46 protein-coding genes are annotated in these 57,671 nt (G+C 55.4%); 22 read left to right on the top strand and 24 right to left on the bottom strand.

All coding sequences use genetic code 11. The annotated features are described in order from the left end of the window. Positions 1–158 precede the first annotated feature (158 nt). The 4 genes from Poly41_RS31530 (at position 159) to Poly41_RS31515 (ending at position 6,537) form a co-directional block, all read left to right on the top strand. On the top strand, positions 159–1,475 hold the full coding sequence (locus Poly41_RS31530; RefSeq protein WP_146531353.1) for a hypothetical protein: 1,317 nt from the start codon (positions 159–161) through the stop codon (positions 1,473–1,475). Positions 1,476–1,481: 6 nt separating this feature from the next. Then, a complete protein-coding gene (locus tag Poly41_RS31525; protein ID WP_146531352.1) occupies positions 1,482–2,231 on the top strand; it encodes an FG-GAP repeat domain-containing protein in 750 nt (249 codons plus the stop codon). Positions 2,232–2,233: 2 nt separating this feature from the next. Next, a complete protein-coding gene (locus Poly41_RS31520; protein WP_146531351.1) occupies positions 2,234–3,418 on the top strand; it encodes a hypothetical protein in 1,185 nt (394 codons plus the stop codon). 272 nt (positions 3,419–3,690) lie between these two features. After that, positions 3,691–6,537: an alpha-amylase family protein gene (locus Poly41_RS31515; protein ID WP_146531350.1), complete on the top strand. Its 2,847-nt coding sequence runs from the start codon at positions 3,691–3,693 to the stop codon at positions 6,535–6,537. Here the strand turns inward: Poly41_RS31515 and Poly41_RS35870 are convergent. The 7 genes from Poly41_RS35870 to Poly41_RS31480 all read right to left on the bottom strand — a co-directional run bounded on the left by Poly41_RS35870 (position 6,456) and on the right by Poly41_RS31480 (position 16,324). After that, positions 6,456–6,632 carry an EF-hand domain-containing protein gene (locus Poly41_RS35870; protein ID WP_197231899.1) on the bottom strand — a complete coding sequence of 59 codons (177 nt, stop codon included), beginning with the start codon at positions 6,630–6,632 and terminating at the stop codon, positions 6,456–6,458. The two genes, Poly41_RS31515 and Poly41_RS35870, sit on opposite strands and share 82 nt — an antisense overlap. After that, complete coding sequence (locus tag Poly41_RS31505; protein WP_146531348.1) at positions 6,629–7,180, bottom strand: hypothetical protein; 552 nt, start codon at positions 7,178–7,180, stop codon at positions 6,629–6,631. The genes Poly41_RS35870 and Poly41_RS31505 overlap by 4 nt, the downstream gene beginning before the upstream one ends. 168 nt (positions 7,181–7,348) lie before the next feature. Further along, on the bottom strand, positions 7,349–9,013 hold the full coding sequence (locus Poly41_RS31500; protein WP_231616110.1) for a sodium ion-translocating decarboxylase subunit beta: 1,665 nt from the start codon (positions 9,011–9,013) through the stop codon (positions 7,349–7,351). A gap of 184 nt (positions 9,014–9,197) precedes the next feature. Continuing rightward, complete coding sequence (locus Poly41_RS31495) at positions 9,198–11,000, bottom strand: methylmalonyl-CoA carboxytransferase subunit 5S (RefSeq protein ID WP_146531347.1); 1,803 nt, start codon at positions 10,998–11,000, stop codon at positions 9,198–9,200. 46 nt (positions 11,001–11,046) lie between these two features. Continuing rightward, positions 11,047–11,265, bottom strand: a complete 219-nt coding sequence (locus tag Poly41_RS31490) for an OadG family protein (RefSeq protein ID WP_146531346.1) — start codon at positions 11,263–11,265, stop codon at positions 11,047–11,049. 178 nt (positions 11,266–11,443) lie between these two features. Further along, on the bottom strand, positions 11,444–13,618 hold the full coding sequence (locus Poly41_RS31485) for a carbohydrate-binding family 6 protein (protein ID WP_146531345.1): 2,175 nt from the start codon (positions 13,616–13,618) through the stop codon (positions 11,444–11,446). A gap of 129 nt (positions 13,619–13,747) precedes the next feature. Beyond that, a complete protein-coding gene (locus Poly41_RS31480) occupies positions 13,748–16,324 on the bottom strand; it encodes a beta-mannosidase (protein ID WP_197231898.1) in 2,577 nt (858 codons plus the stop codon). Positions 16,325–16,812: 488 nt separating this feature from the next. Here Poly41_RS31480 and Poly41_RS31475 point away from each other — a divergent pair, with 488 nt between their 5' ends. The 3 genes from Poly41_RS31475 to Poly41_RS31465 all read left to right on the top strand — a co-directional run bounded on the left by Poly41_RS31475 (position 16,813) and on the right by Poly41_RS31465 (position 22,646). Next, a complete protein-coding gene (locus Poly41_RS31475; protein ID WP_146531343.1) occupies positions 16,813–18,000 on the top strand; it encodes a cellulase family glycosylhydrolase in 1,188 nt (395 codons plus the stop codon). A gap of 385 nt (positions 18,001–18,385) precedes the next feature. After that, positions 18,386–21,019: a hypothetical protein gene (locus tag Poly41_RS31470; protein WP_146531342.1), complete on the top strand. Its 2,634-nt coding sequence runs from the start codon at positions 18,386–18,388 to the stop codon at positions 21,017–21,019. Between the two features lie 373 nt (positions 21,020–21,392). Continuing rightward, complete coding sequence (locus Poly41_RS31465) at positions 21,393–22,646, top strand: outer membrane protein assembly factor BamB family protein (RefSeq protein WP_146531341.1); 1,254 nt, start codon at positions 21,393–21,395, stop codon at positions 22,644–22,646. Positions 22,647–22,677: 31 nt separating this feature from the next. On the opposite strand, the gene Poly41_RS31460 is transcribed toward Poly41_RS31465, so the two are convergent. The 4 genes from Poly41_RS31460 to Poly41_RS31445 all read right to left on the bottom strand — a co-directional run bounded on the left by Poly41_RS31460 (position 22,678) and on the right by Poly41_RS31445 (position 27,943). Then, positions 22,678–24,504, bottom strand: a complete 1,827-nt coding sequence (locus tag Poly41_RS31460) for an alkaline phosphatase D family protein (RefSeq protein WP_197231897.1) — start codon at positions 24,502–24,504, stop codon at positions 22,678–22,680. Between the two features lie 334 nt (positions 24,505–24,838). Continuing rightward, the gene (locus tag Poly41_RS31455; protein ID WP_146531339.1) at positions 24,839–25,519 is read right to left on the bottom strand and encodes a CDP-alcohol phosphatidyltransferase family protein; all 681 of its coding nucleotides are present in this window, start codon (positions 25,517–25,519) and stop codon (positions 24,839–24,841) included. 139 nt (positions 25,520–25,658) lie between these two features. Beyond that, complete coding sequence (locus Poly41_RS31450; protein WP_231616109.1) at positions 25,659–26,354, bottom strand: hypothetical protein; 696 nt, start codon at positions 26,352–26,354, stop codon at positions 25,659–25,661. Between the two features lie 431 nt (positions 26,355–26,785). Beyond that, complete coding sequence (locus Poly41_RS31445) at positions 26,786–27,943, bottom strand: lactonase family protein (RefSeq protein WP_146531338.1); 1,158 nt, start codon at positions 27,941–27,943, stop codon at positions 26,786–26,788. A gap of 213 nt (positions 27,944–28,156) precedes the next feature. Between Poly41_RS31445 and Poly41_RS31440 the strand changes: the two genes are divergently transcribed. Both Poly41_RS31440 and Poly41_RS31435 read left to right on the top strand, forming a co-directional pair. After that, positions 28,157–29,533 carry an ArsB/NhaD family transporter gene (locus Poly41_RS31440; RefSeq protein WP_146531337.1) on the top strand — a complete coding sequence of 459 codons (1,377 nt, stop codon included), beginning with the start codon at positions 28,157–28,159 and terminating at the stop codon, positions 29,531–29,533. Positions 29,534–29,555: 22 nt separating this feature from the next. Continuing rightward, complete coding sequence (locus Poly41_RS31435; RefSeq protein WP_146531336.1) at positions 29,556–30,509, top strand: universal stress protein; 954 nt, start codon at positions 29,556–29,558, stop codon at positions 30,507–30,509. Between the two features lie 165 nt (positions 30,510–30,674). On the opposite strand, the gene Poly41_RS31430 is transcribed toward Poly41_RS31435, so the two are convergent. From Poly41_RS31430 to Poly41_RS31405, 7 genes are all read right to left on the bottom strand, one after another. Then, entirely contained in the window at positions 30,675–32,036 is a 1,362-nt protein-coding gene (locus Poly41_RS31430) for an APC family permease (RefSeq protein ID WP_146531335.1), read from the bottom strand. Next, positions 32,033–32,767 carry a class I SAM-dependent methyltransferase gene (locus Poly41_RS31425; protein ID WP_231616108.1) on the bottom strand — a complete coding sequence of 245 codons (735 nt, stop codon included), beginning with the start codon at positions 32,765–32,767 and terminating at the stop codon, positions 32,033–32,035. Before Poly41_RS31425 ends, Poly41_RS31430 begins: the two co-directional genes overlap by 4 nt. Before the next feature lie 496 nt (positions 32,768–33,263). Then, on the bottom strand, positions 33,264–34,565 hold the full coding sequence (locus Poly41_RS31420) for a B12-binding domain-containing radical SAM protein (RefSeq protein ID WP_197231896.1): 1,302 nt from the start codon (positions 34,563–34,565) through the stop codon (positions 33,264–33,266). After that, positions 34,562–34,936 carry a hypothetical protein gene (locus tag Poly41_RS34590; protein WP_197231895.1) on the bottom strand — a complete coding sequence of 125 codons (375 nt, stop codon included), beginning with the start codon at positions 34,934–34,936 and terminating at the stop codon, positions 34,562–34,564. Before Poly41_RS34590 ends, Poly41_RS31420 begins: the two co-directional genes overlap by 4 nt. Positions 34,937–34,947: 11 nt before the next feature. After that, positions 34,948–35,358 (bottom strand): hypothetical protein, encoded by a 411-nt coding sequence (locus Poly41_RS31415; protein ID WP_146531333.1) that lies wholly within the window; start codon positions 35,356–35,358, stop codon positions 34,948–34,950. A 292-nt stretch (positions 35,359–35,650) separates the two neighbouring features. Continuing rightward, positions 35,651–36,694, bottom strand: a complete 1,044-nt coding sequence (locus Poly41_RS31410; protein WP_146531332.1) for a dihydroorotate dehydrogenase-like protein — start codon at positions 36,692–36,694, stop codon at positions 35,651–35,653. Between the two features lie 107 nt (positions 36,695–36,801). Continuing rightward, complete coding sequence (locus Poly41_RS31405; protein ID WP_231616107.1) at positions 36,802–37,380, bottom strand: class I SAM-dependent methyltransferase; 579 nt, start codon at positions 37,378–37,380, stop codon at positions 36,802–36,804. A gap of 49 nt (positions 37,381–37,429) precedes the next feature. Between Poly41_RS31405 and Poly41_RS31400 the strand changes: the two genes are divergently transcribed. The 9 genes from Poly41_RS31400 to Poly41_RS31360 all read left to right on the top strand — a co-directional run bounded on the left by Poly41_RS31400 (position 37,430) and on the right by Poly41_RS31360 (position 47,421). After that, the gene (locus Poly41_RS31400) at positions 37,430–37,852 is read left to right on the top strand and encodes an ExbD/TolR family protein (RefSeq protein WP_197231894.1); all 423 of its coding nucleotides are present in this window, start codon (positions 37,430–37,432) and stop codon (positions 37,850–37,852) included. Then, positions 37,849–38,310 carry a biopolymer transporter ExbD gene (locus Poly41_RS31395; RefSeq protein WP_146531329.1) on the top strand — a complete coding sequence of 154 codons (462 nt, stop codon included), beginning with the start codon at positions 37,849–37,851 and terminating at the stop codon, positions 38,308–38,310. Before Poly41_RS31400 ends, Poly41_RS31395 begins: the two co-directional genes overlap by 4 nt. Beyond that, positions 38,310–40,655, top strand: coding sequence for a hypothetical protein (locus Poly41_RS31390; protein ID WP_146531328.1), 2,346 nt, complete (start codon positions 38,310–38,312; stop codon positions 40,653–40,655). Before Poly41_RS31395 ends, Poly41_RS31390 begins: the two co-directional genes overlap by 1 nt. A gap of 92 nt (positions 40,656–40,747) precedes the next feature. Further along, positions 40,748–41,131, top strand: a complete 384-nt coding sequence (locus Poly41_RS31385; RefSeq protein ID WP_146531327.1) for a hypothetical protein — start codon at positions 40,748–40,750, stop codon at positions 41,129–41,131. Between the two features lie 94 nt (positions 41,132–41,225). Continuing rightward, positions 41,226–42,593, top strand: coding sequence for a class I SAM-dependent methyltransferase (locus tag Poly41_RS31380; RefSeq protein WP_231616106.1), 1,368 nt, complete (start codon positions 41,226–41,228; stop codon positions 42,591–42,593). Between the two features lie 490 nt (positions 42,594–43,083). After that, positions 43,084–43,845 carry a glycosyltransferase family 2 protein gene (locus tag Poly41_RS31375; protein WP_146531326.1) on the top strand — a complete coding sequence of 254 codons (762 nt, stop codon included), beginning with the start codon at positions 43,084–43,086 and terminating at the stop codon, positions 43,843–43,845. Then, entirely contained in the window at positions 43,846–45,423 is a 1,578-nt protein-coding gene (locus tag Poly41_RS31370) for a FlxA-like family protein (RefSeq protein ID WP_146531325.1), read from the top strand. Positions 45,424–45,536: 113 nt separating this feature from the next. After that, entirely contained in the window at positions 45,537–46,727 is a 1,191-nt protein-coding gene (locus Poly41_RS31365; protein WP_146531324.1) for a GIY-YIG nuclease family protein, read from the top strand. A 97-nt stretch (positions 46,728–46,824) separates the two neighbouring features. Further along, positions 46,825–47,421: an amino acid kinase family protein gene (locus Poly41_RS31360; protein ID WP_146531323.1), complete on the top strand. Its 597-nt coding sequence runs from the start codon at positions 46,825–46,827 to the stop codon at positions 47,419–47,421. Here the strand turns inward: Poly41_RS31360 and cbiE are convergent. The 3 genes from cbiE to Poly41_RS31345 all read right to left on the bottom strand — a co-directional run bounded on the left by cbiE (position 47,418) and on the right by Poly41_RS31345 (position 50,285). Next, a complete protein-coding gene (cbiE, locus tag Poly41_RS31355) occupies positions 47,418–48,653 on the bottom strand; it encodes a precorrin-6y C5,15-methyltransferase (decarboxylating) subunit CbiE (protein ID WP_146531322.1) in 1,236 nt (411 codons plus the stop codon). The two genes, Poly41_RS31360 and cbiE, sit on opposite strands and share 4 nt — an antisense overlap. A gap of 111 nt (positions 48,654–48,764) precedes the next feature. Next, positions 48,765–49,343 carry a redoxin domain-containing protein gene (locus Poly41_RS31350; RefSeq protein ID WP_146531321.1) on the bottom strand — a complete coding sequence of 193 codons (579 nt, stop codon included), beginning with the start codon at positions 49,341–49,343 and terminating at the stop codon, positions 48,765–48,767. A 63-nt stretch (positions 49,344–49,406) separates the two neighbouring features. Beyond that, positions 49,407–50,285, bottom strand: coding sequence for a rhomboid family intramembrane serine protease (locus Poly41_RS31345; protein ID WP_146531320.1), 879 nt, complete (start codon positions 50,283–50,285; stop codon positions 49,407–49,409). A gap of 225 nt (positions 50,286–50,510) precedes the next feature. Here Poly41_RS31345 and Poly41_RS31340 point away from each other — a divergent pair, with 225 nt between their 5' ends. Beyond that, entirely contained in the window at positions 50,511–52,454 is a 1,944-nt protein-coding gene (locus Poly41_RS31340) for a RecQ family ATP-dependent DNA helicase (RefSeq protein ID WP_231616105.1), read from the top strand. An 81-nt stretch (positions 52,455–52,535) separates the two neighbouring features. Here the strand turns inward: Poly41_RS31340 and Poly41_RS31335 are convergent, their stop codons facing one another. Beyond that, positions 52,536–54,095 carry a bifunctional aminoglycoside phosphotransferase/ATP-binding protein gene (locus Poly41_RS31335; protein WP_146531318.1) on the bottom strand — a complete coding sequence of 520 codons (1,560 nt, stop codon included), beginning with the start codon at positions 54,093–54,095 and terminating at the stop codon, positions 52,536–52,538. Positions 54,096–54,114: 19 nt separating this feature from the next. Continuing rightward, the gene (locus tag Poly41_RS31330) at positions 54,115–54,693 is read right to left on the bottom strand and encodes a hypothetical protein (RefSeq protein WP_146531317.1); all 579 of its coding nucleotides are present in this window, start codon (positions 54,691–54,693) and stop codon (positions 54,115–54,117) included. 16 nt (positions 54,694–54,709) lie between these two features. On the opposite strand from Poly41_RS31330, the gene Poly41_RS31325 reads away from it, so the two are divergent. Continuing rightward, the gene (locus tag Poly41_RS31325) at positions 54,710–54,922 is read left to right on the top strand and encodes a hypothetical protein (protein WP_146531316.1); all 213 of its coding nucleotides are present in this window, start codon (positions 54,710–54,712) and stop codon (positions 54,920–54,922) included. 142 nt (positions 54,923–55,064) lie between these two features. On the opposite strand, the gene mnmA is transcribed toward Poly41_RS31325, so the two are convergent. Continuing rightward, positions 55,065–56,210: a tRNA 2-thiouridine(34) synthase MnmA gene (gene mnmA, locus Poly41_RS31320; protein ID WP_146531315.1), complete on the bottom strand. Its 1,146-nt coding sequence runs from the start codon at positions 56,208–56,210 to the stop codon at positions 55,065–55,067. Between the two features lie 93 nt (positions 56,211–56,303). Here mnmA and prfB point away from each other — a divergent pair. Further along, a protein-coding gene (gene prfB, locus Poly41_RS31315; protein WP_390621512.1) for a peptide chain release factor 2 occupies positions 56,304–57,417 on the top strand; the annotation gives its coding sequence in 2 pieces (ribosomal slippage) (positions 56,304–56,372 and positions 56,374–57,417; 1,113 coding nt in all). 12 nt (positions 57,418–57,429) lie between these two features. Beyond that, positions 57,430–57,671: HIT domain-containing protein (locus tag Poly41_RS31310; RefSeq protein ID WP_146531314.1), on the top strand; the 242-nt coding region annotated here is incomplete at its 3' end.

Below are 57,671 nucleotides of genomic sequence, written 5' to 3'. Positions count from 1 at the left end.
TGGCCACCGCTGTCGCTTAAACTCGTTCCTATGGTTTCCTACCACCACTCGTCGTTTCGACCAATATTCTTCGTATTCTTGGTGCTTGGGCCGTTCGCCCAACGAATCCTCGAAGCACAATCGACGTCTTCCACCGTGAGCAAGCAGAGAACCCCATCATGATGAACTCAACCCTTCGCTTGTTGTTAACCATATGTTTTATGATTTCGGTGTGGGAGAATGTCATGGCGGAACCAAATCCCAATGACGTTTTTCGCGAGTACCTTTACACAAATACAGGTGGCGACGCGGGTGGTGCTCTTCGCGTCGGTGGCAAGAAGGGTGTTTCCTACCCCGACCGTGGTTCTGATTTCGACTACATCAACCAATGGGTTTCGTTTCCTCATCCATTGGACTTGGAACAGGCCACGCGAGCCGAAGTCGTTGTCGAAAAAATCCTCTCGCACAATGGGACTCATGGACTTGCCATCCAGTGGAACGACAGCGATTGGATTGATCTGCCGGCTCCGAAACAAATCCCAGAACCACGCCGTGACTACTACCACCACACATGCATTTCGGCCGAAGTTGATTTGGCGAATTTGGTTGCGGATGATGCAGCCGGGAGGAGCGGTGACGCGGTAAACCAGTTTCGATTGCGGGTCAGCCCCGACCAGGATTGGGGATGGCCCCAGCATTTAATCTACGGCGTGCATCTGAGGATCTATTACGAGCCAGCCAACAAAGAACATGTCACGGGCCGAATCCTAACACCGACAGCCGATTCAGTGGTCGGACTCGAGGTTCCTTTGGCCGTGGAGATTCTTGATCGCCAACGACACGTTGAAAGGGTCGATTACGTGGGGCTCTACGATGGAGTCAACTGGGAAGGCGACGGAATCCACCGACGTTGGCACTACTTTTTCTACCACGGGCAGCTGACGCATCACTTGGGAACTTCCACTGTGTTTCCCTACCGTTGCAGCTGGGACACTTCTTGGGTTCCCGACCAGAGCGAGCCGATTTCGCTAGCCGCTCGGATTGTTGACGATACGGGTTTGATCACCATGACCGATGCGGTGTCAGGGGTACAGTTGCATCGTGACGGTATTTCCGTCGAACTCTGTCGGCCCGAGCAAGTGCCAACCAACTGGGTGACTCGCAATCAAGCGTACGAAGAAAGCGTGACGATCAAAGGCAATTTGACGAGGGCGACTGCTGCTCGATTAGCTTGGTCGAGTTGGTCGCCAGGCTATATGAATGGCATCACGGTGAACGGCGTGAAGGTTTTGGACCACGAAGGTCCGCGCTATCGCTACTATGCTCATAGCGTCGATTTACCAGACGTCTCGATCCTTCGTTCGGGTAAGAACACAATCGGAACCGGAAAAACACCGCTGTACGATGGGAAGATGGTTCATGGAATGGAAGTCAATTGGCCTGGAATCCAATTGCTCGTTCGCTATCGAACAGCGAAGCGATCGCTCGATCATTGAACGGTCTTGCATGTCGATGACCAGCGTGGCAAATGGGGCGATACCGATTCGCCCGATTGGTTGCGGTATTTTGGGCTGCACGCTGCGGATCTGACCGATGACGGCATGAAAGATATCGTCTCAGGACGCTACTTCTATCGTAACCCGGGTGGCGACTTGACAGGAAAGTGGCAGCGAGTTGATTTCGGCCGCAATGTTGACGCGATCCTGTGTGTGGATGTCGATGGAGATGAGTTCGGTGACGTGATCGCACAAGCATTGCCAGATGTTTGGTGGATCGAAGCGAAGGACAGGCAGGGTTCGCAGTGGACGTTCAAGAAGATCGGCAATGTTCCCGAGACCACTCACGTCAACAGCCAAGGGTTTGGATTGGGGCAGATCATCGGTGGAGGGAAGCCGGAAGTGGTCTTGGCCGGCGAAGATGGCGTCCACTATTTCGAGATTCCGGCCAACCCAGACGATGACGCATGTCCGCGGACGCATATCACGACCGAGGCCTACGACGAAGGGCTCGACATCGCCGACATGGACGCGGATGGAAACTTGGACTTAATCGCAGGTAACGGCGAAGAATATGTGGCATGGTGGAAGAACCCCGGCACCGGTAAAGGCGATTGGCAACGGTACATTTTCGGAACCACCCATCCTCATCCCGCGGACCGCATCAAAGGCATGCCCGGCGTTCCGAGTCCAACGATTAGCGATGTGAAAGCGGATTGGTCGCTCTCGGGGACCCTCCCGCTGGAAAAGGCGTGACGGTGAATCATTTACAGGAGGCCGTCGCCGCTCTGCGGGATCGAGCCCTGAAGGCGGGTGTTGGCAATCCCTACATTGTCGGTATGAATTCAGGCGGCATTTGGGCAGCGGTCTATGTCGACCAGGCCGGGCTCGATGCCGTGAGCGCCTATCGCGGCGCGTTTGGTTCGACGAAAGAAGGCACGCCCTACGCCGAGCTGTGGCCTAACATTTGTAAGAGTTTTTTGGAGAGTCCCTGCAGTAGGGGTGACAACTCGAAACGCCAGTTGGTCGTGCCGCTTATGAGTGGCGCCAATCACACGCCGCGACACGAGGTGAAGCCGGAACAATTTGGTGCGCAACACTACTTAGAACCGCTACCAGGCGAGTTCATGGAACATGTCACGTCGGGCATGGATTGGGTCGCCAACCATCCTGACAACTGCGAGGCGGACAGCGTGCTCATCTATGCCTGGAACGAACACTCCGAAGGCGGTCGAATCTGTCCAACCATGGGCACAACGCCCGAGTATGCGCCCAATACGCGACTGCTGGACGAACTCGCTCAGGCGATCGCGGGATGGCAGCCTACATCTTCTACCCCATTGGCGGAAGCTCCGAAATACGCTGATGGTCGCCCCGAAGCCACGCTGCGAATGGATGCGAAAGATCATGGCGTGGTGCTTCGCTACGGCGACGGCCCCGAACGATGTGACATGCTTGGCGCCCGAGATGTATGGGTGTTTGAAGATAAGGGCACTTACTATCTGCATTACGACGCAGCCGGGCCCGAGGGTTGGCTCTGCTCGCTAGCCGTCAGCAAAGATCTGTTAAGTTGGGAGAAGAAAGGACCCATTCTCGAGTTCGGCGGACCGGGTGAGGATGATTCGAAATCCGCTTCCTATGGTGTCACGTTTTCCGACGGCAAGCAGTGGCACATGTTCTATCTCGGAACGCCCAATGTATCCGCCCCGCCGGATCGGATCCCATCGTTCCCGTATCTCACGATGAAAGCCAAGGCGATTCGTGCGGCGGGCCCATGGATCAAGCAAACAGACGTGGTCCCTTTCCGCACGAAACCCGATACCTATTACTCGATCACGGCCAGTCCTGGTCAGGTGATTCAGAACGGCGACGAATATCTTCAGTTCTTCAGTGCCACGACGCGCAAGCCCGGGAATCCCTGCCAAAGACACGGTGATCGGTGACGTCGACTGGGAATGGGTTTGCAACAGGGGCAACGGTAACGGTAAAGCGAGTCTACACGCTTGAATCTTTCAAAACCGCTGATCGATGTTTCAAGTCGACGACGAGAATGAAGCCCGGAGAGAAACTGCGACTCAACGAAAAATCATGCCTGCCTTGGAAAATCCCGTGTGCAAGTCACGCTACAATCATCTAATCTAAATCGCACACCGTATTTCTCCGTTGTTTTTCGTTGAACCACAAAGCACGCCCCTCCAATCGGACGGAACCACACATGACCCGTAAGCAGATCCCCTTGCCGTTAATGGCTGCTGTGATGCTGAGCCTCCCTTTTGCAGCCACGGCTGCTCCATCGGAGATATCCGGCCTTGGAATGAACGCGGTTTGGCAAGATGGCTGCTTGAACCTAAGGCGGAGCGATTCGGATCAGTCGTTTCTGATCCACACCGACGAGAACTCGTCGGGCGCTACGGAGGCCGTCGTGCGAAGCGTTAACGACCCTACGTGGGGTCAAGGACAAGCGATTCGATTGCAGCAACCGTCCGGCGATCAAACGCAGGTAACACTCTTTCCAACGTTGCCATTCGCCGTCTGGCAGCGCACCCTTGTCAACACGGGCGATGGACAGCGGGTTGTCAACAAAGACTCGATGCTTTCCGCCAAGCTCGATCTGGGCGTACCGCCAGCACAGCTAAAGACAATCAGTACTGCGGGACTGCTGGATGTTGCCGATCATCCCGGCGGTTACACGTTCATGGCTGTCGGTGACCCCAATAACCACCGGGGCATCGTCTGTGGATGGTCTACTCACCATCGCGGTTCGGGAATTGTTTTCTCCGACGTGATCGACTCTCAGGCAACGCTGCAAGCGCGCATCGACTATGGCGACTTGCGCATTGAGCCTCAGCAGCAAGTGAAAACCGAAACGCTGCTGATCGGCTTTTTCGACGACATCCGCCTGGGACTGGAACAATACGGCGATGCGATTGCCAAGCAATTGAACATCCGGCTCCCGGACCAACCCAGCGTTTACTGCACTTGGTATCACGACGGTGCATCGGACGAACAGAAGATCGCGCGCAACACCGATTTTGTTCATGACCAGTTGGTCCCCTACGGATTCCATGTCGTGCAAATCGATGACAAGTGGCAGGCCGGTCAAAGTCAGAACGGACCTCGCAAAGATTTTTCTAAGATCCTTGCCGATGGACCCTACCCTTCGGGCATGAAAAAGACCGCCGACTATGTCCGCTCGCAAGGACTCGTTCCCGGAATTTGGTTCATGCCGTTCGCCGGCACATGGAACGATCCCTACTGGGCCGACAAGCTCGATTTGTTCTACAAGGAAGGACGATCGCCAGACAACCACATCAACGAAACCAACGGTGGCAAGCGGCCCGACTTTCCAGCAGGCGAAGCCCCCTTCGTCGCTCGCTGGGGTGGCACCTGCTTGGATATGACCAACCCCAAGACGCAACAGTACCTGCGATCGATCGTCCAACGCATGGCCCACGAGTGGGGATACGAGTACTTCAAGATGGACGGCCTGTGGACGGGAACCGGTGCGAAGCTGTTGTACGTCAATTCTTCGTATCAAGACGATGACTTGGGACAGACGACTCGCTTCGATCCAACAATCACACCCATCGAAGCCTATGCCAAAGGATTGGACCTTGTGCGTCAGACAGCCGGTCCTGACGCATTCTTTCTTGGATGTTGCGCGCCGCAAAACATGCGTTCGTTCGGGCCAGCGATGGGCCGAGTGGACGCGATGCGCGTCGGACCCGACAACGGAGCTCTACCGGAAAGGCTGGTCCGCGGGCCGCTGTTTTCAACGCGAGTCTTCTTCTTGAACAAGCGAGTTTGGTACAACGACCCTGATCCCGTCTACGTACGGCCTTCGTTCCCGGAACCGATGGCCCAAACGTCGGTGTCCTGGACGGCCCTGACCGGCTCGCTGCACTCCAGCAGCTACAGCTACTACGAACTGCCAGCGGATCGATTGGATATCCTGCGACGCGGTTTGCCATCACATACTCTGAAGACCGTCCGCCCCGTGGACTACCTGGAAAACGACCCGGCCCAAATCTGGCTGTTAACGGATGAACGCGATCCGGTGCGGAAAGACGTTGTCGGGTTGTTCAACTGGGATATCAGCAAGTCGGCCAAGTTGGAGTACCCGCTAGAGCGACTCGGTGTACCGCAGGCGGAAAAATATGTGGGCTTCGATTTTTGGAACGATCGCTTCGTACCGCCGTTTTCGGAAACGGTTGCTGTGGATCTGAAAGCTGGCGGCTGTGCAATGCTGGCCCTCCGGCCCGCTCAAGAACATCCGCAGGTGATCAGTACGTCGCGACACGTCACGCAGGGCGTCGTTGATTTGCGCAACGAGCATTGGGACGATGCAACCGCTACGCTCAGCGGTGTAAGCGAAGTGATTGGTGGCGAAGATTACGAATTACGGATCGTCGTGCCAACCGGCAAAGCATCATGGCAGCTAAAGGATGTCGTCCTGGCCGACTTGACCGACACGACTGAGATGACCGCTGAGCTTTCGGGCCCCACCGTTCGCGTGCGGATCCGATCGGCAGCGGGTGGCCAAGTCAGATGGTCGGCACAATTCGAGCCGAGCGAGGTGCGGGCCGAGCACCCTGAACCCGTGAACGAACTCGAGGCGACAGTCGATTTCGATCAAGTGTCGATCGGCTGGAAACCTTCCAGCCCGTATGGCTATCGGGTCTTGCGAGACGGAGTGTCGATGGCCGAAATCGGCGGCATGTCGTACCAAGACGGAACCGTCAAGTTCGGAATGACTTACGACTATGCGGTGCAAACGCGAGGTTGGGATGGCCAGTGGAGCGAAGCAAGGCACGTGACAGCAGTCATGCCTAAGCAGGTGGAAACTCCCGAGCAACCGCCGTTGCCGCAGGTCTTTCTATCCGATCTGAAGCCCGCGAAATCTTCGACCGGCTGGGGCAGGATCGGAATCGACAAGTCGTCGCGGGGAATTTTTCGGAGCGGACAGGATCGCAAGCATGCCTATTTCTTCGCACGTTCGGACATCCAACGGGCGTATTCGTCGAGCTCAATTTTTCCGTCCTTGTTTCGATCAGCGTCGTGAGGCGACATCAGCATCTGGGAGTATTCATCTTCGGTGAGCAATCCATCCTGATTCTTATCATAGCGACCAATGATACGCTGGGCATAACTTTTCATTTTGGGATCGAGAGATCCCGAAGCAATTCGAAGCATTTCGTTCGGTCTTCGACGGTGCAAGTCGAAGCTGCGAGGTAGGCAAGCGACAACGTCTCCATGAACTCATTGGGGCGGTCGGCCAATCGAATCTTTGCTGGCACAAAAAATTCTTGATGAATTCGAGGGGTCGAAAAAGCGTCAGGTAGCCGGCTCAGTTCGATTGTGTCTTGACGTTCCTTCAGCGGCGCGTTCTTCACGATCCACTGGACAAGCGGCTTGATTGCGCCGCCAGAAACGTCCCGTCTCGCGCACACGTACTGCAGAATGCGCCCCTGTTCCGATGTGTCCGCTTCATCCAGCACGTCTGCCAGCAGTTGAAAATAGGATGTCCTTGGGTTGGCCCATTGAAGCAGGGTAGGCAACGTTGAGTCTTGCCAATTGCGGCGGTGACCGCCACCCGCATCAAGCAGCAACTCGGTAAGCCCTTCTGGGCTGGCCTGGGATTCGTTGCCTGTCTTGATTTGCAATTCATCGACCTGTTCTCCCTCGCGCAGCAGGCGAATGGACATTCTCGATCAAACAAAACCAACGGCGTCGAGCAATCCATGATCGCCCCGGCACGGGGCACAGTTCCCTTGGCGTCCGGCGGCTTTGTGGCAACGGTTCGTCGGAAGTAAGGGCGCAGCGGATGGAGTCGCTTCACGGATGGTCGTCTTGCAAGCTGGAAGCTGGCAAGATCAGCCGAGCAATGAAATGAGAATCCCGGCGGCGACTGCGGATCCAATGACTCCGGCGACGTTGGGTCCCATCGCATGCATGAGCAGCATGTTTTGACGATTGTATTGTGAACCCACAATTTGCGACACGCGCGCTGCCATCGGAACTGCGGAAACACCGGCCGAGCCAATCAATGGATTGATTCGACCGCCGGAGAGCTTGTTCATCAGCTTTGCCATCAGCACTCCGGCAGCCGTCCCGACCATAAACGCGGCACAGCCAAGCACAACAATCATCAACGTACGCGGATTCAGGAACGCATCGGCAGATAGCTTTGTGCCAACCGCCAAACCAAGCGCGATGGTGACAAGGTTGATCAATTCGTTCTGTGCCGTCTTGGACAAACGTTCGGTTACACCACTTTCGCGGAGCAGGTTACCGAACATCAGCATGCCGATTAAGGGGAGCGCGTCGGGCAGTGCCAACAGGCAAAGTAGGAAGACGGCGATCGGAAACAAGATCTTGGCCTTTTGACTGACTGGGCGCCGCTGTTCCATCATGATCTTTCGTTCGGCGTCATTGGTTAACCACTTCATAATCGGTGGTTGAATGATTGGGACCAAAGCCATGTAGCTATAGGCTGCCACGGCGATCGCTCCCAATAAATCGGGCGCGAGTTTGCTTGCTACGTAGATTGACGTGGGACCGTCGGCACCGCCGATAATCGCGATCGCACCGGCTTCTTGAAGCGTAAACAACCCGACCGATGCGGCGACCAAGAAGGTACCAAAAATACCGAACTGGGCAGCGGCTCCTAGCAACGCACTCCAAGGATTGGCCAGCAACGGGCCAAAGTCGGTAAGCGCACCGACTCCCAAAAAGATCAACAGCGGGAAAATCCCGGTCGTGATGCCATAAAAGAAGAAGTAATAAAGCAACCCACCGTCATTGCCGACCGGACTTGGTGGCGCCGTCATGTTAGCGCCAACCGAATTAACAAAGACACACCCCATCGCAATCGGAACTAAGAGCAACGGCTCGAAGCCTTTCGCAATCCCTAAGTAGAACAGTAGCAAAGCGACGCCGATCATCAAGTAGTTTCCAAAATCCCAACCAATCTGGGCCACGCCGCTTGAGTTCCAAAGCTTCCCCAATCCGACGCTCAGCATCGTCACCAAGCTGTCGTTGTCGGCAACTTGCTTCGGCCGTGGTACCGACGAATAACCGCGGGAAAGGTAAAGCGAATCGAGACGATATTGGACCTCCTCTGCGCAATCGCGGAGCGATTCCGGCACCAGCAACACAAGGACCCCGCTCGGTCTCATCTTTCCTCGGCTCTCGACCCGATCCGTGAATAGCGGAAACTCAAACGCGACAGGGGTCTCGGTTTCAAAAGCATCAAGTACAGGTTGCCAACCCTCACTCGGATCCGCTTGTTGCTCTCGTCCCAGGTCACGAAGGTTTGGCTCACGAAGGCTGGGAACACGACATGGCAAAGCTGCCGTTGCATTGAGCTCATGGAGCAACTCACACGCCACTTCATAGTCACCCGGCAGGTAGACGATGCGGTAGCCGGCGCTGGGATCTAGCATTTCGCTGGGCACGTCAGGCGGTGTCGGCGCGGAACCGGCTGCATGCACAACGGCCGAGCAGCACAAGACGATCAGGATTGGAAACGGACGCATGATGTCACTTTGCGATTGCGAGGGTTGGGCAAGAAGGATTTTAGCTGGACAGCGTCATTTTGTGGGCGATTTACCGTAGTTTGCCGAATCAATCTCGGACTGAGCGGCAGGGCACTCGCCGCCGGTATTTCATGGTCCTAACCGGCGGCTAGCGTCTTGCCGCTCATAAAGTGGCGCTGTCCTGCTAGCCGAGCGTGTACAACGTATCGCCCACGGCAATCGCATCCCCTTGCTTGACGTGGATCGCAACGATCGTGCCTGACTTCGGAGCAACCAATTCGGTTTCCATCTTCATCGCCTCGAGCATCATGACCGTTTCGTCCGCGGCGACCGAGTCGCCAACACCCTTGATCAACTTAATGACGTTCCCAGCGAGCGTTGCCTTGATCGCTTCGCCACTTGCACCCGATGCCACCGCCGCGGGCGCGGAACCGGGTTGCGTGTTTGCTGCGGTCGGCGCGACGGGAACGGCCTTCGAGACGGCACCTCCTTCCGTGACGGTGACTTCGAATGCGTTTCCGTCCACGTTGACCGTGTAGCATCGTGGCCCATGGGTGACGTTAGGAATCGGCGCCATCTTCTCGGCCGCGGGCGACGCTGCGGTTTGCGGATCCTTACCGATATTCAACGGACCTTGCGCCCGAGACTTGAAGAACTTCGGTGCAACCTGTGGGAACAATGCATTGGTCAGGACGTCTTCATCGGAGCCATTGAATCCCTGCAATGCTTCCGCTTCGCTTTTTAGCTTGTCCCATTCGTTGTCGAGTAAATCCGCGGGTCGGCACGTAATCGCGTTTTTGCCCGTTTGTGCTTGAGCAATTGCGACGACGTCCGGGTTGTACTCGCCACTGGTCTTGCCGTAGTAGCCAAGCATCAAGTCTGCAAACTCAGCGGTCAATTTCTTGTACTTGCCCATCAACACGTTAAAGACGGCTTGGGTTCCCACGATCTGGGACGACGGCGTGACGAGCGGCGGGTAGCCGGCATCCTTCTTGACCCTTGGCACTTCTTCAAGCACTTCGTCGAGTCGGTCGCCGGCTCCTTGTGCCTTCAATTGGCTTTCCATATTCGAGAGCATGCCGCCGGGAATCTGGCTTTGAAAAATATCCGTCTTCACTCCGGTAAATTTCGTATAGAATTCGGCGTATCGACCCTTCACCTTCTCGAAATGCTTATTCGCTCGAGCGACCGCGGCCAAGTCGATGTTGGTCGTATAGCCGGTTCCTTCCAACATTTCGACAAAACTCTCGGTTGGGTTGTGCCCCGTTCCCAAACTCATCGCACTCAGGCTGGTGTCGACTTGGTCGCACCCTGCTTCAACCGCTTTCATTAGCGACACCATCGTCACGCCTGTCGTGGCATGAACGTGCAAGTGGACCGCCATCTCCTCACCGCATGCCTGCTTGATCGCCTTGACCAAATCGTAGGCCGCTTGCGGCTTGATCAGGGCAGCCATGTCTTTGATGCAAATCGAGTTGGCACCCATCTCCTGGAGCTGCATCGACAGTTCGGCGTACTTTGCATTCGTATGGACAGGGCTGACGGTATAGCTAATGCATCCCTGAGCATGTTTACCAGTCCTGCGAACCGCTTTCATCGCCTGTTGCAGGTTTCGAGGATCATTGAGTGCATCGAACACACGGAAAACGTCCATGCCGTTCTCGGCGGCCTTGTCGACAAATCGATCCACCGTGTCATCGGCATAGTGTCGATAGCCAAGCAAGTTCTGGCCGCGGAGCAACATTTGCGTCTTGGTGTGCTTCAAGTGCTTCTTAAAAGTTCGAAGACGTTCCCAAGGATCTTCATTCAAGAATCGGATACAACTGTCAAACGTCGCACCTCCCCAACACTCCAGCGACCAATACCCAGCACGGTCAAGATCATCGAGGGCAGGGATCATATCTTCCATTGCCATGCGGGTTGCCATCAAACTTTGATGGGCGTCACGCAAGATGACATCCGTAACTTGAATAACTTTGTCAGGCATAGTGAGGGAGTCCTAGAGTGAGGGGGGCCGATGGTGGTCGGTCGGGCTAGTGGCGGTCCGCTTCAAACGCGGTGATAGCTGCTTGGATGACGGCGACGAGTTTTTTGTCCGTGCCGCCACGAGACGCCAGCGCATCATGGGGTGAAGTCGGAAGGCGGTCGGCGGGGGGAAAGACGCGGGTGATCCATTGGATTACCCCAACCAGAACGACCAGGAACAAGTAGACGCCTGCCATGCCAATCAACGCAATCATCAACTGTTCCATCTTCCTGGCCCTTGTGATTCCTGGTTTGGTACGATCTCTTGCTATCTAGAGAATGGTAGCGAATCCTCGCCAGCAAGGATACGAGGTACTGCGCGAGCGAAGGAAACTCCACGGCCAACCACCGGGGGGTCCAGGAGCGGGAACAAGCCGCTGGGCCGACTTGTATTGGCCCTGCCTGCTATTCCGACTTCACGATCTCGATGTCATGCAAGACCTCTTGGTAGAGTTTCTTCCAATCGACATGCCCCACCCGGTTCGTCCACAGTGGATTCTTGTACTGCTTCATGGCCAAGTCCATATAGAGCTTCCAATACTCCGCTGCTTGCGTCACTTCCGTCATCGCGCGATCCTGATGGCTCTTTTCATGGTTCTCGCGATAGAACGCCAACTCCGTCGCTCCGCGAATCTTGTGTGCATAGTATTTCCCTAAGTAGGCCATACAGCGGATGTCGGAGAGCGTCTTGCGTAGCTCCATTTCATCTCCTGCCTCCAGCGTTTCAAGAATCGCCAAAGCCCGATCTGCGTTGTCATGAATCTGTTCCGATACGGCAAGCGGAGTGATTCCGTCGATCTTCTCGCTACCCCGTCGAGCTTTGACAAAATCGGGAATCGAGATATTGTCCGTACTTGGATGCGGCGGCAGCGAAATGAAGCGATTGACATCGTGAAAGCCGCTGACGGTTTCCGCTGATTTCGGCCGGCTCTTACAGGCTTCAATGTACCACTGAAAATCAAGCGATCCCCAATGGAATCCTGTCGTCAACGGATAGATCATCGATGCCGATTGCCAGGCGTCAAACAACGCGGTGGCGTCCGTTTGCGGGAACTGAGCTTGCAAAATCTGAGTGAATCGATCATTGCCAAGCTGCGGATTGTATCCCAGCCGTCCCCAAAGCATCCAATGATACCAGTGTTTATCGACTTCGACCCGCCGCGGTGTCGTCGGATCGAGGCTGAGGAACTCTCGGCCCCAGATGTATTGGTCCGACCCGTAGTAGAAGCCACGTGACACGTCATATGGAATGTTTTGAATGAACTCGCGGACAAAATCAGGTGCGCCCCAGCGAAAATAGTAGTTGTCATCATTGCGCAGCGTCCAGATTGTTTTCAGGTCTCCACGACTCTGAATGTCGCTGACGAACTCTTCGTGATAGGGTTGCGTGGTGCAGCTCATCACGTGGGCCTTGGCGTACTTAAAACTGAAGATGAAATCGACCGTCGGATGATCAAGCAGCGGTTTGAATCGGTCTGCGATATCCAACGCACCGGACATGTGCTGGCGATGAATCAGGGTCATCTTCCGATCCGGCAGCGCGGCAGCCGCGTCCAAAATGCCTTGGCCATAGGTGGCGAACAACCAATCCTCTTTTTCCGTACTGGTCGCCCGTGGTCCGCCCGGCCTCGACCGCATATTTTCACCTGGTGTCAGTCCGACTCCGGCTAAATCTGGATACGTCAGAAACATCTGCTTGACGCTCTTGCGAAAGTAATCAACGGTTGTCTCATTCTCTACAGAGTCGGTAATGCCATACTTTCCACCGGTCCCATAGACGAAGGTGTTCCAGGTTACGAAGTAGAAGTCAACGTTGCGTTCCTTTCCATATCGCATCACCTTTTGCCAGAATGCGATCTTATCGTCGATCGTCATTCGCTTCAAAATCTCGACGTTGTTGATGATTTCAGGAGCGTCAAAACCCGTTCCTGTTCCCGAGTAATATTCCTCCCATTGCAGCGTCGATCGTTGTACATCTTGCAACGCCACGTTGGGGTAGTCGGGCACCTTGACCAGCGACGGGAAGGGGTGCATGTTCCAGAGCGAAACGAAGTTGTAACGATGCGAGGCGAGGCTATCGATCGTGTTCGTCCAGTAGTCAAAGCTCCACATCTCCGCGATGTTCTGTTGGGCAGCATCGCATGGATCGGTGTAGCTGGGCGTGCGCACATCCAGCGGGATATTGAACTTCGTGCCACGCATGGCCATGTAGGGGCTCTGCTGGTTGTCCTGAATCGCGTCCAGGCCGCCGATTCGGATCAACTCAGCCACCTCCAACCCACCGTACATTGCGCCAGCCGCATCTTGTCCCACAATCACGATCTGGTCGGAACGGTTGCGTTGAATTGCAAAGGACTCGGCAGGTTTGCCCATCGACCGAGTTTCAATTTGTATCAAACATTCCGCGTCACTCTCCTCATCCCTTTTCCCCGTTTCCGCTAACGCTTGCTCGATCTTCTCCGCAGCGAAAGCGATCTGGGGAATGTTCGCATCAAAACGAAGGCGTACTTCGGAGCCATCGGCACCGCTCGCAATTGCTAAAGCGAAGGAAACGAGCGTGAATAAACAGGCGTGTCGCATCTTAGGTTCCTCTAGAGAGATCTCGAGATCTTACGTTGTTGTGGTTCGGGGTAGGTAGGTAGCATCGGACCGGTCTTCCCGGATCATCTTGTGTTCACCCGATCGCGGGAAATCCGATTTGAAGCCAGCTTATTGGGAACGTTTCCAGTCGATCGTCGTGGCGTGGGGGGAGTACCAAGGTTTCGCTGTAAGACGACCCTCGTCATGCTGCCCCAACAGACGCACGACCTTCTCCTCGCCTGGCAGAAGGTCAAAATAGTTATCCTCAAAGAACCAGCCGAACGGGTCGCCTTGGGCGTCACCGGTCAGCGTCACGCAGCGTGCAAACTGGTCCGTGGTCAGTACCAATGCTCCTTCTCGTACCTCTACCTTCAGTTTGGCTTCGGGGAAGGTGAGTCGGCGCTCGATGTCGGCAAACCCATGGGTGCGGGCCAGTACTTGACCTGAGTTGTCGGTGAGTGTGGCAAACAGAAGATGCTCTTTCCGAAAGGCTCGAATGCCGGCCTGATCCAAACGTACGACGACCGTCGATTTACCTGGAGCAACCGTGACCTCGCGTACGATCTCCTTGCGGAACTCGTTTTCTTCCAGGTGGTACAACTGGATCTTGACGGTTCCCGTCACAGGTTCTCTTGTATCGTTGATCGCCCACAAATAAAGGTAGGTGTCGAAATCGAAGGAAAGCATCAGGGGTTCATAAGCGCGACGCAGTGCGTAGTAGACATGTTTGGGCTCGAGGAAATAGTCGACCTTGGCGCTATAGACCTGGGGCCAGGAGTCGTTGTACTTCCAGACAAGGTATCCACCGCAACACCGGCGATCGGACTGCTCGGTCGCAGGGCGACCACGACGTTGGCGTTCCACCGTGTCTTGGTAATAAAGTGACTCTGCCATACCGAGGCGATGCACCAGGCCGGCGGCATCCGTGGCATCGTAGAATTGTTCAACAGGCCCCGTTTTCTTCCAGCTTTCAGCGCACGTGTAGGGCATCCAAGTCTCTGGGAACGGGCGCCGGTTACCGTGCAGATAGAGCGTGGAGTAGCCTTGGGGCCAGAGGTCGTCGGGATCCATGAATCGCTGCAAACTATGCAGTACCGGAGCCGAGATGCGTGTGTCCTCGCTGGCGAAATTCAAGTAGTCGTAGCCCGGCACGAACCACATGTTGGTGTAGCCATGCGTGTTGCCTTCACGTGGATCGTTGGGATTCATGCCAAAGTACGGACTGCTGGGCTGGTAATACCTCTCAGGATCGAGTTCCTTACAGACGGCTCCCACGGCTTCGGCCGCGGCCAAGCCGCCCCAGGGCCCGTGATCCTCAAAGTCTTTGTTGTAGTCTTCATGGGCCCACTGCGCCGCTTCATTGCACCCGCACCAAGAAAGGATCGAGGGGTGATGCTTGAGACGCTTGATCATGGCGCGGGCCGCTTTCGTGCACGTCTCAATGCTCTTCGAATCCGACCGCATCGGCAGTCGGGTGAAATCCTGCCACAGCAGCAAGCCCCTCGCGTCGGCCTGCTCGTAGAATGCATCGGGCGGCGCTTCGGCCGGCCCCCAGACGCGCAGCGCATTGAAGTTGGCGTTCTCGGCCAAATCAAATAGCCGATCCACACGTGCCGTGTCCCACACATCGCTCATCAGATTCGGAGTCACCCAATCACCGCCTCGAAGGAACACCGGTACGTTGTTGACGACGAAATGAAGGGGTTCGGGCATCGTCACGCGCCGGAATCCGAGCGTGCGTGACGCGATCTCTTGGACTTCCCCGTGCGTCAGCAGCGTAACGTCTGCACGATAGAGCGGCTGATCCCCGTACCCGCGTGGCCACCACAACGACGGTCGGTCGATTTGCAGAACGCCACGCACATCGAACTCGCCCCCCGTCACCGCCACCGGCACGGTGGTCTCGCCAACACTCTCGCCATTGGGGTCCAGCAGTCGCACCAGCAGGTCCAGCGATTCAAACGGACTGACTCCTTTGACCTGCACCGTGACCGTCCCGCTGGTCAGCGTTTCATTGAGCGTCACGTCGGCAAGCACTTCCTCCAAACGATTCCCCTCGGAAATCTCGACGAAGATCTGATCGAACACGCCAACCGAAGAGATGGATGGATTGGGCCCGAGGTAGCTGCCCCGATCACTTCGCTTGCCGCTGTCCGCACGAGATCCCGCGTGGCAGTGCAGAACCAGCACATTCTCCGATCCCAAATGATCACTCACATCCACCACCAGGGGTAGCTTGCTGGCATGCGAGGCAAGCTTCTTGCCGTTGAGATAGACGTCGACCTTATTCTCGATCCCCATCAGCCGGAGTCTGGCCTCGCGTCCCCGTTCTTCGACGGAGAACCGCGTCGCATAGACCCAGTCCTTTTGACCGACCCAAAAACACTTCTCGGTTCCATGCGGCAGCCAAGGCGCTTCGATTTTGCCAAGGCGCAGCAAAAGATCATGCACCGTAGCCGGCATCCTTCCCACGTCCAACCAACCTTCGCTCTCTTCGGACCTCGCGGCTTGGTTCAGTAGCGAGGTGTCGAGAGCCTCGCGCGGCGCGAACGACTTGATCTTCCAACCGTCGGCTACCTCGATACGTTGCAGGCATGGTTCCGCGGCACATGCTTCTGCTGAGTCCCAGCCTGAGACCGCGAAAACAGAGGTCATTGCAAGCGCCAAAGCGCAATAGGCCTGCTGACGACATCGTTTCTCGAACATGACAACATCCTTTCTTGTTGAGGTGGGACGACCACCGCCGGTCAGGCGACGCTGCAAATCGGAAGCAAGCCAATGTACAATGCGTGGCGGATCGACGAACAGAAGGCGGCGGTCGAGAAGGGCGAGAACCTTGCGGTTAGTGAAGGTGCCGTCCCAGTCTAACGCATTCTTTTTGGCACGTCGGTCGGTGACCGCTGCGAGCCTGCAAAAAAATCGCAGAATCAAACCTCTGGCTGCAAATTGGCATGCGCCGTTCGACCATGCGCTCGCAACGGTCATGTCGGCAACGCAGGGTCTGCAGAACAGTAACTCCCGTTTGGATTCCAAACGACCGGTGTCTTGAAGGTTGGCCCGCCTACCGGCAATACGCCGCCGCTGTTAAAAAGAATGGGCCGAAGCGACCCGGCTGACAACTCTGGAGACTGGCCGTGACGGCAAAGGTCTCGGTGCATCCATCCCGCCGGTTCAACAACGGTTGCCGAGGTTCTATGAACATCCACACACTCTCTTTCCTGCTGCTCCTTGGACCCCCGATTTCGGTCGCAGCTGCTACCGAGCGAGTCCCACCACTACCACCGGGATTGAGCGTCTCGGAGGGGCAACTCCTGTTGGCAGGAAAGCCTTACCGAGGCATGGGGGCAAACTATTTCAATCTGTTTTACCGAACGCTCTTGGATTCGGCCGACACGTCGTTCGAAGAAGGACTCAAGCAACTCTCCGAAGCCGAAGTGCCGTTTGTTCGTTTCATGGCCTGCGGCTTCTGGCCGGTTGATTGGGAGCTCTACCGACAAGACAAGGAAGCCTACTTCAAACGGTTGGATCGAATCATCCGCGCGGCCGAGCAGCATCAAATGGGCCTGATCCCTTGCCTGTTTTGGTACATGCCAACCATTCCGGACATCGTCGGCGAACCGATGGATCAGTGGGGAAATCCTGACAGTCGAACGACCGCTTTCATGCGCCAGTACACCAGAGAAATCGTTCTCCGGTACCGCAATTCAGCGGCGATCTGGGGCTGGGAATTTGGAAATGAATACAACCTCCATGTGGATCTGCCTAATGCATCCGAGCATCGCCCGAAGGTGGTGTCTGCACGGAAAACGGCGCTACGAAGAACCGCTCGAGACGAACTCTCATCGAATGCCATGCTGACCGCCTATTCTGTGTTCGCCAGTACGGTCCGCCAATATGACAAGCACCGAATTCTGATCACAGGAAATTCCATCCCTAGAACCAGCGCCTATCACAACACCAAAGAGCACAGCTGGAAAAGTGATTCGAGGAACCAGTTTGAACAGACACTGCTGCGGGACAACCCGGATCCTTTCAACGTGATTTCGATCCATGTCTACCGCAACAGCGGCCAGGCCAACACGACAAGCATCGCGGAACTGGTGGCGACGCTATCGGAGATCGCTGCAAAGGCAAAAAAACCACTGTTCCTAGGAGAGTTTGGTGCACCCAAGACGCTCGGTCCGAAAGAAGAAAGAGCTCGGTTCCAGCAATTGCTTCGCGCGGTCGAGGCGTCCGAGGTTCCCCTGTCCGCTTTTTGGGTTTTCGACCATTCGCAACAGGACAAGGATTGGAACGTCACGTTTGAAAATGAAAGAAGTTATATGCTAAGGATTGTGACGGATGTCAATCTTCGTAACCACGAAGGCAACTCCGATCCGTGATCAAAGCGTCTGTCCAGGGTGCGAACCCGAGCAACCGGCGTCAGGCACTGCGATTGGCAAGCAACGCATGGCTCGCGGGCCGTTCGTTTGCCGAAGAGACTGCGATCAATGAGAGTGGGTGGGGTGTGTTGGACCTCCCTTTCGCACTCCGTAACTGGCTCTCGGTCGCAACGAAGACTACGATAGACGGGCCCGCCAAGATTTCCTGCCCCTACGAAGTGAGTCATCACCGATGCGATCCCGTTTTCATTACCCGTCGTTTTGCAAGGATTTGACGTGGAACAAGCATGTAAGCGATCGTTCCATCCACTTCGCCTGCCAGAGGCCTCTGCGAACCGCCGCTGGATCCTTCCTTTCTATTTTCACACTTCTGTTACTCTCCCTCATGCCCACCCCCAGCCGTGGACAATCGATCTGGGTCGAAGGGGAAGACGCGGTCAAGTCGTCGGCGAAGCCCCACCCTTGGTATACCGACGTGACGACAGATCAGTTGTCCGGAAGCGACTTCCTCAGTCACTATGGTGATCAAGCATCAGCGGAAGCGGAGTACGTCGTTGAAGTGCCTGCGGATGGCGAGTACCAATTTTGGGTACGAGCGAACCCAGTCCGTTCGCGTTTGTCGTACCAGATTGGCGACGATCCTTGGACAGCGATTGATCTCAAGTCACTGGCCATTGGAAACACGAACATCGCGTCGGATAACAAGCCCGATTTGCGTTTCCTCGCTTGGGCAAACGTCGGTGCAGTGGTCCTTTCGAAGGGAACGACGTCGGTGCGGTTCCGAATCGACGGTGAACTGAATCACCACGGATCGATCGATTGTTTCGTCCTGACTCGCGAGCCGTTCCAACCTTCGGGAATTCTCAAGCCCGACCAAATCGCCGAGAGAATCGCTCATATCGCGAAACAGAACGAAGGCTGGGAACCGGTACGGCCGGCACAAGACAAGTTTGACGATTCGGCAATGCTCGACCTTCGGCACCTGAATGAACCTTTTGCGGGCGCAAACGGATTCATCGGGGTCCAAGATGGCGAGTTCGTCCATCAAGCGACGAACGAGCCGGTGCGGTTCTGGGCCGTGAACGGTCCGTCGTCCAAAAATAGGGACGCATTGCGCAGCGAAGCGAAGCTGCTAGCGAAACGTGGCGTCAATATGGTTCGAGTGCATGGTGGATACTTTGATCACGACGGCCATGTCAAAATGGATGCGGTCGCTCATGCCCACGATGTTGTCGCCGCGATGAAAGCCGAAGGTATCTACTCGCACTTTTCGATTTACTTTCCACTATGGCTGACACCACCCGACGACAGCCAGTGGCTGGAAGGTTATGACGGCAATCAGCATCCGTTTGCCGCCTTGATGTTTAACCCGCAGTTCCAGGAAACGTATCAATCTTGGTGGAAAGCACTCTTGTTGACTCGCAATGCGACGACGGGAAAACGATTGATTGATGACCCGGCCGTCGCAGGTTTGGAGATTCAGAATGAGGACTCGTTCCTGTTCTGGACGTTCGACGCCAAGAACATTCCCGACCCACAATTGCGAATGCTCGAGACCCAGTTCGCCGATTGGCTTGTCAAACGATATGGATCGCTCGAGAAGACCCGCCAGGCTTGGAAGAATGTCAAGTCGCCTCGGGACAACTTCCTCGAAGGACGCGTTGGCTTTCGGGCCCTTTGGAGCATCGCGGCGGATCGAACTCAGCGCGACAAGGACACGGTGCGTTTTCTGGTCGAAACTCAACGCTCGTTCTACGAGGAAACCTACAAGTATCTTCGCGACCTGGGATTCCAAGGGGTCATCACGGCATCGAATTGGACGACGGCAAACGCGGATCTCCTCGGTCCCTTGGAAAAATACTCGTACACATCGACCGACTTTATCGATCGGCATGGCTATTTTGGCTGCAAGAACGAAGGCGAGCATTCCGCTTGGTCGATCCGGGACGGCCAAACTTATGTGGACCGCAGCGCTTTGAAGTTCGAACCAGAGAATGGCACGGGCAACCCACAGTTTCTTCATCCAGTGATGGACCCGAAGTACAACGGGATGCCGTCGATGATTTCTGAAACCGCATGGAACCGGCCCAATCGATTTCGTAGTGAAGCGCCGCTCTACTTGGCGGTTTACGGGTCGCTGCAACAGAGCAACGCGATCGCCCATTTCGCTCTCGATGGATCTCAGTGGAGCGTCAAACCAGGTTTCTTTATGCAACCGTGGACCTTGATGTCGCCTGCCACCCTGGGCCAGTTTCCTGCCGCCGCGCTGATTTATCGACAACGGTTGGTCACTCCAGGGGATGTTTTGGCTGAAGTGAATCTCAACATCGAAGACCTGTTCGATTTGCAAGGCACGCCGCTCCCGCAAGGAGCCGCATTCGACGCACTGCGTCTGGAGGACGTGCCAAAAGGCACCTCGCTTGAACCCGGCAACGTCATCGACCCCTTGATCCACTACGCTGGACGCACCGAAGTCAATTTTGTCGAATCGCCCAAACCGTCACGAATCCAACCACTCGCGGAACTCATCGACCGCGAGAAGAAAACGGTGCTCAGCAGCAACCGTGAAGTGCTACTCGACTACGGCAAAGGTTTGTTGTACGTCAACTCGGCGTCCGCCCAAGCGATCAGCGGGATGTTGTCGATCGCTGGCGACGTGTCGCTGAAAGACATCATCGTCGCGTCCGAGTTAGAGCTAGGGCATATCGTTGTTGTCAGTTTGGATGGACAACCGATTGCGAAATCTCAAAAGATGTTATTGCAAGTGATGTCGGAAGAAAAGAACAACCACTTCCGATCGGTAGAAACCGAAAAAGGCATTCGGCAGATCGAGAGCATTGGCGAAGAACCGTGGCTGTTTCGATCGTTACAAGGCGACGTGAAATTCAAACGCAGCGATGCGAAACAACTGCGCGTAACCGCATTGGACCTCAATGGTTATCCGATCGAATCCGTTGGCACCGCTGAGAGGATTTCCCTGCGCCCCGACATTATCTACTACCTCATCCACGACGATTGAACACCCCTGGTTTGCACGTGGGCTTGGCAACATCAAGGATCTTCCGCGATTGAGCTCACCCGCTTCGACAAGCAATCGTTCAAGCCGAAAACTGGACAAGCAAGTGTTGATCTGGGATAGTGCTGGTGGTTTGTCACAACTAAGAGTTGCGGCAGGACGGACTTCCAGTCCCTCACTCCGATCAACAAATAACGGACTGGAAGTCCGTTCTACAAATTTTAGGGTAGTGGATTTCGCCAGAAATCCGTAACTCAAATAGTCTTGGGGACTTCTGGCGAAGTCCACTACATCCCATCTCTAAGTTTTAAACTTGACAGACCACTCGCTTGCAGCGACGAACCCATCGATTTTTCGTCCAACGAGACAAACACGAATGATACGATCCCGCTACTGGTTTTTCATGGTCCTTCTTACGACCGTCAGCTACGGGGAAGATTGGCCGGCATGGCGCGGGCCGCGCGGTGATGGGACTAGCCTTGAAATGAACGTGCCGACAAAGTGGAATGGGGCAACCGGAGAGAACATTGTTTGGAAGACAGCGATCCCAGGGAACGGATATTCTTCACCGATCGTTTCTGGTGATTCGATCTTTCTAACCGCCTGTGATGTCACAAGTCGGCAACGGATGCTGCATTGCCTGGATCGTGAAACCGGTGCGATTCGCTGGACCCGCAACGTCATCGAGTCGCCGCTCGAGGGAAAACACAATCTCAACAGTTATGCTTCCGGCACGCCGGCTACCGACGGCGTGAGTGTCTTTGTTTGCTTCCTGCAATCAGAGGAACCTCGCACTGCGGAAGAGCCAGGCGAAATGGTCGTCGCATCCTACGACTTCCAAGGCAACCAAAATTGGCTGGTCACTGCAGGTGGTTTTTCTAGCATGCACGGGTTCTGTACCAGCCCCGTCCTGCATGGCGATCTGGTGATCGTCAATGGCGATCATGATGGCGACTCGTACTTAGCGGGACTCAATAAAGCGACCGGTCGTGTCGTCTGGAAAACACCGCGAGTCCATCGTACACGCAGCTACGTGACTCCGCTCTTGCAAGAAGTCGATGGCAAGACTCAGGCGGTGCTCACAGGCAGCAAACGTGTTGCCGGCTATGATCCCGATACGGGCGACTTGTTGTGGTGGATCGAAGGACCGACCGAGCAGTTTGTAGCGTCGATGGTGTTCGATGGAGAACGCTTTTTTCTGGCCGCCGGTTTTCCGACTTACCATGTCATGGCGATTCGACCAGGCGGGCACGACGACGTCACGGATTCACACGTGATTTGGCACGTCGAAGACGCGCGGTGTTATGTGCCTTCCCCCGTCGTGGTTCATGATCGCTTGTTCATAGCGGATGATCGCGGGACCGCACACTGTCTCGATACCAAGAGCGGCGAACATGAGTGGAGAGCACGTTTGGGACGCCACTTCAGTGCGTCGTTGGTTACAGCAAATGACTTGGTCTATTTCATCACCGACGACGGAGAGACCAAGATATTGAGTGCAAGCGGCGACCAGGAAGTCTTACAGGTCAACGAACTCGGAGAATCCGTCTTTGCGTCGCCTGCGATTTCCAATGGAAGACTCTACCTGCGATCAACAGAGCATCTGTTTTGTATAGGCGAAGCCAGCTGACGGACCTTTCGCCATCTCTGTTCAACTCGTCTCAGAAGTCGAACTGGATCTTGCGTTCGTCTTGGTCACTGCTGGCCGTCAAACCGGTCAGGGACTTCATTTCGTCTGGTTGCTCGCCGACACGTAGCGTGTAGCTACCTTCGGCAAACACTTTGGGGCGATATTGAGTACCTTGAATTCGCCTCGTATACAGCACTTCGTTGGTCCTTTCTTCGACCACTTGAACGATGGGGTTCTGTTTCCCGGTCACGTTGATCTCCGGAAGCCAGGCGATGGCTTTGCGACCATCGTTCTCCCATTGGTCAATCGTGATCGGCCAGCCTTCATATTGCTTGGCGTCTTGCTTGGTGATGTCGACCAGGCGCGGCCAACAATCGACCGTGATCTTGCGAGTGTTTTTGTTGAATCGGACCAGCCCAAATCCATCGGCGCCTCGCAAAGGTGCGTTCTCGTCCACCTGATAGCTGTAATTCTTGATTCCGAACTCAGGGTTGGCGTAGGCATGGAGGGTCATGCGGTTGCCGAAGCCATCATAGAAGGAACCTGCGTAGGGTAGCGAACTCTCGATCCTTTTCACCGCGTCAGTACTCGGCAACCAATGACGAGGAAAGAAATTGACGATCGATTGAACACAAAACGAGTAGCCTGCATCGTCCCAGTCATCGATTCCATGGTGGATCACGGTCGCCAAATGCTGATCACCGCAGATATGAAAGGCTGCCCCCTTTCGCATGGCGGCGAGGGCTCGATTCCTTCCCGCACGCGGCCAACCGTTGGTATCTGTATCGGTGGATGGGGGTGTGGGTTGATTGACGTTTTTGTTGGTATGAGGGCCGGCAAATACGGTTTGTGACAACACACATTTCATGTCCGTCCCGCGCCAATCTTCGCCCCATTGGTTCAGAAAACGCAATTGTCGTTGGCCCAACAAAACCGCGCCATCCACGTCCCACGCATCAAGATCGTCTTTGGCCAAACCCTTGGGGAGAAGCGAGTCCGGTCCCGATTTGAATTTTCGATCTTCGATGATCGCAAAGTCGATTCGCCCCACATTGAGCCGCGTGTAATAGACACCGATTCCCTGCTCCACCGGTGTTGGATCAAACGGGTCGGGCAAGTGGCTTGTCTGCGCCCATTCCACTTCGATGACGTGCGAGGCAGGCATCTCGTAGCCGCCTGCGCGATCCTTTTTGGTAGCCCGTCCACCGGCACCCCACAAGTTTCCTTGTCCAACGTCGTGATCGTCGGGAATCGTGATGGTGGGACGATCTCGCGTCAGTTCGCCAAATTGTTCGCCAAACCGAAGCCAATCACCGAGATGATCGCGGTGGGTATAGACCTGGTCACCTGAGAAAAAAAGAAGATCGGCATTCGCCGCTTTGACATTGTGAACAAGATCAGGTTTCAATCGTTTGTCCGCATTCGAGTTACCAGTAAATGCAGCGACCACGATTTCCGCTTTCTCGATCGGATCACGACGAATCAATCCCTGATAGGAACTGGCGCCATCAAGTGCGACGACCCGGTAGGGATGATCGACGTCGTGGTCCCAGCTTTCCACACGAAAATGGGCCGTCCAACTTCGAGCACCCTCTGGAAAGCTGTAGAGATTCTCTCGCACCCGTGTTTTCGCCACCGTGGACCAACGATCATTTTCGGAAACCTGAAGCAACACCTCGCGGCTCTCGTTGTCCTCAAGCGGATAGAGCTGCGCCGTGAGCTTGAGCGTGCTGTCTTGTACGGTGTAGAGAACAAAGCAAACACCCTGTTTCTCCGCCGCAAACGCACCCTGCGAAAACGCGTTGAACGTTGTCATTGTCAAGAGTGTCGACAACCAAAAGACGAAGCGCTGAGTCATGATGAGTGTTCCTTGATCGTCGTGTGACTGACGACGGCGAGCTTGAAAGGGACCTTGGGGCAACGAATCCGCCATGAGCGAGTTGCTGCTCGAAAACGAAGGTAGCATGCCCCCCCAGTTAACACCCTTTTTCGCCCAGAGCCAAGTAGTGGAAAGACGGTTCCTCGTAGACTGTCTTCACTACGGGTTGGGGTAGTGGATTTCGTCAGAAATCCGTAAGGCAAATGTTCTGGGGGACTTCTGGCGAAGTCCACTACACCCCAACTCGCTGAATAAAAAATCGATCGTCCACGAGGACATTTGCACCCACCGACTCGCTTTTGGTGGCCTGCTTTCAAGGAACGGCTCGAGTGGTTTCCCATTCGCTGGTGTCAGGCTTCGCGCCGCAGCGGTTGACTTCGCGGACCGACTGAACCAATTGGATTGGCAGCATCACCAGGCCCAAGCCGCAGAGCGACACCAAACCAACCAAACCCAGCGGTGCTGCGATTGCAGGAGCAACCAAGACAGCAACCGCCAATACCGCTCCGAAAGTCGCCAAGAGCGTCTTGAATTCGGTCGGGCCGAAAGCGGAGAGCGTAAACTCACCCGTCAACTTCGCCCTCAGGTTGGTCAGGACCGCCAACGCCATCAAACAGATGACCGCGACGAGACCCAGGTCCAATCGTCCACACGCCACAGCCAACCCGACCATCCAGTAAGTGAAGGACAGGGGGTCGGTAAAGTGATCAAGAAGCTCACCTCCGTTGCGACACTGTCCGGTTGCGCGGGCATGCCGGCCATCCACACAATCCGCGAAATGGTTACCGACGATCCCTGCGACGGCCAACAACCCGCCCCAGGCATACTGTGTCGCAAAGGCAAATCCAACCGCTCCTGCAATCGCCGACAAGTGACCGATCGCCACGATGCCTTCTGGGGGAAACCAGCGAGGAACGTGCAAATGGGGATACATTGCGGCGAGGGGGGGACCGACAAACGGGTCAATGAGACTGTGTGAAACTCGTTTGGACATTACCGACTCCTTGATGTTGAGGTCTACAAACAAAGAGCCTGGTGGTGAATTGATCGTGCGCAAAAAAAACACGAATTCTCTTAGGAGCGCTAGCTCCTTCGCGCCCAACCGACCGTTGGAACGATCCGATGCCGGCCCGTCACGCCATGCGTTTTTGGCGTGATCGCCGATCAACTTGTGATAGAACCGCGTGAGTCGGCAAGTAAAAAACCGTGGGTAACCCGATCATCAATGCACCAAGCCAAACCTTTTCCGGCATCCAGCTCTGCGCGACATCGCCATCGGGCCCAAACACGTAGTTCACGTTGTGTGGTTGGTTGGGAAACGCCAAAGGATCGCCGGGGCCGGGTAGAAGGAAGTAAGCGATCAACATCAACCCCCACGCCAACGCGGTCCAGCTCCACAGCGCGCGACGATCGTATCCCAACCGCCACACCAAAAACAACAACAGAATCGGCAACCAGAAATGGAAGAACGATAAGCCGCGAGCGAACAGCGAAATATTCGGATCGAACATGTAGGCCGTCAATCCCAACACGGGGCTGCCGATCAACGAACCCAAAAAATCGACTTGCCATAGCAATTGCGGAATCGCGATCCCGACCGCTGCCATCGAGGCAAAGATCGGCTTCTCCGTCCAAACGGCTGCGACGCCTAAGAACAACGCCACATCACAAAAGTAGATGAAGTTGGTCGGCCCATATTCACGCCAGTAATAGACCGTCAAGACGACCGTAAACAAGGTGTAGCCAATCTTGAGAGCCGATGGCAGACGCGACTCCGAAACCGATTCTTCCGGGTCAGGGGTCGCCAAAAAGGTTGTTGAATCAATCATCCGTCTTGTCGTCTCGGGGAGTTGCAGTGGCCGAAGGTAAGCGGGAGGCTTACCCCTCGGTTCACCAGAGCCCCCAACCACGACGCATGCTGCGCATCTTTCTGGCTCATCCGACGGAAGCGCGCGGAACCCAGACTCGAGGTTTTTTGGAGGTATGGCTCCGGTGTCCAATGATCTCTTAGAAAAGAGTCCCCGACGGACGGTCGTCCGCAGGGAACCGGTAGCACCCTTGGCGCACCGTCGACCGGGATATCCCTTGTCAAGTTGCACCTCTGCAGAGCTCCACTCCGTTTCTCCCGGCAACTGCACGATTACAAGTGAAAATAGCTCCTGCCAGCAATGATGGGACACCGGAGAGATGCCTCGAAAACCTCCTGCGCACGCTTCCGCCGGATGAGCCATCTTTCTGCGGGATCCCATCGACGAATTCGCTAGCGGCCGAAAAGAACGCAAATCGGCGAGGGAACCTGAATGATGCTTTGGTTGTAAGCCAGCTCTCCGGATTCGGGGTCGACCACGAATGAGGCGAGAGTGTGGGAGTCTTGACCCGCGGCCAGCAACCAATTTCCACTCGGGTCGAGGTTAAAGTTCCGCGGTGTGGCTCCTCGCACGTTCTCGATTTCGACGACCGACAATTCACCGGTTTGTGAGTCGACTGCAAAAACCGTGATCGTGTCGTGCCCCCGATTCGCCGAGTAGACGAATTCTCCGTTGGGGTGGATACGGATTTCCGAAGCACTCTTGAAGGCCTCTTTTGCAAGGTTCGATTTCGATACCGTGGGAATCGTTTGTTTTGGAGTCATCGTGCCATTTTCGGCATCGTAATCGAACACCGTCACGCTGAGCTCCAATTCATTCAGCACGAAAATCCACTTGCCGTTGGGGTGGAACTTCATGTGGCGCGGACCGCCCCCCAGCGGTGCTTGACCAAAACCATGGGCCTTGAGCGTTGCTTGATTCAAGTCGACCTCGTAAATCATGACCTTGTCGAGCCCCAAATCGGGTACGAAGGCGAACCGCTCATCGGGCGAAAAACCGGTCCAGTGAGCATGCGGTTTGTCTTGCCGTTTCGGGACGATCTGTGACCCTCCTTCGTGTTTCATCAGTGCCGTCCGCTTTTGGATCGAACCATCGGGCGCAAGCGAAAATGCGGCAACCGAGCCGCTGCCATATTGGGCGGTCAACAACATCTTGCCCTGTGAATCGACCGAGACATGTGCGGCACCTCCATCACCAATCGGGATTGAGTTGAGCAGCTCGAGAGAAGCTTCGGCTCCGCGGCCGACCACTTTGTAGGCTGCGACCACGGGGATCCGATCGAGGGCACCCACGGCATACAACACCTCTTTGTGTGGGTGCATTGCCAAGAACCCAGGACCGTCGATCTCGGCAACCAAACGGGAATCCGACAATTTTCCGTTTTGGGTATCGAGTGTGCAGTGATAGATTCCTTTGCTTGGTTTTGCACTGCTCGTGCCAATCCACACGTCGACCCTCGAGCGGTCCGACGATTGAGCCGAAGCGGTTAGGGGGATAGCCGACATCAACATCGAAGCCGCCAGCGTGCCGAAAAAGACGCGTCTATTCATCGTAGGTTCATCTTGGAAGGGGAAAGGGATGGGACGGGATCAATATACCGCGAACCGAAGCAGTCTGCTCCCGAGCGAAGAATCGTTTGGGGACACTTGCGGAAGAATTTCGCCTGCCCGTCAGCCGGCTGTTCTGCGAATCGATAGCTGCTAGGCTAAGTTCTCTCCGCGAAACTAACCCTTTCACCAACGGTTTAACTCCTCGAACGCACCATGCTTTTGCTCGCAGTCTCCCTCGAAGAAACACCCGTCGAGCCCGCGTCGGCGTGGATCATGCTGCTGTTCGCCGCTGTGATGATGGCGACCTACGTTGGCGTCGCAATCGAGCGATTTCACAAGACGGTTGCCGCACTTTGTGGTGCAGCCGTGTTGGTTGTCCTCGGTATCGCGTTGGGGCTGTTTGATTACCCCAAGATCTATGATTTTCTTAAGGAAGATCTGAATATTTTCGGCGTGATCATTGGCACGGGGATCTTGGTCGACGTGGTTGGCAAGAGTGGATTGTTCCATTTCTTGAGCATGTGGATCGTCCGGTTCACCGGCGGTCAAGCATCGAAATTGTTTCTCACCCTGTGCCTCGTCACGTTTCTGTTTGTTTCGGTGCTGACCATCGTTCCCGCCATGTTGATTCTCAGTTCCTTGGTACTGGTGATTTGTCGGTCGCTCAACTACAAGCCGATGCCACTGCTTCTGAGTGTTGCGATTTGTGCCAACAGCGGAGCGATTGCAACCTTTGCGAGCGGGTTGCCGAACATCATGGTTGGCACTGCCGCTGGGATCCCCTATCTGCACTTCTTGCAAGTGTCTTTGCCCTACGCGGTGATCAGCCTGGTCATCGCCGTCATCGGCTTGCGTTTTTTCTTTCGCAACGATCTGCCTTGGAAGCAGAACGATGAGCAACTCGCGGCACTGCAGGAACAAATCGATACGTTCGATCCTTGGGCCTTGGTCGAAGACCGCAAGGTGTTGCTTCGCAGCGCGGTCATCTTGACGTTGACCGTGATCGGCTTTGCTCTGGCCCAACAACTTGGCGTCGGCATGGACTTTGTGGCGATGGTGGGTGCGACTGCGGCGCTGCTGTTCGCCGGCAAAGGCGTTGAGGACGCGATTCACAAGGTCAACTGGACCGTGATTCTGTTCTTCATGGGACTGTTTGTGATCATCGGATGCGTCAAGCAAACCGGTGCGTTGGCGTGGGTCGCCGAACAGGTGATCGAGGTTTCCGGAAATCGACTCGAACTGCTGCTGCCACTGCTCGGCGGGTTTTCGGCGGTGGCCAGCTCGATCGTTGACAACATTCCCGTCGCCGCCACGTTGATCCCCATCGTCCAAGATATTTCCGGTGGCTCCGTTCCGGCCGAACCGCTTTGGTGGGTACTGATCATTTGTTGTAACCTGGGAGGGAACGGGACCCCGATTGGATCGATTTCGTGCGTGATTGCGATCTACGCGCTCAAACGCGAAGCTGGCGTGCATGTGGGGTGGGGGACTTTTTTGAAACTGGGGGGTGCGATCATGGTCATCCAAGTCATCGGTGCCATCGCCTATGTGATGATGTTTCACCACTTCGGTTGGATTCCGTCGCTTTGACGACGCTTTGCAAGGAAAAGTAATGGTAAACGAATCAGAATCGAGTGATCTCGGCCGTGACGTCGATGCGTCGATGCGGATGTTCGAGCGCTCCAAAGTCGGTCAGGCCGCATCGATCCAACCGATCAAGCCATCGCGCGTGTTGTGGGTACTCGACGGTTCTTCGCAGGACGATTCTTCACTGGCGGCGGTGACACACCTGAACGACCAATTCAACCTCGAGACAATTGTTCTTGACGCTCGTGATGCCTCGGGCGAGTTGACCGATCACGCCCCCGAGCGAGCGATACAGGTTTCCGGCGGCCGCCCCATCCGGCCCTCCGAAGGCGAAGCCTATGAGAAAATCTTGGCGGCACTGGCCCACCATGATGTCGATTTGGTGATCGTCCCTTGCCCCTTTGGACGTTCGTTTGAACATGTGGGAACCGACAGCGCCGGTACGGTCATCGATGTCCTGTTGGCCCGTTCCCCCAAACCGATTTTGGTCATTCGCCGTGATGATCAAACGCTGGACCGGTGCACGCAACAGGTTTCCGTCGTGATTGGCAGCGAATGTGATGTTGCCAACCGAGCCGCGGCATGGGCGTTCGGATTGGCAGCCGATGGCGCCACGGTGACATTGGATCTTGTGATTGAGAAGGAACATTACGAGAACATTCGCAGCATCATCGAAGCGTTGGATCCAGGGAAGCCTCTTGCACCGGAACAAGTTAGTGAAGCGTTGGCCAAGGCGCATCAAACCCTCCACGCCGAGATGGCCAAAACGGCAAACGAGCGAGGCTTAAGCTACCATTTGCGTCCACAAGCGGGCCAAAACGCTCCACCGAATCCGCTGCATGAAACCCAAAAGATGCTGCTCGTCATGCCGTTGGAGGTCGATGACCGTTTCGGACAGGGTTTCGTCCAAGACCGAATCCGACGGAGTCCCCATCCGGTATTGGTCGTACCGGGGCATCTGCCACCCTCGGAGGCATGATTCCTGAACGCCTCAGCAAACAACGGGGCTGTGTTGTCGACCTTCGCTCCGAACGTTTGATCAATAAGTTTCGGAATTCTATTTACCGCGAAGCGGTTAGATTGCAGAGCCCAGGGTCGACGCGCAGCGGCGCACCCTGGGGCCACTTAGATTTCCAACTCGCGCCTAATGCATCAGCCTTTGTCGACGCTTGTACCATGGATAAAGCATCGCTCCGAAAGCGATCGTTGCGATTCCGACGACGGCTTGCACCGGAGAGTGAATCGCTGAGAGTATCGCGGCCAAGAGCGTCCCACCAACGAAAACAACCGGTGGGACCGGATATGCCGGAACCGAAATGCGTTTGCCGTCCTTGCCACGTGCCCAGAACAGCAAACTGGCCGTTAACGCGGCGCTAACCGATAGAGTGAACGCCAAGTACTTGAGCAACTCCTCCAGCGAGGAAATGTTGATCACGACGATCGACATGACCACTTGGGCCCAAATCGCTGCGATGGGCGGTCGACCGGCGAGACGGAACCACGAAGGAAGGAAGCCATCCTCTGCCATCTTCGCGTAGACGCGCGGCCCCGTCATCACCATGGCCGAGACCGAGGTGAACAATCCAAACAAAATCACCACGCGGACGAACAAAGTAAAGGAGGGACCACCAATCGCTTCGGCTGCCTTGGCCGCAATATCCGGTTGCCCGACCACGGTATCCTGCGGAGCACCGTACACGAAGATGGCATTGAGCGCGACATAGCAAACTGTGACCAACAGCGTTCCGAATAGCATGGCCCGCGGAACGTTCCGCTTTGCATCCTTGACTTCGCCCGCGACATACGTTGCTGCGTTGAACCCGCTATAGCTTAACGAGATCCACATCAGTGCCGTCGCAAACGAAAGTGCAAACGCGAACGAAGGATTGTCGAAGCTCGTCGATTGCGTCGTTTCGTTCGAAACAATCAGCGAATCACCTTCGAGAGAACCGATCGCGATCGAACGAATCGCGATCACCACAAAGGCGCCAATCAACGCAAACTTTAACAGGACCACCGCATCCTGAATTCTCGCTCCGGGGCGTACCCCGATCGTATGCAGCAGTGCGGCAAGCAGGACGACGATCGACGCCACCACGCCGCCGGGCCAATCGAGGACCGGTTCCAAATACGCTTCGAAGGTGGTCGCTGCGAATGCAATGGCGCTGGTGAACCCCGCCAGCAGCGATACCCACCCGGCCATCAACCCTGCGATCGGGTGAAAGGCACGTGACAAGAACATGTACTCGCCACCCGATTCGGTTAACTCACGAGCTAGCGCGCCATAGCAAATCGCACCACAAATCGCGATCACGCCCGCGACGACCCAGGCCGTGACCACCCAACCGGGCGAACCCAGGTCGGCAAGTGTGAAACCACTGGTCGTGTAGACCCCCGCACCGATCATGCTTGCTGCGACCAGCGACGTTGCCGACAACAAATCCAGCGGCGGATGACTCGCGTTGACGTGCTTGTTGGATTCCGATGAAGCGTCTTGCTTGCTCATGGCTTACGGAATTCGATGTAGTAGTTTTCTTTGAATCCGGGTATCTCTCGTTCGGCTACCAATTCGTAACCCACCGATTGAACTTCATCGATGACGGTTTGCTTGCCAGCCCGAACATGGCTGAGTGTCCATTCACGAGAAACGCCAGGAATCCGTTCAAAGTCGACGATCACCACGCGTCCACCGCTCGTCATCGCGGAGAAAATGGACGCCATCGTTGAATCGGGATTTTCAAAGTGGTGGTAAACATCACAAATGAAAGCCGCATCGATCGAATCGGGGGGTAAACAGATCGAGTCGTCATCGCACATCACCGTGGTCACATTATTGACTTCGCGACCATCGAAAAGATCGGCCAGATACTCGACAAACTTGGGAGAAATATCGATGGCATACGCCCAGCCCTGCGGACCCACTGCATCTGCCATCAGCAGCGTATAGAAGCCAGTCCCCGCGCCGACGTCGGCGATCCGCTCACCCGGCTTGAGGTTCAAATTTCGCATGATCTCTTCACGAGCTTGAAAGACTTCGCGACTTTCCACTTCAAATCGTTCCACAAATTTATCGACATCCATTCCAGGATCGAGAAAGCTTTTGTTGAGTTCGGAGCTGGCCCCCTTTCTCCCGGAATCGGAACCGGCCGCCTGCACCACCGCAGCCTCTTGCGCCGAGAGGTTCGCGGTCGTCATACTCAAAAACACTACGCTCCAAAACCAACCGAATCGTCTCATGGAATCCTCAAGGGTGAAAAAAGGTCTGTATTGCTCGTCTGTCGGTGCCAGGATTCTACACGCTCGCGCGACGCGCGTCTTGGCGGCTAAGAAGCGTCTCGCAGAGATGCGAGACGATTCTGGGTGGATACCGTACTTTCGCTGTAAGAACGCTGCTAGAGAACGGCTTACCTTGAAAAGAGAATTTCCGTGAGGCTAGCTCGACGGAATCAGGATGCGAATGCGACGTCTGGTAGACTCCACTCGAGCGGCAACCTTGATCACCATATTCCTGATAGGTGCCGTCAGGATACTTCTTCGCTCCAGGACGATTGGTGACCATGATTCGACGGATGGTGGGACTGGCCGAGGGCGACAGCGAGCAATCCTTGGCATTGAACACCCAACACAAGGCCTGACACCGGAGAGTCCGTCATTCCGATCAACAAATTACGGACTGGAAGTCCCTTCTACAAATTCGCGGCAACCCTCAAATGAAGGTGTGACAGACCACGCGCTACCCTGTTGTCCTCAGAAAGGATCGCCGACGATTGGCAATGGCCTCTCGTGAATACAACTGCGAAGCCAGCCAGTGGATGCCTTGTTGAAGCTCGCGGACGGACATCTGTTTGGGTTCAAAATTAACATCAAAAAGTGTGCATCGATCCCAGCGCTGCGGATAAAGAAGGCGACTCTCGGATGCAAGTCGTTCATAGAGCGGTGTTCCTGGGAACGGCGTTAACACGGTGAGCTGCACATCCCACAATGCCGCCTCGTTGGCGAAGGCAAGCACCTGCTGAAAAATTTCTGGAGTATGACTATCAAGCCCGAGGATAAAACAACCATTCACGGTAATCCCATGAGCTTGAATGCGCTGCACCGCTTCGATCAGATCCCCCTGGTAACGTGACTTGAAATTCGCCCGCAACTCAATCCCGTCCAGTAATCCTTGCTCGGGGCTTTCAATTCCGATCAAAACCTGTTTGCAGCCCGCTTCCCGCATTTGCTGAAGAAGATCCCGGTTGTCGGCTACGGAAATATCCGTTTCGGTAAACCACTTCACACGCAGCGGGATCAGTTCGCGACAAAGCTCCATGCCCCAGCTGTGATCGACAAATGTGTTATCGTCAGCCAATTCGATGAACGGTCGACGTTGGAACTTCTTGATCGCAAGAACATCACGGACGACGTCGGCAACAGGCCGTTTTCGGTACGGATACGAGAACATGACATTGGAGGCACAAAAGTCGCATCGCCAAGGACAGCCCCGCGTGGTTTGAACGGGGTATCGCGTGTAGGGTCGGTCCTGCAACAAGTCATAGCGAGGAATCGGTAGACGCTGAACCTCCACCGGCGGCATCTCGCGAGCGTCCCATACCCGGCGCTGCGTACCTGATTCGATTTCCGAGATCGCCTCTGGCCAAGTCCGCTCTCCTTCGCCAAGAAAGACATAGTCGGCATGCTCAAGCGCTTCCTCCGACTGAACGGTCACATGCAACCCTCCCATCGCAACCTTGACGCCCGCAGCACGCAAACGATCGGCGATTGCGTAAGCCTCGAAGACTTGGGCCGAGAAGGTGTTGATGGCTACCAAGTCGCAGTGATAGAGGTCCTCGGGTTCGCTTCGGTCACCTTCGGCTTCGTAGTAGGACACCTGGTGCTCGGCCGGCGTACAGGCGGCAAGGTACAGCAGCCCTAGACTCGGCAGTGACGAAAGCACCCGTCCGCGTTCGACGATCCCCGGTAAGGTCATCCCGAGTTTCAACAACTTTGGGTCATGCACACGCAACCCACTTAGGGCCAACAATCCGATCTTCATGGGGGGCCATTTCGCAAGGTTTGGATGACAGCGACCAATAGGGCAATGACCGGGATAAAAAACAGATGCCGAAAGGACTTCTTCCAGGCGGAAAGAAAGCAAACCATTGGCATCGAAACGCCACCGACGACAAAAGCCCATGACGCCATTTGCGTATCAAACCACTCGGCTCGATTTGTCGACACACTATACAACACATTCATCATCCCAAGTGCTGCCTGAGCAATGTGTCCAAGCCGCAGAAGCCGCCTCCGAAACGAAGCGTATCCCCCAAGAAATTCTTCTTGGTGAAAGAAGATCCCGATCAGGGCACCCGTGACAAAGGCCGATACGACAAGCCCCCAACCGAAGTACCAATTCAAATGGACCACGGAATCTCCCATCACGCGGTGGTCGCCACGGACTCGGACGAGGAAACCAAATGCTTCGACTGGGAATAGGCGATTGCAAACAAGATCAGCATCGCCAAGTCAATCACGACGAACGGCTTGAATAGGAATGGACATCCCACGGTCAACCAATAGTAGCTGACGATGCCGACATAGCTTGCCTTCAGCAAAATCCCGAACGGCATCAGATTGCGATTTCCGTCAGGATCGCGAGCCACCTGAAAAAACATCAATCCGAAAACGATCAACATCAGCGATCCGAATTGAACGTATCCCCAATGATTGGGATGCGGAATGCTGACCGCATCAAATAAAGCCTTGCCCGCAAACAGGAAGACCAAGCCAATCGCAAAATCATAGACTGCAGCGATCCCAAACAGCAGACGAACGGTCGCTCGTGTCATCAAAATCTCCAGCAGGGGGTGCGTGAGAGGAATAGACCGGTTTCTCGGGACTTCCTGACCTTAGGATAACAGGCCCCGACTGGCCCGTGTGACCACCGTGACCGCTCGTTGGGCCTCTTTTCCGAGACGACCTCCTAACTGGACAGCGCCACTTTGATCTTCATACAAGCACGAAGCGCAAGCGAGTGAATCACTTACGCCAAAACCCACTCGCTTGCGCTTCGTGCTTGTCTTTGCAACGTTTCCGCTCCAAACTGGCGCAGTCCAGCTAAGATCTGTCCCGCACGAAGACCTAAAGACGATGTCCAAAGCTGTCACCGGTGTCGTGAACCATGCCGGGCGTTCGGTCGACAAACTGTTTGCTGAGGGTCAACGGCTCAAGGTACTCGAGTTGCCGCCAATGCGAGGCTTCCGTTTCGACCGGTATTCGGGATTGTTTGAATTCTTTAAGCGATCCATAGGATTTGGTCGCCATGAATTGCTCCAATCCCGACAGGATCTTGCGGATCACGTCGGGACCTTCTCGAAAGATTTCGGAGGTCACCATCACGACATCCGCGCCGGCGATGATCGCCTTGATCGCATCCTCCGATGTTCGAATCCCCCCGCTTGCCGCAATCGAGATCCCCAAACCGCCGGAACGGGCGCGAACAATCCCTTCTAAGGTTCGGCTGATCCAGTCGTCTGGAGTCAACTCCCAACGTACCGTCCACTGCATTCGATCGATGTCGATGTCCCAGCGAGGTTGATGAGCGAAAAGAATCACCCCCTGGGCTCCATTGTTTTTTATCCGATGAGCACAAGAAGCAAGATTGGTCAGCCGACGACTCATTTTGACAGCGACCGGAATCGTCACACTTTCGCAAACCTTGTGAGCCATATCGCACATTTCGGATTCAATACTCTCGGCAGATTGCTTTGGGTCGCTGATTCGTGGCTGAAAGTTCAGCTCGATTGCGTCAGCACCGGCTGCCTCGATCAAGGTAGCGAAACTCATCCATTCACCAACCGAAGTCCCGTTCAAGCTGCCAATGATTGGGACCTTGGTATGAGCCTTCAGTTCGCGGATCGTATCCAAGTAAACGGTCGGCCCGCCGTTGTAGTTGTCTTGTTGAGGCTGGTAGCCACTTCGTTGAGCGGCTGTGTCAGGATCGACATCCAAGAGGTTCTGGTAGACGATTTGCTCTTGCATCATCGACGGCATCACGACCGCTCCGGCGCCCGCAAACACCATTTGCCGCACCGTTTCCGGTTCAATCGTCAAGTGACACGCCCCAACGATCACCGGAGAGTCAAGTTGCATCCCCAAGTACGTTGTCGCCAGATCGGAAGACATCGTTCCCACTCCAAAAAGCGTTTCCCAGATTAGCCCCCCAAAACATCTGCAAGGATCGTACCGTTTCGGTCAGCGGATGCATCTTCGGTCAGCGGACGCATCTTCGGTCAGCGGACGCATCGGTAGACAAACGCGGGGGGTAGGTTTCGCCAAACCGTTGGACTTCGCTTGACCTCAGTGAAGGTCTCATGCAACCGGCTTGCGAACCGCCGCCCGGCCGGTAGCGCCAACCCTTGCCAATAGGCAAACGTGGCAAACTGGGCATTGGGTTTCAAGACGCTGATCATCGCATCCATGATTTCTGACTGCAGCGTCGGTGAAAAGGAAGCCCATGGCAATCCACAGATGACGGAATCGACATCGGGCATCGATTCCCGCTGGCAGAGTTCGGCCACATGGGTCACGCTATCTTGGTAAACGGTGACATTGGGACAACGTTCTCGAGTCGCTTGGACCAATTCGGCGGACCTCTCAATCGCAAAAAACTTGGCGTCGGCGTGCAACCGTTTTAGAATGGCTTCGGTGAAAACGCCTGTTCCTGGACCAAATTCCACGACATTCCTCGCGGATTCCCAATCGAATCCCTCGACCATGGTCTGGACCAATCCAGGGCTGCTCGGCGCGATCGCACCAACTTGGGTGGGGTGGCGAAGGAAGTTTTTCAAGAAGAGGATCGTATCTTTCATGCCCCCAGGGTATCGAAAAGAGGGGCTGTCGTCAGGTACGATACGCTGCATGAAAGTTCCCGATTCCCATCATCGCGCCTCGGTCGGCGCCAACATGACGCCGATGATCGACGTCGTTTTCCTACTGATTATCTTTTTTCTGGTTTCGAGTCATTTAGCGCGACAAGAAAACCGCTTGCCTGTTGATTTACCCGTTGCCAGCACCTTCTTGCCGGAAAACCCGCAACGTTTGGCGCTGACGGTCACGGTCGATGCGGAAGCAAACTGGCGTGTCGGAGGCGAGATCGTCAGCGAACAACAACTTAGAACGATCCTGGCTGATCACCGAACCAAGAACGGGCCGAGCGCATCGGTGCGGCTGAGGACCGACGGATCGGTGCGCTATGAAAGAATTGAACCGATTTTGCGAGCCACGGCGGTCGCTGGTATGAGTGACTTGACGATCTCGGTACGAGAGGCGGTTCGATCATGAGATTGCCATCGAGTCATCGTGAACAATCGCTCGAAGTCAAAATGACGCCGATGATTGATGTTGTCTTTTTGTTGTTGGTGTTCTTTGTCTGGACCAGCAGCTTTGAACTGCCCGAATTTGACCTGCCAAGCTCGATGGCTCAGCCGCCGACGATGGGATCCAAAAGGAGTCAGACGGCGATGCCGCCCCCTGAAATTTTCGACGAAATACTGATCCGAATGATCCCCAACGTGCCGGAGCCCCACGAATTGGCGTTCCGACTTGAACTGAACGGGCAAGAGATCGCCGATCTCACGGTGCTGAGGCAGAGAATCCGAGAGATTTTGGCGCTGGGTGTTCAGCCACCCGTGATCGTCGATCCCGATCCCGCCTTATCGATTGCCGATGCGGTGCGCGTGTACGACGCAGCAAGAGCTGCGGGCGCGGATCGAGTCTTGTTTGCCGCAAAGGCGGAGTGATGTTGCGATTGCCGCGGGCCGCTTCCGGTATTTTGATTTGTATTCTGGCGATGATCTCCCTCTGCGCTGCGAGCGACGCTCGGCCGGTTGGCCGCACGACCAGCGATCGTGATGAAGACTTGATGGCAAAGCTGATTCGCAGCGGCCAGTTTGACCTGGCACAACAAATTGCAAGCGAAGCGAACAAACAGACGGAGCCGCTCAGCGATGACTCCGCCCGTTGGAGCATTCGCCAATCCGAAATCGAAACCGCTCGTCGACGCGGACTCGACGATTTCAGCGATGCGGAGATCGAACAGGCGAAGCGACCGATCGCCGAACTCGTCTCGGCCTATCCGAATCACCCTCGGCAGTTGTTTCTACGAGCGGCAATGATCGAAGTGGAGCTTATTGCTGCGGAAGTGGACTTGCTCTCCGCCGTGGTCAATCCTGGTGACAAGACCCGCAGCGACCGAGTACTCCGCCGATTGACAACGATCGCGTCGGAGCTTCAATCGCTCTCGGACACAGCCAAGGAAACACGAACGGTGCTGGATTCTCAGCGGAGTCAACCGCGTGACCATGCTATGATTTCCGACCTGGATCAGTTGGGTCAACGGTTGCTCGTTTCACGCGTCAGCAGCCAATTGATGACGACCGAATTGTTCCCGGTCAGCAGCCACGATCGCTTGGCCGCCGCCGCCGCTGCCGAACAAGCCGCCGAACAAGCCTTGTCCCTGTTGCCGAGTGAATGTACGGCGAGAAAGGAGGTTCAACGCCTTCGAGTGATCGCAATGGAGCGAAGCGACAATTTTCCGCAGGCCCGCCAGGAATGGGAACGGATGTTTGAGGCGAGTGGCTACTCCGACGACCCTCGAACCCATTCGGTTGGCATTCGCATCGATCTGAGATCGGGTCAAAAGGCTCAAGCGGCCGAACAGCTCGATGCGTTTTACGGTAGCAACCCGGCTAGCACTCGACCGTCGATCGAGATGGATTTGGTTCAATTGGAAAGGTTACTTAGCGGCGAGAACCCTGACAGTGCAGTGATCGCCCAGTGGCTCGATTTTCTGTCGACCCGTCATGGCCCCTACGGTCGCCGCCGGGGAGAAACGATCACGCTGAATCGATTACGGTTGCAAGCGGGCACCGACAACGCGATGGATCCGGCGATCGTCGCTGCCGAAGGACGGCGATACCTGCGTGAAGGCAACTTGATTCGCGCGGCCCAGATGTTGGCGAGCGCTGCGGTGGCCGAAACGAACGCGGATCGAGCGGTTCAACGGTCGATCGAAGCCGCCGCCGCGTTTGTTGCTGCGGATCAACCCGCCGAAGCAGCCGAAATTTTGAAGGGGATCGCAGAGAAGTCGCCCTCCGCCGAGGGTGCTTCGGTCGCGCACTTGCAGGCTGCCATCCTGATGACGAAGGCGGGGACGACAGCGTTGAAACTGCAACCGACGCTGCAGACAACGATGTTGTTATGGCCAGCAAGCGAGGAGTCCACCCAAGCCGGTCAATGGCTTGTTCAACTTTATGAAGCGGAATCCCGCTATGACGAGGCAGCGATCGTTGCGACGAAGATTCTGGCGGACGCCGCGACCGATCCGCTCCAGGAAAACGCTTTTCGTTTGTGGCGCCGTGCGTTCCACCGCTACCGTGATCCCGCCATGCATCGCGAAGGAATGAAACGCATCGGCGAGACGTTCGCTCCCTTGGCGGACCAGCCGCCGGCGATCCAATCGCTTTACGGTCGAATGCGGGCTTACCTTTTCGATCGCCAGGACTTAGACGGTGAACCGCTCAGCACCGCTGCAAAGGACCCTCGGAGTGAAGACTTTTTGCAGTATCGCCGTGGCAACGGCCAAGTCGATTTTGCACTTCCATCCGATCCGGATCGCCTCGACGACGTCGCTTGGCGGCTAATGCAAGATGGACGGCACGATGCGGCCCGACGCAAGGCGATTGCCAATCTCCTTTTGCGGTCGCCCGATTTGTCCACCGACACGATCGATCATGCCGAACGACTCGTTTGGAGCGGACAGGTCGATGCCGCCATCGCCGCGATCGATTCACATATTCGAGAAGCCGACAATCCACGCGAGACGCTAACGCAATCGGCCACGATGCTGGGCGACAGCGGCAATTCGCAAGCCCTTCGGGAATCCATCCGGCTTTGGGATCAATTGGCAACTGGGTTGCCGCTGGGGTCCGAATCCTGGCACACCGCAAAGCTGGCGGCGATCTCACTGCTGTATCGTTCGGGCGACCGAAGCGAAGCCGAGCGGCGAGCAAAATACGTGCTGCTGACGTCGCCCCCTCAAGACGCTCCAATTGCCGACCGCTATCGGCAGTTCGTTTCCAAATAGTTCTTCTTCCTCCATTGATCGAGCAGATTCTTGTTATCCGGCGAACTTTTTGACTCCGGGCGGATGCTGGCCCCATGGGGGCGAACCGCCCCATGAACCATCGATTCGTTGTTTTGGAACACACACCAGGTCGCCTGTTCAAACGGCAACTTCAACCCCACTTCGATTGGATGTTTGAATCCGACGGGGGCCTGCTCACCTGGGCAACCGCACCGATCGATTTCTTTGAGAAGCAACTTGTCGTCGTCGCGCGACCGCTACCGGTTCATCGACTTCGTTACCTCGATTTCGAAGGGGACATTGGCGAGGACCGAGGCGAAGTACGACAACGAATTGCGGGGGATTATGCTCTCCTGCGGCGCGATGAGCAGCACTTCGCGGTCGAGATTCAATGGCCCCGCGAAGGGGAACCGCGGCATCATCGCCAAGTGAGGTTCGACTGTGATTCAGGCAAATGGCGGTTATCACTTTGCTAGCTTTCGATCGGCGTGCACCCCCGCGAGAAGCTGCCCCGAAACTGATCTAAGCAATTGAGGACGATCTTGCTACGATTGCCTAGCGAGGTGAAATATGGACGCCTCCAATCGCTACACCTATTTGGAGATTCCACGGATGGGACATCCCTTTTCCGCTCAGACGCAATTGAAATCGATCAAGGACATTCTCAACACCGTCGCGGAGCCCCTTGACCTGAATGTCTCCGTCCGCCTGTGGAACGGTGAAGTGATTCCACTTGGCAACCAAGTGTGCGGAAAGTACACGATCGCGATCTCAGGGCCTGGAGTGATCGGATCGCTGATGCGGCGACCGGGACTCGAAACGCTGGTCCGGTTGTACGCCACCGGGCACATCACGTTTGAAGGGGGCGATTTAATCGATTTTTCGGAAGCCCTCAAGACAAATCGGTCGAATCGAAAGAAGCTGAAACAGGTTAGCAAATCGATGTTGATCAAGCGAACCTTGCCCTTTCTGTTCGCCAAGACGGAGGTAGCCGATTTGAGCCAAGGATTCCGCGACGACATGGTCGGCCGCGATGAATCGAAACGCAAGAACACGGATTACATCCAGTTTCACTACGACGTTGGCAACGAGTTCTACAGGCTATTTCTCGGTTCCGAAATGCAGTACACCTGTGCTTATTTTCGAGACTGGTCGAATTCACTGGATCAGGCTCAGCAAGACAAACTTGACATGATTTGTCGTAAGCTACGCTTGCAGCCGGGCGACACCATGCTCGACATCGGTTGCGGTTGGGGAGGCTTGATCTGTTACGCCGCCAAGCATTTTGGCGTGAAAAGTCATGGCATCACCCTCTCGAAAGAACAGTACGAACACACCAAGGTGAAGATCGATCAGTTGGGCCTTCGCGATCAGGTGAGTGTCGAGATTTGCGACTATGCCGACCACCAGGGCACCTATGACAAGATCTCCAGCATTGGCATGTCGGAACATATCGGTATCGCCAACTATCCACGCTATTTCAACAAGATCAATTCAATGCTTCGCGACCGTGGCATCATGCTCAATCACGCAATCGCCCGCAGTGCAAAACGATCGAAAAAACATGCTGCCAAAATCCGACCCGAGCGCGCGTTTCTGTTGAAATACATCTTCCCTGGCTCGGAATTGACGCCTGTCGGGATGACCACCGACTTTATGGAACAAAGCGGTTTTGAAGTCCACGATGTGGAATCTTGGCGTGAACACTACGCGTTGACGACCCGCTTCTGGTGCAAGAACTTGTCAGCAAACGAAGACCGGGCGATTGAATTGGTCGGACCCGAGCGATACCGCCTGTGGGTTGCCTATTTGGCCGGTGCGTCAGGAGGCTTCACAGCAGGTTCGATCAAGATCTTCCAAGTCGTCGCCAGCAAAAAGGCCTCGAAAGGGGTTTCGGGCATGCCGCCTACGCGCGAACATCTGTACCGCGCGGCGTAGCCGTTGGCCGATTGAAGAGCGTGCCCGCCAAAACGACACGATTCGTCCGACCACTGGCGTTTTCGCTCAGCCTGTCGTGTCCTTTGGCGTTTCAAGAAATCACCCGGATCTGCGGTTTCGCCGAATTGTCGGCACAAAGGGGCGTTTCTAGGGCGTTCAATCGGCCCTCGAACCGAGAAAACATTGACCGCTATCTAAATGTCTCTAGAATGCGAGGCACAGGAACGGGTTTTGCTGATCCTTGCTCGGAAGTGACCGCTCGGAAGTGATTGGGTGGTCTCGAAACGGGTGGTCTCGAAACGGGTGGCCCCGATCTGGATGGCCGCAGGGGTGGTGTCGACGCTGTAGGTTCGGTTGAATCCACCGCTGGGCCTTTGCCAGTCGGTACCATCTTCCAGGTGGAAGGGAAATCCCTTCCACCGACGGGTTCTTCTGTTCCGATCGAGCTCGATTCGAGTAGACGCAAAAATAACAAAAGAGTGGGAAATCTATGTCGAGACGTGAACGCTGGGTGGCCGCGATTCCGGTCTATAATGAAGTCAACACAGTCAGTGAAATACTCGATCAGGTGACAAAGTACGCCGACGAGGTGCTGGTCATTGATGACGGGTCAACCGACGGAACAACCGACGTGTTGCGTGCGCGGTCGGATGTTCGCGTGATTCATCACGGCGAGAACCAAGGCTACGGGGCGGCGCTGAAGAGCGCCTTCGAATACACGATCGATGAAGGCTTCGACGGTGTCGTCACGCTCGATTGTGACGGACAACACCAACCCAAGCGGATTCCCCGGTTCATCGAAGCCGCCGCGGCGGCCGACATTGTTTCGGGTAGCCGGTACTTGAAGCAGTATCAAGGTGACAGCGCGCCGCCGCCCGAGCGGATGTTTATCAATCGTCGCATCACGGGCGAATTGAACGAGCGGCTTGGGTTGAGTCTAACCGATGCGTTTTGTGGCTTCAAAGCCTACCGAACCTCGGCGCTATTGGAGATGAGGATCACCGATACAGGCTACGCGATGCCGCTGCAGTTGTGGGTCGAAGCTGTTGCCGCTCAGTTGCGAATCATTGAGATCCCGGTGCCACTGATCTACTTGGACTTGAGCCGGTCGTTTGGTGGATCGCTCGACGAATCGGAAACACGGTTGCGTTATTACAACCGGGTCCTTGACGACGCGATTCGGGTGGCCGTTGCGCAAGGAGCCAGCTTCGAGCAAGGACAACCACCACGACGTCGCAGCATCGTTTCCTAAATGAGCGTCGATGGGTATCGACATTACAGTGCTCCGAAATCACACGGAGAATCGTTTGCCGATCCAAGCATTGGAGAAGCCGGCGGTTTGTTGCGCAGCAATCTCCGCGTTCTCGCTGGCCATCCCCGTTCTTGGCAACAACTCCGTCGCGATGCTCGGATGCAAATGGTCAGCGATGCCGTGCGGTATTCCTCGGCGTACCGAGACGTTCAGTTGCCTGCAAATCGGGACGATGCACCCATTGTGATGGCGGGTCACCAGCCATCGCTTTTTCATCCTGGCGTTTGGTTCAAGAACTTTGCTTTAGATGCGTTGGGGCAACAGCATCGTGCCGTCGCGATCAACTTGGTGATTGATAACGACGTGGCGTCGGGCAGTTCGATTCGAGTGCCTTCGATCGATTCCGCGAGCGGTGATTTCACGTACAAGACGATTCGCTTTGATCGGTTTGGGGGCGGTGTTCCCTACGAGCAAACGGTGATCGCCGATCGTGATCGCTTCGACCATTTTGACCAAGCGGTGCTTCAAGCCGTTTCTCCGATTGTGCCCAATCCGCTGATCAGCAAGCTTTGGAAACATGCTCGCTACTCGGTGGAGCGATGTGGAGTCGCTGGGTGTGCGTTGGCTCAAGCCCGTCATGCTCTGGAAGGTGAAATCGGTCTCAACACTCTGGAAATCCCTCTCGGGGCGATTTGCCGCAGTCCATCGTTTTCGCGATTTCTGCTGATGATCCTCAGCGAAATGCCCCGTTTTCGTGAGATCTACAACTCCGAGGCGGGAGCCTATCGCCGTGCCCACGGCATCCGCAGTGCCTCCCACCCCGTCCCGAATCTGTCAACCGACGACGGTTGGTGCGAGGTGCCCATATGGATCTATAGCGATCAGTATCCTCAGCGGAAAGCGGGCTGGGTCAAACGTACGGACTCTCACTGGATCCTCAGCAATCGTAACGGTTTAGAGTGTCGGCTCGCGGTCGGCGAATCACCCGAACGATCCGCCGAGGCCCTTTCACACCTCAATACACCTGCCTTCAAGATCCGGCCTCGAGCACTGTTGACGACGATGTACGCTCGTTTGGTCTTAAGCGACTTGTTTTTGCACGGCATCGGCGGCGGCAAGTACGACCAACTTGGCGACCGAATCGCGAAGGGCTTTTTTGGAATTGATCCACCTCCATTCATGGTTGTCTCGGCGACCCTTCAATTACCAGGCGATTCGCCCAGCGATCTCGACGCTACCATCCGCCAGTTGCAGCAGGCGATTCGTCAGTGCGACTATCAAGGGGAACGCTTCGCCGAAACGACGGCACTCGATCAAGAATGGATTCGTCGCAAAGCACAGCTGTTGCGTGAGATCCCGGTGCGGGGACAGAAACGGCAATGGCACCAACAGATCACCCAAATCAACCAGCAACTTGCACATTGTCTGCAGTCGAAGAAAGCAGAAATGACGGAACAATTAGCGGAACGGCAACGACAGCGACTTTCGCTCTCGATCTTGAAAAGCCGTGAGCACCCGTTTTGCATCTTTCCCCTCGACCCTTTGATTGCAGCTTATCAGGAATTGCTAGCTAGGTAGGCAAGGGAAAAATTCGATTTCGAACTTGGGTTGGCGCCGTAGATGGGGCATAATGCTCTTGAGTTTTGGCTCGATCAAACACGACCCTCCTTCTTCACGGATTCTCACTTAGCATGGAAGCAATGTGGCGCGACGAGCCGGCGTTTGGTTTTGGGATCGATTCGCTCAACCCCCATGCACCACGCCGCAGCGATGCGATCGGAGGACTGTCCAAGAAACAGTTGCGCGAGCAGCTGTGTCAAAGATGCCCCCGTGTTCCAGGCGTATATGGCATGCTCGACCGCAAAGGGAACCTGATCTACGTGGGGAAGAGCAAGTCACTTCGATCGCGGTTGCTGAGCTACTTTGCCGACTCCAATGCCGAGGAAAAGGGAGGTCGGATCGTTGAGAACACGCGAGCGATTCAGTGGGAAACCCAGCCGAGTGAATTTGCGGCACTGCTTCGTGAACAGCAACTGATTCGACGCTTCTCACCTCGCTGGAATGTCCAAGGGGTTCCGAAGCGCCAACGTCCCGTCTACCTCTGTTTGGGCCGCATGCCCGCTCCCTATTTCTTTCTCGCGGCGAAACCACCCGAGCAATGTGTGGCGGTCGAAGGACCGTTCTACGGTGCGGGGCGAATGCAACGTGCTATCGATGGGCTCAACAAGGCTTTCAAGCTCCGCGATTGTAGCCAGAAGCAAGTGTTTCATTTCGCCGAACAGATGCAATTGTTTGATCTCGACCATCGGCCAGGCTGTTTGCGATTGGAACTTGGAACTTGCGTTGGTCCCTGTGCGGCTGCTTGCACTCGGGACACCTATCAGATGCAAGTGAATGCTGCTGAGAGCTTTTTAGATGGTTTCAATGATGAACCCTTGGTGCTTGTCCGCGAACAAATGGAACAGGCATCGGAGAATCAACAGTATGAGTTAGCCGCTCGCGCGTGCCGTACGCTTGCGTCGCTCGACTACGTGCACCGCAAACTTTCGATCCTGGCAAATGCTCGTCGTGAATACACCTTCGTCTACCCCGTAAGCGGCTATGATGGGTGCAACACTTGGTATTTGATTCACAGCGGTGAAGTCGCTGACGTTGCCTCGGCACCACGAACGCCGGAGGAGTACGCGGCGTTGAAACCGAAACTTCTTCAATGGAAAGCAGTGACCGCCAATCGTGTCGACCGTGGCCACGGCGCTTACCCGCACACGCTGGCTTTAGTGGCATCTTGGTTTCGCAAGAACCGTAGCGAGCAAGACAGAACGTTTCTTCCTGAACAGGCCGGTCGCAGGTACCGTAGCACCTCGATACGGCAAGCAAGCTAAGAGGCCAACCCGTTTTCAATTGTGGCGAGGCCAGAAGCTGTCCTGGCGATCGACCGGTTGCCAGGACAAATCAGCAGAAGACTCAAAGGGAATTGCCGTGCGCCGTGTGATCAAAATAGGTGGCAGTTTGCTGCTGCGAACGAACCTTGTAACACGCTTGCCAGTTCGGATCGATGAGTTGGGGGGCGGGGCTGCCTCGGAAACGCTTGTGATGGTTGGCGGAGGCGAGATGATTGATGCGATTCGTCGACTCGACCGCTGTCGACCGCTCGATCCGATCGCCACGCATTGGCAATGCATCGAACTGCTACAACAGACGCTCGAGATTTTTCATCAGTGGTTCCCGAGTTGGAATCGAATCGATACCCGCGCTGAACTTGAGCATGCGATCGAGCAAGGTTTTCCAACCGATCGCCCGAGCTTGGTTTCCGTTGAAGCGTTCTATCGTCGCGACGTGCCGGCAGATCTGCCCATGGATTGGCGAACCACGTCCGACTCCCTGGCAAGCCTGTTAGCGACTCTCAGCGGTTCCGATGAGCTTGTGCTGGTAAAGTCTTGCCAAATCGATGATGGATGGACCACTGCGAGCCTGATGGACAAGGGGATCATCGACGCGGCTTTTCCGTGGCACGGCGCTTCAACATGGCGGCTACGGGTCGAGGCTTTTGCGCCGGAACCTGGCCCCCAACGCTAACGCCAGCCTAAGACGAGAAACGTCGGATTCAACGATGCAAAACGCACTCGATCCAGTTGGTATTGGCCACGGGCGATGTTGATCATTCGGACGTCATGATGGAGACCCGCTTGGCCAAAAACTTGCTGGACGGCAACCAAGTTATCGGGACTCGATACATTGACGACGATTCGTCCCGTTGGGGCGAGATGTTGGATCGCCTCAGCGACCAAATCAGGCACCACCCGTCCGCTGCCGCCTACGAAGATTGCATCGGGTCTTGGCAATTCCTGCCACGCTGCCGGTGCTTGGCCGTGCACAGGAACCAAAGAGGGAACGACAAACATTTTCGCGTTTTCGATCATCAATGCATAGTCTTCTGCATCCATTTCGATCGCATAAACCTGTCCTTCGTTCGCGATTGCCGCCGCTTCGATGGCCAAGGAACCACTGCCCGCACCGACATCCCACACCACGCTCGTCTTCGTCAGATCCAATTCCGCCAGCGCGATGCAACGCACTTCCGAGGGCGTCAACAAGCCCCGCTTGGGTCGTGATTGCAGGAACAAATCGTCTGGATTCCCAAACAAGCGCCGACGCTCGCTGCCGCTCGGACGATCGGCTGCGCCGTGACGCCGAACCAACACCATCACGTTCATGGAGCCGAAGGTCTGATTGCGAATCGATTGCAAATCGCCCTGCGTCACCGTCTCGTCAGGCGTGCCCAGGTTTTCGCAAATGTAGGCGGTGAAGTAGTCGATGCGGCGATCGAGTAACGCTTCGGCAACAACCGATGGCGTGATCGCGGAGGTGGTGAATAGCCCCACCAGCTCGGCGGTGCGAATATGATCGACGACGCGATCGAGAGGCTGAGTCGCCAGGTTGGTCAGGTAGGCATCGTCCCAACTCTCCTTCACGCGTGCAAACGCCAACTGCATACTGCTGACGTGCGGAATGACCTCGAACCGGTCCTTACCAAACGTTTCCGTTAAATACCGAGCGATTCCGTAAAACAGCGGATCACCGCTCGCCAACACCACAGCCGATGAATCACCGAGTTCTCGGATCGCCGCCTGCAACTGTTCCAAGTTGCTGCCGACCACGACGCGCTCTGCTTCCGAGTTGGGCATCTTATCGAGCAGCGCCGAAGGCCCTACCAACACGGCCGCTTGGTCAATCAATTGCCGAGCTTGTCCGGTCAGTCCATCGAGTCCATCATCCCCGATACCCACAATTTGAATTCGTGCTGTCAAGGTCGTCTCTTTCGTTGAAGCGTGGTTTTGCGTGGATGATTGCAGTTGGGATGATTGCAGTTGGGATGATTGCAGTTGGGATGATTGCAGTTGACACCGCAGGGTCGTCCGCTAGAGCTTGCGGAGTTCTTTGAGAATTTCATCGACAGTCGTACGGCCTGCATGCGAATCACTGATTTTCGCCCAATGAATTCGGCCATTTTGGTTGATCACATAGGTTGCCGGATAAGCGGTTTCTCGGGGTGCATCCCAGCGCAATCCCCACTGGGTGACCATTTCCATCCCATCATCTCGTACCATCACCATCGGGTCCGGGATTCTCCGTGACCCCATGAACTGCTCCGCATGCTGTTGCAGCATGTCGGCTTCACCGGGATAAACCAAAATGACGCGCTGGCAATTCTCGGCTAGCTTTTTTGCTCGATTGATTAACGCACCGACTTGTTGGCTACACAAAGGACACTGATAGCCGGGATAGCCGCGAAGCACGATCACAACGACTGGGCCAGCCTTGTATTCGGCTTCCAAGTCAACGTAGCGATCCTCTCCAATCATGGGCAATTCAAAATCAATCGCCTTGGCGCCGACCGCCAGTGGCTGCTTGGTGCCGGGATCTTCTGCCAAGGCGGAAGCAGAACCTGCCAAGGTGACGATTCCGATCGAACACAGAACACGTGGCAAAACATTCATAGAGGATTCACGGGGTTGGAAAAAAGAGAAGACGGGTGGGAATCGTTTCCATCGCACGGGTCGTTAAGATCGATCGCGACGTTCACGTTGCCGGCGGCTGTATCGCTCGAGCGTATTGCGTTCGGACTTTGACAAGCTACTTTCGCCGCTCTGATGGATTTTGGCCAGAATCCGATCCGCTTCTTCGGCTTCTTTTTCCATTTTTTTTTCTGGGTCGTGAATTTTAAGCTTCATTCTCCGCGATCGCTGCCGCATCTGGTTGGGAATCTCGGTTAAGAAATTGAAACCTAACCAACGCAGGTTCCAGTGCAAGAAGAAGTAGGCCAAGGCAAACGCCGCTCCGGTCAAGTGCACTTCGAACGCCGTGTTGGCCCCCAATCCCGAGGTGATGCCTAACGCCCCGGCGAAATCGGCTGCCACAAAGATCACCGCGACGACCCATGCTTTGACGGGCAAGACGAACATCAACAAGATCTCGGCATTGGGATAGTAGCATGCGAACAAGATGGTGATCGCCACGACCGCACCGCTGGCACCAATCACCGATCCATTGACGCCCTGAACCAGGAACGACACCGACGCTACGATTCCGCCAAGGATGACCGCAATCAGATAGAACTTCAAAAACTCTTGCTGGCCAACCTGCCGCTCGACGACTCGTCCAAAAAAGAACAAGCCGATCATGTTAAAGAGGATATGGTTGAGGTTGTGCGGGTCATGGGCAAAACCATACGTCAAGAACTCCCACCACATCCATGGCTGCAGCAATGTCGAACCGTGTGTCGCCAACCAAGGCCACAAGGTTCCGTCGAAAATCATGTCCAAGAAGAACACAACGACGTTGATGACGATCAGCACGATCGTCATGCTCTTGGGGCTCTCGATTCGATCCCAAGGGGTTCGAGCATCGTTGCGGCCATAATCGCGGTCATACAGACCCATGAATGAAGTCCTCGGGAAGTCACTGAAAGAAATTGATAGCTAATTGGGGTGTCATCACACCGTTCATCGTAGCAACTCGACTGATCGTAACAATCCACGACCCCGTGCGTCGAGATCCAAGCGGCGTCGCGCGTTGGTGACGAGAATCGTCTCTCGAATCCTTCCCTTTGTGCGAGAACTGATGTAGTTTGAGCCATCCTTTTTCCCTTTCGCGAGCCAATCAACGTGGAACCTGCACCAGCGCCGAGCCCCCTCGATTCTGACCCTCGGTCCCTTTTGAACACCCGTTTTGGACTCGAATCCTTCCGAGCGGGCCAGCAGCAGGTGATTGAGCGGTTGTTGGCCGGTCGCAACGTGGCCGCCGTCTTTCCAACGGGTGGCGGCAAGAGCTTGTGTTACCAGTTGCCCAGTCTTTGTTTTTCGGGGACCACCGTCGTGGTGTCACCGCTGATTGCGTTGATGAAGGATCAATGCGACGCTCTGCGAGATCGTGGCATTCCAGCGGTCCGTCTGGATTCGGCCATGACGCCTCGCCAGTATCGCCAGGCGATGCACGGCGTTCGTAACGGCGACACCAAGTTAATGTACGTTGCACCCGAGCGGTTTTTCAATGAACGGTTCATCGCATCGCTTGGATCGTTGAAGATCTCACTGTTCGCAATCGACGAAGCTCACTGCATCAGCCAATGGGGGCATAATTTTCGCCCCGACTATTTGAAACTTGGATCGGTCGCAAAGAGATTCTCTGCGGAACGGATCCTGGCGTTGACCGCGACGGCCACGCCGTCGGTTTTGAAAGACATTCAAGCGGCCTTTTCGATCTCGGACGATGATGCGATTCGGACGCGTTTCTATCGGTCCAATCTGCACCTGCGGAGTGTGATCTTGGACCAACAAGATCAATACGCGCATTTGCTCGACCGCATTCGTTCCCGTCGTGCGGGATGCACCTTGATCTACGTCAGCACTCAAGCGACGGCCGAAGAGATTGCCGAGCGTTTAACGGATGACGGGATCAAAGCAACCGCATACCACGCAGGGCTGGACACCGATACGCGCGTTTCCATACAGAACGAATTTATCGCCAGCCAAAAAGGAATCATTGTTGCGACGATTGCCTTTGGGATGGGAATCGACAAATCGAACATCCGCTATGTCTATCATTTCAATCCACCGAAATCACTCGAGGCCTATGCCCAGGAGATTGGCCGTGCGGGGCGCGACGGCAAGATAGCAATCTGTGAAATGATGGTTGTCCCCGAAGACCGAGTGGTGCTCGATAACTTTACCTATGGTGACACGCCCTCACGACAAAACGTGCTTCGCATGATCGAAATCTTGAGCGGACATGCGGATGAGTTTCATCTTTCCCACTACCGGATTTCCTCGGAATCCGACATCCGGCTGCTGGTGGTTCGGACGCTGTTGACTTACCTCGAACTGGAGGGGTATCTCGAAGCGACTTCGCCAAGGTACGACCACTATAAGCTTCAGCCTCAAGTGACATCGCAGACAATCCTTGATCACTTCCAAGGGGAGCGTCGAGCCTTCGTCTCGTCCCTCTTGTCCCTCCTGACCAAAGGCCGGACCTGGTTCACGCTGAACGTGACGCTGGCGACCAAACGGCTTGCGACCGATCGAGAACGAATCATCAAGACGATCGAATACATGAACGAGCAAGGCTGGTTGGTAGTGAAGGTCAGCGATTTGACCCATGGATATCGTTGGCTGCGGCGAGTGGACGATCCAGCGGCCTTAGCCGATCAGCTGACCACTCGAATGTTGGAAAGGGAAAAAAGCGATATTCAGCGACTTGACCAGGTCTTTCTGCTCGCGGAGGCTCGCGACTGCCAAGCTGCTACCCTGTCGAAACATTTTGGTGAAAAGCGAACGCGAGCATGCAAACACTGTAGCGCTTGTTTGGACGAAGGCCCTTTTGACATGCCGATCACGGCGCCTCGAACCTTGGGCCGATCGGCTCGGATCGCTGTGCAGGATATGGTCGCCAAATATCCCGACGCCCTTGCCACCCCTCGCGATCAAGCTCGGTTTCTCTGTGGCTTGTCGTCTCCCGTCATGATGCGTTCTCGGCTGACCCGCGAACCACACTATGGCGTTTGCCGCGACATGCCCTTTGCGGATGTGCTGCGTGAGCTTGAAGGGGGATAAGTAATCGACTCGACGGCTCTCGATCCCGGCGTCGGCCATATCGTACGGGAGGCGATTGGGGGCCCGGTTATCGAATGCCTTTCATTGCTGGACTGCCGCGTTGACCACATACCGACGCTCTTGATCGGTCAGCGGCTGCTCCATCTTGGTTTGCATTTCGAGGACGGATAAATCGGCGTCGGATGCATCTCCGCCGCTCCGGCTGCGATCCACAATCCGTTGTCGCAAGGTCGCCAGCTCGCTGGGAAAATCCAGGATCCGATAGCCCACCCCTTCCTGTTGGGCCAGCTGATTAAAGCGTTGTCGGTCGGCCGCTCGCAGAAACGTTGCATCCACAATCACACTGGTTCCCGATCGCAAGATGCTCCGCGACAGTTTCCGCAAACGACGGTAGGTCGCTCCACGTGATGCCTCGCTGTAAAGCAATTCCCGTTGATACCGACTGGGCCGTTGCTCGGGATCCATGCCGACTTGTCGCTTCCGTTCGATATCCGAGCGAATTCGAATGGCTCCCTCTCGTTCGATGAATCGTTCCGTCATGGTCGTTTTGCCGCTCCCGCTTCGCCCATGCGTGATCGATAGCGTGGGCACCGCTGGCCACGTAAAACGATCTGCCAAATCAAGATGACGATTGCTGTCCGCGATCGTTTCGAGTCGCTCGCGTTCGCACCGCTTCGATTGACTGGCTCGAAGCATCTGATTGGCTCGAATCGTTGCCACCTTGGCTCGAACCAACGATCGATAGACCAGGTACCATCGAAGCAACACCAACGATGCATAGTCACCCGTCTGTTCCAAGTAGGCACTCGTAAACGCATGTCGGAAGTGGTCGTGGCCGCTCGCAGAGAAATCCATCGCTAAGAATGCCGCGTCACTCAGCACATCGATCCAACGGAATTCTTCACTAAACTCGATCCCATCGAAAGGCATCAACTTTCCGTGCCAATCGATTACATTCTGTAAATGTAAATCGCCATGGCACTCTCGAATGAAACCTTGCTCGATTCGATTGGCAAACTGCTGCGTGTTTCGTTCCATCGTGGCAAGCGTCCATTCCAGCAACCGGTCGACCGTCCGCTGCTGATCAGGACCCAGGTCTGGCAACAAGGCATCGAAGTTATCGATCGCTTGGCGAAGCACTCGATCGGGCTCGCCCCATGAATCCGTATTCGCACAGTGGGCTGCGGCTAAGTGAAACGCTGCGACGTCGGTAGCGAGTTGGCGGACGTCAAGCCCGGTCAACCTGCCCTGCTTCAAACGTTCACTCAACAGTGCGTCTTCGGGAAACCGATGCATCTTGACGGCATACTCTATCGGCTGCCCGTTTCCTTCTACTTGAATTCGCTGTGCCGATCTCGAAATGGGTACCACATCGAGGTAGAGCTCCTTGGCACAACGTTGGTCGAGTTGCAGTTCTTTGTGACAGAGCTGTTCTCGCAGCGCCAGCGTGCTGTAGTCAAGAAATGCATTCTTGACCGGTTTCTTCACCTTGTAGGCATAGTCGCCGATGAGAAAGACCCACGATATATGCGTTTCGTGAACCACGACCGACGTCCCCATGCCCGTCGGATACGTCTCTGGTTCGCTCAGCGACGCCACCAACTGCTGGGGGGAAATCGGCGATTTGGTAAGTGTGGCCATTTCTGACCCCCGTTGCTTTTCAATGCTCTTTGACGAGCATCTCGGTTAGCCCGCGTATCATCTGTTGTTCTCGAGTTGATACGGTACCGAAACCGAACCGACCCCCGGATGCCTCCGCGATACGCGTCATCTGTTCCCGAGTCAATTCGATGAACTTGTGACGTGTTTCGGGTGTCATTTTGACCAGGATGGACCGCACGTACCGTTTCCAAGCATCCAAGATTTCTCGAGGTGGATGCTTTCGCAACCATTCCTCCAGAAGCACCGATGGAACGCTCCCGACGACAATGCCAAGCTTTTCCGCTTCTCGCATCATGCTGCGCCGTTCCTCTTGCTCGATTTTCGGGTCTGCCCAGGCGACCAGGATGAGCGGTACCAATTGCACCGCGATCAAACCTTCCGCTGTGACTCCCAACGCCGTCAACTCTTCTAGCAACACCTCGTCGTTGACGCCGATGCTGCCGACAAGCCGCTCTCGCCCCTGCGGTGATTCCGCCTCGGCGTGAAGCCGGCTGATCAACATCGCATCTAGGTCTCGAAAAAAAGTTTCCTCAAGTAACCGTCTGCAGCCTGTGGCTGGCGCATGCTCAGCGGACATCGTTACCACCTCGTGAATGGCCGACAATCTTCAATACCCTTCTTTGACGCTGCAACCGCCGTTCCATGGCCAGCGAACGGACGATGTCGCCTTCTATTTCCCTCGTCCTTTGGCACTACTTTTCTTTTGCGGACCGTCGCTTCGGGTAGCGGAACTCGTCAAGAGTTTCAATCTGCTCCGTGAATCGTCGATAGTCTTGACGACTTCCGCTACTGCCCCCGAAATCTAAAGTTGAGTCTGGACAAAGCACTCGAATGGGTGACTCGGTGGCACTTCACAGTTTCGTCTCGTGCTACTTCGCTCACCCATTTTCCTTGCATGTGACAAATCAGCACACTTTTCGTTTTCCGACAAGATCGGAAATCACTGCGCTAGTCGATCCATCCGCCGCCGAGAACTTGATCGCCATCGTAAATGACGGCTGCTTGTCCAGGAGCAATCGCCCGCTGGGGCGAATCAAATCGGACCTGAAACTTATCCGCGTTTTGTGGATCGACCACGATCTGACCGGGACGTGGCAAACCGTTGTATCGAATTTGTATTTCGACCTGATTGGGGATCGCTGCTGGATCGACCAACCAATTGGCTTCGCTTGCCGTTAACCGTTCGCCGACAAGATCGTCAGCGGGACCGATCACGACTTGCTGGGTATCGGGTTCGATGCGTACGACAAAATGGGGTGTCCCCATCGCGACACCGAGTCCTTTGCGTTGGCCGACCGTGTAAGCTTCGTATCCCTGATGGGTGCCAACGACTTTCCCGTCAAGCGTCACGATTTCGCCAGCGGTCGCCCCGACCGTCTCTGGGCGGCGGGCTTTGACAAAATCGCTATGATGCCCCTGAGTCACAAAACAAATTTCTTGGCTGTCTCGTTTCTCTGCCACTCCCATCCCTAGGCTTGAGGCTATTTCGCGAATCGCCGGTTTGTCAAAACCCCCTACCGGCAGCATCATTCGGCGAAGTCGGTCGGCCCCGATCCCAAACAACGCATAGGATTGGTCTTTGTGGGTGTCGAGTCCGCGATGAAGTTGTGGCCCCTGGTCGCTTGCCATCAATCTCGCATAGTGCCCCGTGGCAACAAAGTCGGCGTCCACTCCATCGGCGTAGTCAAATAGTCGGCCAAACTTAATCCAGTGGTTGCATTTTACGCATGGATTGGGGGTCCGACCCTTCAAATAGTCGTCGACAAAATAGTCGACGATCCGGCGGAAGTCTTCTTGCAAATCTAACGCATAAAACGGGATCCCCATCTTCGCCGCGACACGGCGAGCGTCGGCGGCATCCGATGCTGTACAGCAGCCTTGCTTGTGGTCGGCCCGACCTGCTTGCGATTGACCCAGTACGGGAAGGCCGGCGTTTTCTGTGGCGTCGTTATCACTTTCTACCTGGCAAACACCGTGCGATTCTTCGCCATGTCGCATAAAAATGCCAATGCACTCGTGGCCCGCTTCGAGCAGCAGGTGCGCCGCCACGCTCGAGTCGACGCCGCCACTCATCGCCAATACCACGCGTGCCATGTTGTTTTTCTCTTTTCGCCGATATGATAAGGGTTAAGAATCCTGTTCTAATGACTGCACCCTTTCATCTTACCCACGGAGTCCATCACGAGAATGGATGCTGAACTCGTTCAACGTAGCAAGAAGATCCGCGAGCGTCTGGTCCAACTAGGAGACTCTCTTTGACTACGCTGGAAAACGCGTTGAGATCAAAGCGATTGAAGATCAAATGGCTCTGGCTACGTTCTGGGACGATAACGAATCGGCCCAAAAAACCGTCGTCGAGCTCAAGGCCTTGAAGACCATTGTCGGCCCGATGCGCGAATTGTCTACCTCCGTCGAGGATCTGGCTGCCTTGATGGAAATGGCCGAAGAAGACCAATCGATCGCCGAAGAGGTGGCCGCCGAGGTGTATCGACTGGAAGCGATCTTGGACGATCTGGAGCTCAAGGCACTGCTCAATGGCCCGAATGACTCTGCCGGCGCGATTCTCAGCATCAACGCTCGCGACGGGGGCACCGACGCCAATGATTGGGCGGATATGCTGCTGAGGATGTATTCTGCCTGGGCTGTGGGTCAAGACTACAAAATCGAGCTGCTCGACCGCCAAGAGAATGAAGAAGCGGGGATCAATCATGCTTCGATCGCGATACGGGGTCCGATGGCCTATGGTTACTTGAAGGGGGAAGAGGGGATGCACCGTTTGGTGCGGATCAGCCCTTTCAACAGCGAAGGCAAACGCCAGACCAGTTTCGCTGCGGTCAGCGTCGCTCCGGAAATTGATGATTCCATCGATATCGATATCGAGGAGAAGGATGTCCGCGAAGACCGCTATCGTGCCGGCGGTGCCGGTGGACAACACGTCAACAAGACCGACAGTGCGATTCGGCTGACTCACGTTCCGACCAACATTGTGGTGCAGTGTCAAAACGAACGCAGCCAGCACCAAAATCGTGCCACCGCCTGGAAGATGCTGCGTGCGAAGATGGCTCGAATCGAAGAAGAACGACGTGAAGCCGAAGAAGAGAGAAAATACGCGACTCAAGCTCGAACCGGGTTCGGCAGCCAAATTCGCAACTACTTCCTGCACCCCGACCAACGCGTCAAAGACGCTCGAACCGGCCACTACGTTGGCAACTTCAATAGCGTGATGGACGGCAGTGAATTGCAAGGCTTTTTTGATTCCTTCCTGCGTCTCAAAGCGGGAAAGCAATTACCGCAAAGTTAACAGGTTACTTCGATGCCCTCTCTGTTTACGAAAATCATCAATCGCGACATACCAGCCGACATTGTTTACGAAGACGATGATTGTTTGGCGTTTCGCGATATTGCTCCCAAGGCACCGACCCATATCTTGGTTATCAGACTTACTACGCTGCGCTTCGGGGTGGCTGTGGAGGAACAGGTGCTTAGTTTTCTGTTGCAGCCGACGTTGCATTGCGTCAAAATCAAAAGACACGGGTCGGGTCGCGGAGGCCGTCT

It is taken from the genome of Novipirellula artificiosorum (assembly GCF_007860135.1).
GTDB lineage: Bacteria > Planctomycetota > Planctomycetia > Pirellulales > Pirellulaceae > Novipirellula_A > Novipirellula_A artificiosorum.
The sequence above is the reverse complement of the archived record's forward strand: the minus strand, read 5'-3'. Positions and strand labels throughout refer to the sequence as shown.

Coding starts and splice junctions, on each gene's coding strand:
- Poly41_RS31430 (WP_146531335.1), bottom strand. CDS start 32,036: ATGAGCAAGCAAGACGCTTCATCGGAATCCAACAAGCACGTCAACGCG.
- Poly41_RS31335 (WP_146531318.1), bottom strand. CDS start 54,095: ATGGCCACACTTACCAAATCGCCGATTTCCCCCCAGCAGTTGGTGGCG.
- Poly41_RS31505 (WP_146531348.1), bottom strand. CDS start 7,180: ATGTCCATTCGCCTGCTGCGCGAGGGAGAACAGGTCGATGAATTGCAA.
- Poly41_RS31395 (WP_146531329.1), top strand. CDS start 37,849: ATGAGATTGCCATCGAGTCATCGTGAACAATCGCTCGAAGTCAAAATG.
- Poly41_RS31345 (WP_146531320.1), bottom strand. CDS start 50,285: ATGGGTCTGTATGACCGCGATTATGGCCGCAACGATGCTCGAACCCCT.
- Poly41_RS31465 (WP_146531341.1), top strand. CDS start 21,393: ATGATACGATCCCGCTACTGGTTTTTCATGGTCCTTCTTACGACCGTC.
- Poly41_RS31490 (WP_146531346.1), bottom strand. CDS start 11,265: ATGGAACAGTTGATGATTGCGTTGATTGGCATGGCAGGCGTCTACTTG.
- Poly41_RS31330 (WP_146531317.1), bottom strand. CDS start 54,693: ATGTCCGCTGAGCATGCGCCAGCCACAGGCTGCAGACGGTTACTTGAG.
- Poly41_RS31470 (WP_146531342.1), top strand. CDS start 18,386: ATGCCCACCCCCAGCCGTGGACAATCGATCTGGGTCGAAGGGGAAGAC.
- Poly41_RS31460 (WP_197231897.1), bottom strand. CDS start 24,504: ATGACTCAGCGCTTCGTCTTTTGGTTGTCGACACTCTTGACAATGACA.
- Poly41_RS31480 (WP_197231898.1), bottom strand. CDS start 16,324: ATGTTCGAGAAACGATGTCGTCAGCAGGCCTATTGCGCTTTGGCGCTT.
- Poly41_RS31370 (WP_146531325.1), top strand. CDS start 43,846: ATGAGCGTCGATGGGTATCGACATTACAGTGCTCCGAAATCACACGGA.
- mnmA (WP_146531315.1), bottom strand. CDS start 56,210: ATGGCACGCGTGGTATTGGCGATGAGTGGCGGCGTCGACTCGAGCGTG.
- Poly41_RS31350 (WP_146531321.1), bottom strand. CDS start 49,343: ATGAATGTTTTGCCACGTGTTCTGTGTTCGATCGGAATCGTCACCTTG.
- Poly41_RS35870 (WP_197231899.1), bottom strand. CDS start 6,632: ATGAAAAGTTATGCCCAGCGTATCATTGGTCGCTATGATAAGAATCAG.
- Poly41_RS31385 (WP_146531327.1), top strand. CDS start 40,748: ATGAACCATCGATTCGTTGTTTTGGAACACACACCAGGTCGCCTGTTC.
- Poly41_RS31400 (WP_197231894.1), top strand. CDS start 37,430: ATGAAAGTTCCCGATTCCCATCATCGCGCCTCGGTCGGCGCCAACATG.
- Poly41_RS31440 (WP_146531337.1), top strand. CDS start 28,157: ATGCTTTTGCTCGCAGTCTCCCTCGAAGAAACACCCGTCGAGCCCGCG.
- Poly41_RS31445 (WP_146531338.1), bottom strand. CDS start 27,943: ATGAATAGACGCGTCTTTTTCGGCACGCTGGCGGCTTCGATGTTGATG.
- Poly41_RS31495 (WP_146531347.1), bottom strand. CDS start 11,000: ATGCCTGACAAAGTTATTCAAGTTACGGATGTCATCTTGCGTGACGCC.
- Poly41_RS31450 (WP_231616109.1), bottom strand. CDS start 26,354: ATGATTGATTCAACAACCTTTTTGGCGACCCCTGACCCGGAAGAATCG.
- Poly41_RS31485 (WP_146531345.1), bottom strand. CDS start 13,618: ATGCGACACGCCTGTTTATTCACGCTCGTTTCCTTCGCTTTAGCAATT.
- Poly41_RS31405 (WP_231616107.1), bottom strand. CDS start 37,380: ATGAAAGATACGATCCTCTTCTTGAAAAACTTCCTTCGCCACCCCACC.
- Poly41_RS31365 (WP_146531324.1), top strand. CDS start 45,537: ATGGAAGCAATGTGGCGCGACGAGCCGGCGTTTGGTTTTGGGATCGAT.
- Poly41_RS31475 (WP_146531343.1), top strand. CDS start 16,813: ATGAACATCCACACACTCTCTTTCCTGCTGCTCCTTGGACCCCCGATT.
- Poly41_RS31380 (WP_231616106.1), top strand. CDS start 41,226: ATGGACGCCTCCAATCGCTACACCTATTTGGAGATTCCACGGATGGGA.
- Poly41_RS31435 (WP_146531336.1), top strand. CDS start 29,556: ATGGTAAACGAATCAGAATCGAGTGATCTCGGCCGTGACGTCGATGCG.
- Poly41_RS31415 (WP_146531333.1), bottom strand. CDS start 35,358: ATGACACGAGCGACCGTTCGTCTGCTGTTTGGGATCGCTGCAGTCTAT.
- Poly41_RS31410 (WP_146531332.1), bottom strand. CDS start 36,694: ATGTCTTCCGATCTGGCGACAACGTACTTGGGGATGCAACTTGACTCT.
- Poly41_RS31375 (WP_146531326.1), top strand. CDS start 43,084: ATGTCGAGACGTGAACGCTGGGTGGCCGCGATTCCGGTCTATAATGAA.
- Poly41_RS31500 (WP_231616110.1), bottom strand. CDS start 9,013: ATGCGTCCGTTTCCAATCCTGATCGTCTTGTGCTGCTCGGCCGTTGTG.
- Poly41_RS31455 (WP_146531339.1), bottom strand. CDS start 25,519: ATGTCCAAACGAGTTTCACACAGTCTCATTGACCCGTTTGTCGGTCCC.
- Poly41_RS31390 (WP_146531328.1), top strand. CDS start 38,310: ATGTTGCGATTGCCGCGGGCCGCTTCCGGTATTTTGATTTGTATTCTG.
- Poly41_RS31530 (WP_146531353.1), top strand. CDS start 159: ATGATGAACTCAACCCTTCGCTTGTTGTTAACCATATGTTTTATGATT.
- Poly41_RS31420 (WP_197231896.1), bottom strand. CDS start 34,565: ATGAAGATCGGATTGTTGGCCCTAAGTGGGTTGCGTGTGCATGACCCA.
- Poly41_RS31425 (WP_231616108.1), bottom strand. CDS start 32,767: ATGAGACGATTCGGTTGGTTTTGGAGCGTAGTGTTTTTGAGTATGACG.
- Poly41_RS31515 (WP_146531350.1), top strand. CDS start 3,691: ATGACCCGTAAGCAGATCCCCTTGCCGTTAATGGCTGCTGTGATGCTG.
- Poly41_RS31325 (WP_146531316.1), top strand. CDS start 54,710: ATGGCCGACAATCTTCAATACCCTTCTTTGACGCTGCAACCGCCGTTC.